At 61.7% G+C, this 57,671-nt stretch carries 41 protein-coding genes and 5 pseudogenes (1 of these 46 cut by a window edge); 23 read left to right on the top strand and 23 right to left on the bottom strand.

Annotated elements, in window-relative coordinates:
- The first annotated feature begins 719 nt into the window (after positions 1-719).
- From ABIA70_RS11515 to ABIA70_RS11505, 3 genes and pseudogenes are all read left to right on the top strand, one after another.
- A pseudogene (locus ABIA70_RS11515) lies at positions 720-1,874 on the top strand (IS3 family transposase).
- A gap of 471 nt (positions 1,875-2,345) precedes the next feature.
- Positions 2,346-2,657 (top strand): YciI-like protein, encoded by a 312-nt coding sequence (locus ABIA70_RS11510; protein WP_354147687.1) that lies wholly within the window; start codon positions 2,346-2,348, stop codon positions 2,655-2,657.
- Between the two features lie 147 nt (positions 2,658-2,804).
- Positions 2,805-3,009: pseudogene (locus tag ABIA70_RS11505) on the top strand (recombinase family protein); the annotation flags it as partial.
- 72 nt (positions 3,010-3,081) lie between these two features.
- Here the strand turns inward: ABIA70_RS11505 and ABIA70_RS11500 are convergent.
- Both ABIA70_RS11500 and ABIA70_RS11495 read right to left on the bottom strand, forming a co-directional pair.
- On the bottom strand, positions 3,082-6,072 hold the full coding sequence (locus ABIA70_RS11500; protein WP_354147686.1) for a TIR domain-containing protein: 2,991 nt from the start codon (positions 6,070-6,072) through the stop codon (positions 3,082-3,084).
- A gap of 47 nt (positions 6,073-6,119) precedes the next feature.
- Entirely contained in the window at positions 6,120-6,590 is a 471-nt protein-coding gene (locus tag ABIA70_RS11495) for a DUF8243 domain-containing protein (RefSeq protein WP_354147685.1), read from the bottom strand.
- Positions 6,591-6,707: 117 nt separating this feature from the next.
- On the opposite strand from ABIA70_RS11495, the pseudogene ABIA70_RS11490 reads away from it, so the two are divergent.
- Together ABIA70_RS11490 and ABIA70_RS11485 are read left to right on the top strand one after the other, a co-directional pair.
- Positions 6,708-7,107 (top strand): annotated as a pseudogene (locus ABIA70_RS11490) (recombinase family protein); the annotation flags it as partial.
- A gap of 797 nt (positions 7,108-7,904) precedes the next feature.
- A complete protein-coding gene (locus tag ABIA70_RS11485) occupies positions 7,905-10,325 on the top strand; it encodes a hypothetical protein (protein WP_354147684.1) in 2,421 nt (806 codons plus the stop codon).
- A gap of 939 nt (positions 10,326-11,264) precedes the next feature.
- On the opposite strand, the gene ABIA70_RS11480 is transcribed toward ABIA70_RS11485, so the two are convergent.
- Positions 11,265-12,548, bottom strand: a complete 1,284-nt coding sequence (locus ABIA70_RS11480) for a toll/interleukin-1 receptor domain-containing protein (protein ID WP_354147683.1) — start codon at positions 12,546-12,548, stop codon at positions 11,265-11,267.
- Between the two features lie 459 nt (positions 12,549-13,007).
- On the opposite strand from ABIA70_RS11480, the gene ABIA70_RS11475 reads away from it, so the two are divergent.
- Positions 13,008-13,577, top strand: a complete 570-nt coding sequence (locus ABIA70_RS11475; RefSeq protein WP_354147682.1) for a hypothetical protein — start codon at positions 13,008-13,010, stop codon at positions 13,575-13,577.
- 192 nt (positions 13,578-13,769) lie between these two features.
- Here the strand turns inward: ABIA70_RS11475 and ABIA70_RS11470 are convergent, their stop codons facing one another.
- Entirely contained in the window at positions 13,770-14,786 is a 1,017-nt protein-coding gene (locus tag ABIA70_RS11470; protein WP_354147681.1) for a TIR domain-containing protein, read from the bottom strand.
- Positions 14,787-15,017: 231 nt separating this feature from the next.
- Between ABIA70_RS11470 and ABIA70_RS11465 the strand changes: the two genes are divergently transcribed.
- Both ABIA70_RS11465 and ABIA70_RS11460 read left to right on the top strand, forming a co-directional pair.
- Positions 15,018-15,554 (top strand): type ISP restriction/modification enzyme, encoded by a 537-nt coding sequence (locus ABIA70_RS11465; protein WP_354147680.1) that lies wholly within the window; start codon positions 15,018-15,020, stop codon positions 15,552-15,554.
- Between the two features lie 203 nt (positions 15,555-15,757).
- Positions 15,758-15,952, top strand: a complete 195-nt coding sequence (locus ABIA70_RS11460) for a hypothetical protein (protein ID WP_354147679.1) — start codon at positions 15,758-15,760, stop codon at positions 15,950-15,952.
- Here the strand turns inward: ABIA70_RS11460 and ABIA70_RS11455 are convergent.
- From ABIA70_RS11455 to ABIA70_RS11440, 4 genes are all read right to left on the bottom strand, one after another.
- Entirely contained in the window at positions 15,949-16,077 is a 129-nt protein-coding gene (locus tag ABIA70_RS11455; protein WP_354147678.1) for a hypothetical protein, read from the bottom strand. The genes ABIA70_RS11460 and ABIA70_RS11455 overlap by 4 nt on opposite strands.
- A gap of 908 nt (positions 16,078-16,985) precedes the next feature.
- Positions 16,986-17,531 carry a toll/interleukin-1 receptor domain-containing protein gene (locus ABIA70_RS11450; protein ID WP_354147677.1) on the bottom strand — a complete coding sequence of 182 codons (546 nt, stop codon included), beginning with the start codon at positions 17,529-17,531 and terminating at the stop codon, positions 16,986-16,988.
- A gap of 20 nt (positions 17,532-17,551) precedes the next feature.
- A protein-coding gene (locus ABIA70_RS11445; protein ID WP_502917197.1) for an IS5 family transposase occupies positions 17,552-18,434 on the bottom strand; the annotation gives its coding sequence in 2 pieces (ribosomal slippage) (positions 17,552-18,073 and positions 18,075-18,434; 882 coding nt in all).
- Positions 18,435-18,466: 32 nt separating this feature from the next.
- Positions 18,467-18,790, bottom strand: coding sequence for a hypothetical protein (locus ABIA70_RS11440; RefSeq protein ID WP_354147676.1), 324 nt, complete (start codon positions 18,788-18,790; stop codon positions 18,467-18,469).
- A gap of 554 nt (positions 18,791-19,344) precedes the next feature.
- On the opposite strand from ABIA70_RS11440, the gene ABIA70_RS11435 reads away from it, so the two are divergent.
- The 4 genes and pseudogenes from ABIA70_RS11435 to ABIA70_RS11420 all read left to right on the top strand — a co-directional run bounded on the left by ABIA70_RS11435 (position 19,345) and on the right by ABIA70_RS11420 (position 24,136).
- On the top strand, positions 19,345-21,510 hold the full coding sequence (locus tag ABIA70_RS11435) for a TIR domain-containing protein (protein ID WP_354147675.1): 2,166 nt from the start codon (positions 19,345-19,347) through the stop codon (positions 21,508-21,510).
- Positions 21,507-22,499 (top strand): CBASS cGAMP-activated phospholipase, encoded by a 993-nt coding sequence (locus tag ABIA70_RS11430; RefSeq protein WP_354147674.1) that lies wholly within the window; start codon positions 21,507-21,509, stop codon positions 22,497-22,499. Before ABIA70_RS11435 ends, ABIA70_RS11430 begins: the two co-directional genes overlap by 4 nt.
- Before the next feature lie 411 nt (positions 22,500-22,910).
- Positions 22,911-23,401 (top strand): annotated as a pseudogene (locus ABIA70_RS11425) (transposase family protein); the annotation flags it as partial.
- Positions 23,402-23,728: 327 nt separating this feature from the next.
- The gene (locus tag ABIA70_RS11420; protein WP_354147673.1) at positions 23,729-24,136 is read left to right on the top strand and encodes a hypothetical protein; all 408 of its coding nucleotides are present in this window, start codon (positions 23,729-23,731) and stop codon (positions 24,134-24,136) included.
- Positions 24,137-24,446: 310 nt separating this feature from the next.
- Here the strand turns inward: ABIA70_RS11420 and ABIA70_RS11415 are convergent, their stop codons facing one another.
- On the bottom strand, positions 24,447-24,929 hold the full coding sequence (locus ABIA70_RS11415) for a site-specific integrase (RefSeq protein ID WP_354147672.1): 483 nt from the start codon (positions 24,927-24,929) through the stop codon (positions 24,447-24,449).
- Positions 24,930-25,524: 595 nt separating this feature from the next.
- Between ABIA70_RS11415 and ABIA70_RS11410 the strand changes: the two genes are divergently transcribed.
- Complete coding sequence (locus ABIA70_RS11410; protein ID WP_354147815.1) at positions 25,525-26,550, top strand: MFS transporter; 1,026 nt, start codon at positions 25,525-25,527, stop codon at positions 26,548-26,550.
- A 224-nt stretch (positions 26,551-26,774) separates the two neighbouring features.
- Positions 26,775-27,034 (top strand): annotated as a pseudogene (locus ABIA70_RS11405) (recombinase family protein); the annotation flags it as partial.
- 183 nt (positions 27,035-27,217) lie between these two features.
- Here the strand turns inward: ABIA70_RS11405 and ABIA70_RS11400 are convergent.
- From ABIA70_RS11400 to ABIA70_RS11380, 5 genes are all read right to left on the bottom strand, one after another.
- Entirely contained in the window at positions 27,218-27,424 is a 207-nt protein-coding gene (locus ABIA70_RS11400) for a hypothetical protein (protein ID WP_354147671.1), read from the bottom strand.
- Positions 27,425-27,561: 137 nt separating this feature from the next.
- A complete protein-coding gene (locus tag ABIA70_RS11395) occupies positions 27,562-27,684 on the bottom strand; it encodes a hypothetical protein (protein ID WP_354147670.1) in 123 nt (40 codons plus the stop codon).
- A gap of 383 nt (positions 27,685-28,067) precedes the next feature.
- The gene (locus ABIA70_RS11390; RefSeq protein ID WP_354147669.1) at positions 28,068-28,973 is read right to left on the bottom strand and encodes a carbohydrate ABC transporter permease; all 906 of its coding nucleotides are present in this window, start codon (positions 28,971-28,973) and stop codon (positions 28,068-28,070) included.
- Positions 28,970-29,905, bottom strand: coding sequence for a carbohydrate ABC transporter permease (locus ABIA70_RS11385; protein ID WP_354147668.1), 936 nt, complete (start codon positions 29,903-29,905; stop codon positions 28,970-28,972). Before ABIA70_RS11385 ends, ABIA70_RS11390 begins: the two co-directional genes overlap by 4 nt.
- Before the next feature lie 4 nt (positions 29,906-29,909).
- Positions 29,910-31,253, bottom strand: a complete 1,344-nt coding sequence (locus ABIA70_RS11380) for an ABC transporter substrate-binding protein (RefSeq protein ID WP_354147667.1) — start codon at positions 31,251-31,253, stop codon at positions 29,910-29,912.
- Positions 31,254-31,369: 116 nt separating this feature from the next.
- Here ABIA70_RS11380 and ABIA70_RS11375 point away from each other — a divergent pair, with 116 nt between their 5' ends.
- The 4 genes from ABIA70_RS11375 to ABIA70_RS11360 are packed head-to-tail and all read left to right on the top strand — an operon-like array spanning position 31,370 to position 35,826.
- Positions 31,370-32,035: a GntR family transcriptional regulator gene (locus ABIA70_RS11375; protein WP_354147666.1), complete on the top strand. Its 666-nt coding sequence runs from the start codon at positions 31,370-31,372 to the stop codon at positions 32,033-32,035.
- Entirely contained in the window at positions 32,032-32,997 is a 966-nt protein-coding gene (locus ABIA70_RS11370) for a dihydrodipicolinate synthase family protein (protein WP_354147665.1), read from the top strand. Before ABIA70_RS11375 ends, ABIA70_RS11370 begins: the two co-directional genes overlap by 4 nt.
- Complete coding sequence (locus ABIA70_RS11365) at positions 32,994-34,130, top strand: mandelate racemase/muconate lactonizing enzyme family protein (protein ID WP_354147664.1); 1,137 nt, start codon at positions 32,994-32,996, stop codon at positions 34,128-34,130. The genes ABIA70_RS11370 and ABIA70_RS11365 overlap by 4 nt, the downstream gene beginning before the upstream one ends.
- A gap of 28 nt (positions 34,131-34,158) precedes the next feature.
- Positions 34,159-35,826 (top strand): aldehyde dehydrogenase (NADP(+)), encoded by a 1,668-nt coding sequence (locus ABIA70_RS11360; RefSeq protein WP_354147663.1) that lies wholly within the window; start codon positions 34,159-34,161, stop codon positions 35,824-35,826.
- A gap of 287 nt (positions 35,827-36,113) precedes the next feature.
- On the opposite strand, the gene ABIA70_RS11355 is transcribed toward ABIA70_RS11360, so the two are convergent.
- Together ABIA70_RS11355 and ABIA70_RS11350 are read right to left on the bottom strand one after the other, a co-directional pair.
- Positions 36,114-36,986 (bottom strand): NAD-dependent epimerase/dehydratase family protein, encoded by an 873-nt coding sequence (locus ABIA70_RS11355; protein ID WP_354147662.1) that lies wholly within the window; start codon positions 36,984-36,986, stop codon positions 36,114-36,116.
- A 47-nt stretch (positions 36,987-37,033) separates the two neighbouring features.
- Positions 37,034-39,970, bottom strand: coding sequence for an FAD-binding and (Fe-S)-binding domain-containing protein (locus tag ABIA70_RS11350; RefSeq protein WP_354147661.1), 2,937 nt, complete (start codon positions 39,968-39,970; stop codon positions 37,034-37,036).
- A gap of 115 nt (positions 39,971-40,085) precedes the next feature.
- On the opposite strand from ABIA70_RS11350, the gene ABIA70_RS11345 reads away from it, so the two are divergent.
- Complete coding sequence (locus ABIA70_RS11345) at positions 40,086-41,105, top strand: sugar-binding transcriptional regulator (RefSeq protein ID WP_354147660.1); 1,020 nt, start codon at positions 40,086-40,088, stop codon at positions 41,103-41,105.
- On the opposite strand, the gene ABIA70_RS11340 is transcribed toward ABIA70_RS11345, so the two are convergent.
- The 4 genes from ABIA70_RS11340 to ABIA70_RS11325 all read right to left on the bottom strand — a co-directional run bounded on the left by ABIA70_RS11340 (position 41,095) and on the right by ABIA70_RS11325 (position 44,955).
- Entirely contained in the window at positions 41,095-41,766 is a 672-nt protein-coding gene (locus tag ABIA70_RS11340) for an aspartate/glutamate racemase family protein (RefSeq protein WP_354147659.1), read from the bottom strand. The two genes, ABIA70_RS11345 and ABIA70_RS11340, sit on opposite strands and share 11 nt — an antisense overlap.
- A gap of 7 nt (positions 41,767-41,773) precedes the next feature.
- Complete coding sequence (locus tag ABIA70_RS11335) at positions 41,774-42,685, bottom strand: carbohydrate ABC transporter permease (RefSeq protein ID WP_354147658.1); 912 nt, start codon at positions 42,683-42,685, stop codon at positions 41,774-41,776.
- A 1-nt stretch (position 42,686) separates the two neighbouring features.
- The gene (locus tag ABIA70_RS11330) at positions 42,687-43,568 is read right to left on the bottom strand and encodes a carbohydrate ABC transporter permease (RefSeq protein WP_354147657.1); all 882 of its coding nucleotides are present in this window, start codon (positions 43,566-43,568) and stop codon (positions 42,687-42,689) included.
- A 61-nt stretch (positions 43,569-43,629) separates the two neighbouring features.
- A complete protein-coding gene (locus ABIA70_RS11325) occupies positions 43,630-44,955 on the bottom strand; it encodes an ABC transporter substrate-binding protein (protein WP_354147656.1) in 1,326 nt (441 codons plus the stop codon).
- Between the two features lie 206 nt (positions 44,956-45,161).
- Here ABIA70_RS11325 and ABIA70_RS11320 point away from each other — a divergent pair, with 206 nt between their 5' ends.
- From ABIA70_RS11320 to ABIA70_RS11310, 3 genes are read left to right on the top strand one after another with little or no spacing between them, the layout of a single operon-like run.
- Positions 45,162-47,150 carry a glycoside hydrolase family 127 protein gene (locus tag ABIA70_RS11320; protein ID WP_354147655.1) on the top strand — a complete coding sequence of 663 codons (1,989 nt, stop codon included), beginning with the start codon at positions 45,162-45,164 and terminating at the stop codon, positions 47,148-47,150.
- Between the two features lie 5 nt (positions 47,151-47,155).
- Complete coding sequence (locus ABIA70_RS11315; protein ID WP_354147654.1) at positions 47,156-48,472, top strand: RuBisCO large subunit C-terminal-like domain-containing protein; 1,317 nt, start codon at positions 47,156-47,158, stop codon at positions 48,470-48,472.
- A complete protein-coding gene (locus tag ABIA70_RS11310) occupies positions 48,366-49,766 on the top strand; it encodes a four-carbon acid sugar kinase family protein (protein WP_354147653.1) in 1,401 nt (466 codons plus the stop codon). Before ABIA70_RS11315 ends, ABIA70_RS11310 begins: the two co-directional genes overlap by 107 nt.
- A 44-nt stretch (positions 49,767-49,810) precedes the next feature.
- On the opposite strand, the gene ABIA70_RS11305 is transcribed toward ABIA70_RS11310, so the two are convergent.
- Both ABIA70_RS11305 and ABIA70_RS11300 read right to left on the bottom strand, forming a co-directional pair.
- Positions 49,811-52,675 carry a glycoside hydrolase family 2 TIM barrel-domain containing protein gene (locus ABIA70_RS11305; protein WP_354147652.1) on the bottom strand — a complete coding sequence of 955 codons (2,865 nt, stop codon included), beginning with the start codon at positions 52,673-52,675 and terminating at the stop codon, positions 49,811-49,813.
- Positions 52,676-52,768: 93 nt separating this feature from the next.
- Positions 52,769-54,298, bottom strand: a complete 1,530-nt coding sequence (locus ABIA70_RS11300; RefSeq protein WP_354147651.1) for an apiosidase-like domain-containing protein — start codon at positions 54,296-54,298, stop codon at positions 52,769-52,771.
- Positions 54,299-54,520: 222 nt separating this feature from the next.
- On the opposite strand from ABIA70_RS11300, the gene ABIA70_RS11295 reads away from it, so the two are divergent.
- Positions 54,521-57,154, top strand: a complete 2,634-nt coding sequence (locus tag ABIA70_RS11295; RefSeq protein ID WP_354147650.1) for a family 78 glycoside hydrolase catalytic domain — start codon at positions 54,521-54,523, stop codon at positions 57,152-57,154.
- 44 nt (positions 57,155-57,198) lie between these two features.
- On the opposite strand, the gene ABIA70_RS11290 is transcribed toward ABIA70_RS11295, so the two are convergent.
- On the bottom strand, positions 57,199-57,671 hold the end of the coding sequence (locus ABIA70_RS11290; protein WP_354147649.1) for a LacI family DNA-binding transcriptional regulator. 538 nt of this gene lie beyond the right edge of the window; 473 of the gene's 1,011 nt are visible here — the last part of the coding sequence; its start codon lies off the right edge, out of view; its stop codon occupies positions 57,199-57,201.

Raw genomic sequence — 57,671 nt, 5'->3', positions numbered from 1 at the left:
CGCACGTGGCCCCTAAACGACACGTGCCCGAACCCGATAGGCTGCTGCCGTCTTCTCGGGCAGCGCCATTGCATACACTCCCGCGTTGGCTAGCAGGCTGCCTCGATCACCACCAACGGCAATGGGTATGGAATTTGTGCTGATCCTAGGCATTGCTGCGTTACTGTCGCGTTACTGAAAGTGATGCTAAACAGCAGCAGCGACACCGAGGCGCCGGAGCGGGGCCTCAGCCTGGTCCTTGCTCAGCCCCTCGGTGCTGGAGTGATCGGGTACACGTACCGGCTTCGGATTCTGCTGATTCTCAAGGCGCCCTCATCGCGCGCCCCGCTCGCCGGCTCTCAACCGAACAGGCCGAGAACAGAACCGGAAATCTCGGACCGTTTGCATCAGCAGCAACTCGGGGAGGAAAGCCATTCCCGAGCATCCAGCTCCCCCAAGCGGCACATCGTCCCCGCTCGATGCCGGTGTAGGTTCACCCGCGACAGCAGCGAAGGCTGTCTCGGAGCGGACCCAGCATGGCTCATCTCCGTGAGCCCGCACAGTCCGTTATCCTTGCGGTATAGCCGCTGCCCGGTTCCCTGCTACCCAGGTATTCGCCGTCGAAATCGACAAGCCGTCCGGTCTCTACCCGCACGCCCACAGAAGGGACTGCCCCCCAGTTTGGAACTGCCCCCGGTTTTGTTGACTCCTTGACCTGGCGAGCTTGTGCTCGTGGAAGGATGTTGACCACGCCTACGGCTTTTGGGGCGGAGTTCCGCCAGGATGTTATTGATATGGCCCGGAAGGGTGAGGCGCCGTTGGCGCAGATCGCGAAGGATTTCGGGCTTTCGGTCACGACGTTGAAGCGCTGGATTGCCATCGCCGAACGCAAGGAATCCGGCACGGCAGAGACCGCGGCGGCAGAGTCGGCTGAGATGCGAGAGTTGAAGAAGCGGAACCGGTTGTTGGAGCAGGAGAATGAGATTCTGCGCCGGGCGGCTGCCTATCTGGCGAGGGACATCAACCCAAAATGATCTACCCGCTGGTCACGGATCTTGCCGCCGACGGTGTTCCCGTGGCGGTGACCTGCAGGGTGTTGGGATTTAGCAAGCAAGGCTATTACCGGTGGAGGGCGCGCCCGGTGACGGAACGGGATTGGGTCGATGCGCACCTGGTCAACGCCGCCCTGGACATCCACGCCGACGACCCCGCATTCGGGTCCCGGTTCATCGCCGACGAACTCCCGGCGAAGGGCATCACGGCGGGCGAGAACAGGGTCCAGCGCTTATGCAGGGACCACGGCATCTGGTCGGTGTTCTCGAAGAAGCGTGGCCTGAACCCCAGACCAGGGCCCGGTCCACGACGACCTGGTCGAGCGAGATTTCACCGCCGCGGCGCCGAACGAGCTGTGGCTGACGGACATCACCGAGCACCCCACTGCCGAGGGGAAGCTCTATCTCTGCGCGGTGAAGGACGTCTATTCCGGCCGGATCGTGGGTTACTCGATGGACTCACGGATGAAGTCCTCGCTGGCGGTGTCAGCGCTGGAGAACGCAGTCCGGGCACGCCGCCCGGCAGCGACCGTGGTGCACTCGGATCGCGGGTCCCAGTTCCGGTCCCGTCGCTTCGTTGAATCACTGCGGCACCACGGGCTCACAGGATCGATGGGCAGGGTCGGTGCGTGTGCGGACAACGCCGCGATGGAATCGTTCTTCTCGCTGCTGCAAAAGAACGTCCTGGACCGTCAGCGGTGGCTTACCAGGCAGGACCTCCGGCTGGCTATCACGAGCTGGATCGAGCGGACCTATCACCGCCGGCGACGGCAAAGACGGCTGGGAAAACTCACGCCAATCGAATATGAAACAATCAACCGGACCGCGCTCACAGCGGCCTAAGACCCCGAGTCAACAAAAGCCGGGGCAGTCCCGGTCGGGATGATTGTGAACGCGACCGCAAGCCCGTTTGGGCGGCTACGTTTCCGATCGCTCCAAGCGGCGCAAGTCATTCGCGTTCTTCGTTCTAGTCAATATGTCTGGCGAATCCGTCCCTCGGCTCCTTCAAAAAGGCGGGCGGGCGGCCGTGCAATTTTGGTGACGTGGGAGCTGTAGTCCCCTTGCCACAGCTCCAAAACCGGTTGCTTCCAGCACAAGGTCCAACCAGGCGACGCGATTGGCGAACCGCTTGACTTTTCTTGGGGCAGTCCAGCGATAAGACTCATGCTCCCAGACGATTAGACGTCGGCAGCACAGACAACGCAGAGACTGCAACGTTGGCCGAGAACAAGGGCCCAACGTCTCTCAGCTTGGGACATCCCAACCAGAAAACATATAACCGCTCACAACCATCAACGAAATGGACTGACACCCATGCACGCCGTTCTCGAATACACCTACGATGCCAACTACCTTCAAACCCGCGAACAGTACCGCGTAGACCACCTCAGGGCCGCGTGGGAAGCAGTCGCACGGGGTCAGCTTCTAGTGGGCGGGGCCGTTGGCGACGGACCCTTCAGCGGTCTGATGATCTTCACGGGTGAGAAGCCACTCGAGGCCGCAAAAGCATTTGCGGCTGCCGATCCCTACGTCACCTACGTCACCGGAGGCGTAGCGACGTCATGGGCTGCCCGCCCGTGGACCACCGTGCTCGGGAAAGGGGCGGCGACACCGGTCCACCCCTGAGTCCGACCGCAGCACTCCGCGGCAAGACGATGACATCATCGCTGTCTTCCGTCACCAGCTGCGGGCGGGTGCCCTGAAAGGTATGCATCATGCCCCGACAAACAAGCCAAAAGCGGAGCGTCTGCACCCCCAACGTGAACCGGGTACGTGCGGGTCAGCACCCCTGGACCAAAACGAGAAACGCCAACTCGAAGGCCAGGTTCTGGACAGGGTCTTCACCGATGAAGCCTTCGGAAGGGACACCGCACGGCCGCAACTCACGGAACTGCTGCGGTTTGCCCGCGACGGCGACACAGTCATCGTGCACAGCATGGACCGACTGGCCCGCAACCTCGACGATCTGCGCGCCCTCGATCGCCAAACACGAATGGAGATTTGGAGAGCTTCGTTCTCAACCGGTGGTCGTGCTGAGGATTCAATTCGGTTACACCCACCCAGTTTCCCCACCAACGTCTGTCGCTGCCCGCTGCTGGAGTTCTTGATGCTTGTGCTGCTCGTCTGCGCGGCCCAGTAGGCCGAAGGATTCAGCGAGATCGCCGAGGGCCTCGGCGTAGAACGCACTGTGCTCCCCCGTCTGCTCGCGCCAATATTCAGCCAAATCTTGCTGGCGTGGGATTGCCTCGCCGGCCGCGCCGCTTCTCGCCAGCATGATGAGTTGCTGGCGCCGCGCTCGAAGCGTTAGCCGGTGTTGGTCGCCGAGTGCGTGTGTCATCCGCGGGACTAGGTCATCGAAGATGGCTGTGGCGTCCGCAGGTGCGCCCGCTGTTCCCATAAGCGCCGCGCGGTTGTGCTCGGCCAGCAGCGCAGCGGTGTCGTTATCCGGCAGACGTGAAGCCGCATTGCAAGCAGCCTCGAGCAGATCGAGGGCGCGTTTGTACCGCCCCGCGCGGCGCAGCATCTCTCCCGCTGTCGCGAGTCCGGTAACCACGGCTCTGACGTCGACTGATTCTGGGAGCGAGTGAAAAGTCACTAATTGAGTGTAAATTTCGTCGTCTGGTGGATCGGGCAAGCCTGACAGTACGAGAAGTAAACGGGCTTTAGCCTCCCATGTAGCTTCGTGGTCCACGCCGTAGAGGGCGCTGCAACGTTCCACGAGCCTGCGTGCTAACGGCAGCGCCTCTGCCCAATTTCCGACTTTTACCAATCGTTCGATGAAGTTGCTGACGCTGGTCAAAGTCGTCGTGTGGTCCTCGCCGAGCACGTGAGTGCGCCGGGCAACGAGGTCGGTATATGCCGCGATTGCGTCTGGATAGGGGCTTGGAGTAATGCCCTGCGAGAGCAGGCTATGTAACGAGAATAGCGTGTGTGGATCGTCAGGACCGAGCGTCCTGAGGCGGCGCTCGTAAGCATCGAGGTGGAGCCGTCGTGAACGTTCCGGCTCCACAGCGAAAATTGCGTTCGCAAGGTTATGTTGGACGGTTAGCGTGTCGCGATCATCTGATCCAAAGAGGCGCGTCAATGCAGCAAGTATCGCCTCAAAATCCTGGACCGTAGAACCAGGCTCGGCCTTTCCGAGATCGAGCGCTAGATTTGCAGCGACGATAAGTGATTCCCGCGTTTCCGCTCCGCCACTCTTCAAATGCGTCTTGTCGACCGCCAGAGCATGGATCTGCGCCGCTTCCGGGTAGCGCTGCTCGACATGCAAAAAGCGACCCAAGACGCGTAACGCGCGAAGGTCAAACGTGTCGGTCGGTAATGCTGACCGGAGCGCAAGAGATACTCCGAAGGCGGCAAGCCGCCGTTTATCGCCATGAGTAGAGATGTCCTCGACATCCCCAATATCGGTAACGATTTGGATTGACAGGTCCTCAATGACGGCGGCGTGGAAGTTCTCAAGTTTTTGGATGTATTGGAGCGCCGAGAAGCCGACGAGGCCATGCAGTTCGATGGTGTCTGGATCTAAAGTGCGAACCAAGGAAAGATTGAGTAACTCACCTAGCGCTTGGCGAGTCCCGGAGTTGGTTAGTTCCCCGCTAATGAAGTGCCGCACTACCGCCACTAAAGTGTGCACAGGCAGTGGCCCCACGTTAGCTGTTGCTGCCACTGCGAGCATAATGAAGGCTTCCTCCCTAAGCCGGCGAATGCTCGGCGCAAAGGTGGCCATCGCGCTGCTCGTGTGCCCAGTTGGAGAAACGGAAGTCCAGGCATTGGCGGCCGCTTCCTCGACTAAGGCCAGTTCGGCTCCCGGCTTATTGAGCTCGGCGAGTAGGGAGCCGGCGGAAGAACCGGGCAGGGCGACTAAGGCGCCGACGACTTCGATCGCCAAAGGGAGGTGACCTAGCTTCACAACTAATTCGAGGGCGTCGTTCTCGTCCGCTTCCTCGGCCTTAGACCTCTGAGCCAGGAGCAGTTCGACGGCCTCTTCGTCGTCCATAAGTTTGAGCGGCAGATTGGGCATGTGTCGGTAGGCCGATCCCTGGGTAGTGACTACGGTTCGGCCCCCTCTGATCGGTGGCAGCACGGAATCGAACTCGTCGGCAGATAGGCCGGCTGGGAGGTCGTCGACAACCCATAGGAAGGGCCCGTCGAGTGAGCCGAGATGGTCGGCGATGACATCGTCTTGATTCGGAGGCTGGTCAGCAAGATCGGCGTCACCCGGAAGGATCTGGAGGGGGCGCAACTGACGGGCAATAAGTCCGAGCTGAGTCTTGAGTAGAGGCTGGACTTGCTTTGCGCCTTGCTCACCCTCGGTTGGGATGCTAAGCCGGAGCCAGAAGATTCCGCCTGGGTAGGCCGCAGCGAATCGGTTGGCGTATTCGCTTACTAGTGCGGTCTTGCCTAATCCACCCATGCCCTGAACGACGACAGCAGGAGGTACGGGTGCGCCACCAGCAACAGTAGGGGGTGGCCGTAGCAACCCATCTAGCGCCCAGAGTTCCGACGCGCGGCCCACGAACCGATTGAACCTTGAAGGCGGGTCGCCATACCAAGGGACGGCATCCGCATCTACAAGCTGTGTGAAGGTGCCGTGCGTCGCATTAGCACGGTCTACTACTCGACGGGCAAGCGCAGCCCAGCCCTCAGTGTCCTCCACCCGCGGCGCGGCCGCAATCAGATTTGCGCGCAGCGACGTCGGCAAGATGTGTTCCATGGTTGGCTCGGGGTTGACAACGAAGACGCGAGACGGATCTACGGCTACAGCAGCCGTAAGCTCCCAATGGCATGCTCTTCGGCTGGCGTACGCGTCGGAGTACCAACACACAAACAAAACTGACTCGGCCATTCCTGACCGAACTCGGGCTTCGATCGCATCGAAGTCGTCAATATCGGCATCGTCAAAAAAGACATTGATTCCTAGCTTCATGAGACAGTTTCGCAGCATCGGAGCCAACCCGCGACGCGGGTTCTCCGCCATGCGCTGTTCATTCTGATCGAGCCAGGCATGACTGAGGAACACGGAACCTGATCCGGCCATACTACCCCTCTCTAATCGGTGTTTATCGACCTTATGTTCCCCTTGCCCTAGGCGTACATGTAATTACGTTTATGGTGATAAACCGCCATGAGATGCCGGTTACCGCAACTCAAGCATGCAAATTCACGCCCAGAGCTGGACATCTCGAATATGTTCTCGTTCCCATAAATGGTGTCCCGAAGGAGTGTTTTGCTGTGGATACCATGGGCTAATGCCGTGTGCACTACATCTAGGGCACTTGGGACCCGACCACAAACACAAATGCGGGTTTCATCAGATGGTATAAAGCCAAACTCCTCAATGTAGCCCAAAGGCAAATCTAGGAGCCCTTCCATGTATCGAAGTTCGCTCAAGGGTGTTAGTTGATACCGTTTGTCCCCCGTTACAAGGTTGCTAATGCGTTCAAAGGCAACATCGTCAAGTATGACTTTTGCGGTATACCCTTTACTGTGAAGGTACCTTTTGATGGCTGGAATGCTTTCAAGCGGAACCTTCTCCACGTCAAGGTTCAGCGACATATCTCCTCCTGACGCCTTTCATGTGCCTGCGACCTTCCAGCAGCAGGTCCCGTCAATGATGACACTTGTAGCCAGTACATTCTGGAATGCGTTACTGCAGCGTTACTGTCTATCCCTGGTCTCGTCCAGGGCCTGACACGCAAGGGCGTGCGGGTGGAGTTTGTTGAAGAGAGCCTGTTTTTCACAGGCGAGGACTCCCCATGGCCAGCCTCATGATCTCGCTCATGGGTGCCTTCGCTGAATTGGAACGCTCACTCATCAGGGAACGCCAGAGAGAAGGCATCGCCCTGGCCAGGCAACGCGGCGCCTACAAAGGCCGGAACGGGCAGCGGGGCTGGTTCAGCGCGTCGACGCCGGCGCCCCGAAAGCCCTCCTTGCCCGTGACTACGGCATTAGCAGGGAGACCGTCTACCCGTACCTGCGCCATGCGGTTGGAGCGATTTCAACGCCGCTTCCCTCGGATGTTGCTCCCTCGCCGAGTTGCCGGACTAAGCGAACGTCGGTTGTCGGCTTTTAGGAGGGGCTTCGGGAGTGATTTGGATATGTCCCTGGACGTGGACGAAGTATGTGAAGAGCAACGACGGGGCTCCGCGATGCGTCAGGGCTGAACCGCTTTGAAACACGTTGCTTCCGTAAGGGGCACTCGTTCGAACGGTTCAAGCATAGGTAATATCGCTGGCGGCACCGTCGCAGAGCCATGACTCTGTGCAGCGCATATCAAGCGCCCGTACACCTGCTCTGTGGTCCGTGTAGAGGCGTGTCCGAGCCGACGCGAGATGGTGAACAAGGGCACTCCGTCCTGGATCAGACATAAATTACCACCAGCGAAGAGGCTGACGCTTGCGTCCAGTGATTGCCAAAGTCGACTCTGACGACGAGCATATAAAGCGCCTGCGTCAACTCATCGTCGGGGAGCTGACGGTGCGGACATAAAAGATCTGAACGGACAGCGGCGAAGGCGGCAGACGTTTAGCCTACGCCGCAATCTCAGGTGTCGTGCGAACCTTCGGGAAACGTTATACCCCAGTTCGCGGTTGACGCCTTCGTGACTCGCCTTAGGCTGGTTTACCAAGAGCGTGAAAGCTGCCCTGCGGAGAATTCAGTTGAGCCACGAACGGGAAAACGCTCATTGACGCCGAGCGCTTCCCTCTTGCACTAAAGCGCGCGGAAAAAGCTATTGCCCAACTCGCAGATATCATCCAATAGCTGTAACGGAACAGTAACGCGCATTAGGTAACCTATAGGAATGAATTAGCGAAGGAGTTAACTGAGGACCGTTAGCCTCTGGGGTGACTTAATGAACTGGAGGTACTGATGCCCCAAGCAGATAGTTATGATCATGACGTATTCATCTCATATTCAACAGTAGCGTCGGCACAATTAGGGGCAGCTGTCGAACAAGGCCTGGTGACGTTCGGCAAACCGTGGGACAGCCCCCGTGCCCTGAATGTTTTCCGTGACGTTTCCGAGCAGCCCGCCACCATTGATTTGGCCGCGGAACTTATGGCTCACCTTGACGCCTCCGACTGGCTTATTTATCTCGCATCCCCCGAAGCAGCTGCCTCATACTGGGTCCGGGCCGAGATCGAGCATTGGCTAAGTGCCCGCGGACCCGAGCGCCTGCTGCTAGGCATCGGTAGTGGTGAGATCGGCTGGGACGCGGTGCTGTCTCGCTTCACAGCGAGCACTTCCTGTCTCCCGCCGGAATTGTTGACTACCAAGTCCATGCCTAAGTGGGTGGATTTCCGCGAGGCCAAGTCTCGGAATTTCAGCATTAACGATGAGTGGTTCAGGGACAAAATTGCGGATTTCTCCTCGAAAGTGCGGGATATACCAAAGGCATATTTGGTCGGTTTGCATTGGCGCGAGCACAGGAAGGGGCTCGCGCGCCGAATTGCACAACATGCCGACATGATGATCGAAACAAATGCGAGTTTAGCATTGCAGATGGCTGCGACAGCTAATGAGCTTGACGACGTCCCGGAAACTCGTAACACCTTATCTAGCCTCTTGGAGTACTCGTCTGGGACTACTTCTGTGGAGGGATCACATGGAATAGTTACCGCCATTGCTGCTTTCCCTGGACCTGGAACTGAAAAAGTTGTGTTGGCTCATGCAGACGGGATGATTGACGTATTGACCCCGGCCGCACCCGTGACTCATGCGACTTTGGCGTGCCCTCGGCCCGGCCATGGCCCCACCGCACTCGGTATTAGTCAGGGTGGTCTGGCAGCAGGCTATCTTGACGGTTTTGTAGCCTGCCATGGTCCTGACGTAAAACGGATTATAAAGGTCATGGATGAACCCGTCTTATTGATTGCTCCTGACGAAACCCTCGTACATGTCGCTTGCGCTTCCCACAACAAAGTCATCATCTGCACAGTCGAGAGCGGCGAGCTTCGGGAACTTTCCTGCCGGCACCTTTTAGCGATGAGGTGGACAGGAGATGAGCTATGGATCGGCGATTGGGCAGACCTCTTGCGCTACGACCTTTCTGAAGGGCAACTCACGAAACAGGGCCAACTGTTTACTCTTGCACGTCCAGGGCCAAGAGCCATCACCCCGAGTTTCAAAAAAATGGCGGTAGGGCAACTGGATGGCGGAGCGGTGACAGTCTGGCCAGTACCCTACAACAGTTCAAGCCTTGAGGGCGCACTGCAAGGGCCTCCCGGATTTATGGATGGATTGGCTATCGACGCACCTGGCGAGCACGTTGCTGTCGCGACGGGCGGGCGGCTTCTAGTCTGGGCCCTTTCGTCGCCACAAACGCCCGTCCTTGATCAACAAGGATTGCCCCGCGGCCTCAGTGACCTTCTTGTGGGTGAAGACGGTTCATGGGTCGTGGCCAGGGGGACTGACAAATGTCAGTTGAGGACCAGCGCCTCATCAACCCTTACGCGTCAGGTTCCCTTCAGCGCCTTGGACGTTCCCAGTGTGATTCAAGCCGCTATGGCTGTAGCTTTTTCTCCGGATGGCCAGCTAGTTGCATGGGTAGCTAATCCATCTCGGCCAACATCAGAACGCCCCACGATTTCCACGTGGGACATCTCCGGTTGGTTTCCCGGGCCTAGCGTGAGCCTCCCCATAACCCCGATAGGACTTGCATTCAGTGAAAGTCGGAAGCTGATCGCGGAAGGCTACAAAGAGGTTTCCTACATATGGAACCTCAATACAGATAAGACTGAAGTGACTGACCTTCCGGCTACTTTTGGTTTGCAGACACGGCTCCGACCAGAAGCGACACCAGCAGTCGAGATCTACGAAGAAGGCAAACTCATCGACGAAGTCACCTGGCCCGGTAAGGACTGGCCGGCTTCTTACATGGTTCCTTCCGGGCGTCTCGTTCCCGTTGCATTCCGCTCCGGACGCCTCCTCCTCCGCGACGTCGAGACCCGGACCGATCTCTGGTCAGTAGAGACCGCGACTTTCCACGCGGTCGCCTGCTCCCCTGACGAACGCATAGTCGCTGGCGTTACTCAAGGCGGACGTTTATTGCTCATGGATGCTCCAAGCGGAGGAATCATGGCACGTCTCGAAGTGCCCGCTTCGCAAATACACAAGCTTGCTTTTGCACCCTCCGGCCTCTCCTTAGCCTGCGCCGGGGTTGGAGGGGTCCTGACCTTAATCAACACAGACACGACGTCATGGAGATACGTAGCTGAAACTAGAGCGGGGGGCCGCCTCCCATCATCGGAGCAACAACGTCTTGGACTCGACCAAATCTACTTGCCTTAGAATAGGCTGCAATTTGAACTTGGCTACCCGGTCGACTCTAATGGGCCGCTGGAGTCTTGGTGGACTGAGGCTCCATAGTTCAGGTATGCCGTGCCGTTTTTCGGCACTGCGACTGGCCGTGACCCCCTGCCGCTGATCCGTCGCCCAGAGCCTGCCTTCCGTTGTCGGTATCAGCTGAAGCCGAGTTCGAGGTTGGCCACCTCCGTGAATAGTCTGGTCGTCTCCTCGATCGTGATGGATTGCTGGCCGCCAGGGGGGCTGATAAGGCTATCGCCATGGTTTCCGGTTGCTATGCCGGTGTCCGCCGTCAGGTTCAGGACCACCAAGGGCGGTGCTGGCCGGAAGAGCGCGGCGAGTGTGAAGTCGTTGCTGGTGAGCGCGACGTGCTGGGCCAGGACCTGGCTCGGCGCTGTCGATGATGTTGTTGGTGACCATGAAAGTCTCGTAGAGGGTGAGTAACTCCTTGGCCTCGCCACGGGCAAATAGCCGCAGCGCTTCCAGCATCCACCCGCCGGATCTCCACGTAGTCCTCCAGGAACGGCACGAATTCAGCCCACGAGGCTTCCCAATGCCGCACGATGGCCGGATAGCGCTGGTCCCATTCGGCGGTGAACTCGCGGCGCATCCGAGCCTGTTATCTCGGCCAGCAATGCGATTTGCGCTTGTTGATTGGTGTTGCATTGCTGTCTCTCTGCTGTTAACGCGGCGCAGGGCGGGGATAGCTGGACGAGATCCGTCGGCAATCATAAAGGCGGTAGCGAGACGTTCGCCGACATCCTCCGGTACCTCACGAGAACGTCGGCCGGTGAGGAAGTAAGCATCTGGGAGGAGCCCCTTCATCCAATGCTGGGCCGTTTTTAGCGACATCCTTCGTCCATAGGTGCCCTTCTGCTGACTGGGCGGGGCGGTGTCAAGGCTGGAGGCGTTTCGTAGAGCCCCTTACGCGTTGACCCAACGCCCGATATAACCGGCCGCCACCTCATATTTGCCGTAGGTCCCGTCGCGAAGGATGCCATCGTGCACGCCGCCGGCGTACCAGCCTATTTCGATGGGCAGCAGCCGACCGTTCGCTTGGAAGCTTTTGAACTGGCCGTCTTTCGGAATCTTACTGATGTCGACGTCGTGCACGCTGCCTTGAGGATCAAATAGGTAGACTACCGTTTCGCCGGGACTGCTCATTAGTTTCCAACCCGTCAACGCGTTGAACCGGGCACTGCGCTCTTCGCTGAACAGAGGGAACCAATCGATCATGGCGCCGCTCGCTGTATCTCCTGCACCGACGGGAGCGGCGGGGGCAACAGGAGCCTGCCGGGCTCGGGTTGCCGACCGCGGCCTTTCAAAGTAGCGGTATACCACGGCGGGTGCCGAGCCCTCACCAAGTACAAGGAACCTCTCCCCGCCTCTCGGCTGCAGTCGCCAGGTTAACGATACGGTTTCCGCGCGGCGAGGCTGGTCCGAGTAGTCTTCGGTGGAAAAGTCTGGGTGACGGCGGCTAGCAGTGGCCCTGAAGGCTTCAAGAGTTATGGAAGAACCTGAGACGGTCGCTGCGCCTTCATGGAAGACCTCCATCTCGAAGGTGCCTTTCTGCACTTGTTGCCTCAAGATTCCAACATGTTGATATGTGCCGTTGGAATAGAAGTCGTACTGCAGGATTGCGTCTCCCATCCCCGTACTAATCCATTGGCCGACCAGCTCGGTCGGAAATTTGCTTGCCGGAGACTTGGGGGCTTTCAGGATCTTGCGTATATCTTCAACGATGATCTGGAAGTCCGAGTCGAAGGTTGCATGCCGAAGCCGCCGCGCGTTGATCCGACTAATCATTCCGACGTCAAGCGGCAGGGTCTCCGGCGAGGGCGGGTCTGCTCTTTCGATCAGGATGGGTAGTACGTGCGCATTAAGTTCTAGAGCCGTCGCCACCTCAACATGAACGAAGTCACGTTCGTCGTCGATCCTGCGACGGCGGCCTCCTGACTCCATCCCCTCCCAGTCCGATCCGATGAGTGCAAGAAAGACGGTTGTATCACGAATTGCCTTTGCAATCTTCAGTGGAAAATCTTGACCCGGAAGTATCGCATGAATGTCGATGAAGACCTGCGCACGTGGAAAAGCACCCATCAGCCGATCGCGCAACTTGTAAGCGTATTGTTCTGAGTCAACACGACGATAACTAATGAAGATCCGCGGACTCGTCGAACTATCCCGGGGTTGTCGTCGGAACAACATACTGACCCCCCGCTACTCATCACGAAGTCTGGATCCTAGTGTGGACCGAGACTACGGTCGTGGCAACCCCACTCCGCCATGACTCGGCAACCGGTTAGCGGCCACGTTCAATCAGCGACGAGCCGGAGGTACGGGAGTGTCTGAAAAAAGTGGATCCACGTTTGGACTGACACCCCGCAGAGTGGCTGAAGCCTCCACTACTGCCGAAGGTATTGAGCCCGTTCTCGACCGCCGCGTGCTGCCGTCCGGGCCAACCTTGGCATATGAGATGTATACATGGTCGGACCGTTTATTGGTAGAGACTGGCATCGAATTACTGGTAGAGACTGTCATTGAAGGCTCACGGACTTGAGCATGCTGGTTGGATGACGGATAGTCTTGCAGTCCTTTCACACTAAGCGTAGGGTCTTGGAGCCAGCCAGGAAAAGAATGCTAGGCCCTGAAATAGGGGGAGGCTTAATGCCACTTAAAGAAGTGGGTGTCGAGCTAGGTTGGGGGCCAGCCAAGCTGTCCGGGAAATGGGTTCCGGACGTAGCCGAGCGCGATGCGGCGTGGGAGCTTTACGTGGAGCTCGTCACCAGAATAGCCGTGGCTCCGCTAGGCCGTCGCGAAGGACTTCTGAGAGAGGCCTTAAATTCCCTTTACTCGCTCTTCGGAACGACGCGCGAAGTTTTGCGGAAGTATGGGCCGGCGGTTGCTCGAGCGCCCGAAATCGGCGAGTACCGGCTGGGGCATTTGGCCATTTGGATCTTGAACGCGGTCCTCCGCCCCGTGCTCGCTAGGTGGCACCCGGAGTTACAGCGGTGGGAAAGCCTGCGCCCGACCGAGAGATCGATGGCAGATCACGAAGAGGCATGGGAACGAGCCAATGAGTTGAGAGACGAGCTAGAGCGATTGCGCATCCTGCTCGTCCAGTACGCCCGCATCCTCGCCTTGGTATGTGAGGCGCCAGCACTTATCGACGCCATCGATGAGATCATCGCGGCCCGGTCCTTCCCCACGAATGGGGTGCCGGGGGAAAGCCTTTAGACAGCAAGAACGAGTCGTAGAAATCGCTACGATTCGAACCTTGGTACGTGTCGATGAAGATCGCACAGGATAGGTACGGTTATCGCTCTGGTATGTACTCCCAAACGTCAAGGAAAATTGGCCTTCACTTGATGGATTCCCAACATGTTGCGTGGACGTTTCCACTCCTGCCCGCGAGATCCCCTCTGCGGGTCAGTGTCCGGCCAATGGATGCGCCTGCTTCCATTTTGCGAGTTCGTCAGTCAGCCTTGTCTGTAGTTCATCCTCAAGGTGCTCGATAAGGCACGCCAACGACGCACCCACCGCCTCGTACTCAGGCAGGATGTCATACAGCCGTTCCAGTTCGGGCACCGAGTGGACCGTAGTCGCGAGGTCCTCGCCGCTATCAAGGCGGTCGACTATCCGGCGTGCAAACGTCACAGCACGCTCTCTGGCCTGGGCACGCCATGACGTCACCAGGTTCAACGCCTCGCTGAGGCGATCGAGTCTCTGAAGAGCGTCGTACTTTTCATTCATCAGGTCGAAGTTGAATGGATCCGCGGCTATGGCGGCGTCGAAATCGGTTAACGCGGCACCGGTCTTGCCCTGTTGGAAACGCGCAACACCCCGCCCCAACAGATACTCCGGCCGGGGTTGCGCAGCTGCCGCTTGTTCGAACTCCGACTCCGCGACCGCCCAGTCCTCTCGGTCCGTCGCATCCAGACCTCTGTCGTAATGTTCTTCGGCTGTGCGGCGGCGTACTTCCTCCAAGTTGGGTTGCTTCAAAAATCGCTCGACCAAGACGTTGACGGCCTGGTCGAACAGCGTGTCCAACAATTGCAGTGCGTTGAGTTCAAGCAGCTCACGACGACGTACGAAATCCGGCGAAACCGAGCTCAAACTCGCGCCGTCGACTAATACCGGCACCACATTCTTCCCAAACATCAACGCCCGGTCCAGCTCGCGCCCTACCCAGTCCCCGGAGGAGCCGAGCCCGGTCATCGTCGACTCATCGAGCAACACGACGAAGTGCTCGCACAACTCGATTTGGTTGAGAATGACGGATTCAAACCGCCCCGAGTCGATGTCCTCCACATCGAGGAACACCTCGATGTCCCGCGCTTCCAGAGCCTGCCGCAGCGCACGCGCGACCCAACGCCCTGTCGACCGCCGATAACTCACGAACACCCGCATCACCGCACCCCCAAGACAACGTCCGGTCAACAACAAGAGATGACTCTGCCGACGCCGAAACAGTCACCGTGACCATCTTGCGCTATGAGCTGTCCACCGCGCGAGGGCCAAACATCATCTCTAGGCGGTGAGAAGGGAATGTCCTTTTAACGGTGGCTCCACGGTCGCATTTAGGTCTGGCAGAATACCGGCTCCCCATCGCTTTCCTATCCGCCGCACAGGGCCAGGAACGGGCCGAGTTCCTCCAGCTGTTCGGGCCTGGCCGGCATGGTTGGTCAGTTCGACCAGCGGATGAGCCAGCCGGTATTGCCAGCGGGATATGGATACGTTTCCCCCGAATACCGGACGAGGTTCGCCGCTGACCTGAAGAAGATGCTGCCGCGCATCCCGCAGGTTCCTGGCTCTGACCGGTTCCGTGCCTTTGCGACCGCCGGCCGCGAACTCTCCGCCCTCCATATCGGCTACGAGTCGCTAGAGCCTCACCCGCTGAACGAGGTGGCCACCGGTCTGGCCGTCCAGCAGGACGACTACGCCCGATACGCGGTAACGAAGATGAAGTACGCCGGCAAGGCTGGCGCATGGGACAAGACCCGGATCATCTACAACGCCCACATCAGCCTCCACGTTGTTCTCATCACGCTTCCTATAGGTGAACTCGACAGTCCGCAGACCCGGTACTTCCCCCGGCTGCTTTGTCTCAATGAAGCCCACTTCATTGATGAATTCCACCGTCGAACGCGCTGCCTGGGCTTGGGCCTCGACAAGGGACGAAATGAGGTTTCCGAGTGTCTGGCCGAGCGTTAGCGAAGCCATTGGGTCAATTATGATCGCCACTTCATTCCTCCGGTTCGCCGGGGTCGGAACGGTTGCCGAAGCGGACATCTTCCTGCCCAGCGTGAGTAACAGCTCGGTAAGCCGGTTGTCCCGCAATGACTTGAGTTCTTCGGCGGTTACCAGCACAATCTCAGTGCTCACGAAAGTATCAGCGCGCGACCATCGAGTTCGCCATGTTCCCCCTGACCCTTGAGATCTTGCACGGCGTCCCGAAGGGAGGGAATTTCTTTCCGGACTACGCGATCGAAGACGGCGGCAAGGTCGCTACCTTCCAGCAGCTTCTTGATGGCCGCAGGCAGCGACTCCACGAAGGTTTCTCGGTACTCCAGCGTCACCTCAACGTGGACTTCCTCCTGGCTGTCCTCTAGTGGAGGAGCTGGCCGTTGCCGGCATCGATCTGCTGGTCTTGTGGGACCTCCCGCGTCGCGATCGAGGCTGGTGCCTGCTGGGTGCTCACCAAACCGTTCGTGGCGGTGCTATCGGGACTAGCCAAAGCCGAGCTGCCTCCATCGATGGCGGCCCGACAATGTGTCGAGGTCGACGACCAGACCGCTGTGAACCGACTGCCCGCGCAAATCAGGGCGCTAGTACTCGGTCGCTGACGTTGCCCAGGCCGCCCTTGAGGAAGGCCTCCGGGCCGAGCGGTAGCTGTGCGACCGCCTCGGCGTAGGCCACCAGCAGGTCCGGGTGTTCCCTGGCGCCGCAGCGTGACGACCGCCGGGGCGCTCACGCCTGTCCCGCCCGCTCCCGCGCGTACTTGGCCGGGAGCGCGTCCTGGGCTAGGTGCACATACCCGGCCGTGGTCTCCGCATTGGCATGGCCCATCAAATATCTGGCATTCGAGGAGTCGTCGACGAAGCGATTCGTCGCCTAGTTCGGCTGTCGATGGCCGCACTGATCGCTCGGTTGACAACCCGCTCTCAGCGAGCCTGGTCTCAATATCAATCGCCACCGCATCATCGACGTCGGACGCTGAAATGAGGACATCGAACGTGGACAGCGGTTGTGGAGACCAGTGTGCCCACGGTCCTGCGATATGGCGTTGGAACTTAGCCGGCCCGTCGTCGCGCGATAGGTGCTGCTTGACTAGCAACATCAGCGCGTATATTCCGCCCTCCTGCCCATTGAGCATCGGCACAACCACGAAAAACACTCCTGGCTTCGGGATCTGGCCAACGCGCGCTTTGGACGGGATACATTGCTGGTCCCACGAAAACATCTCGTACAGGGTCATATCCTCGGGAATCGCTTTGAGGTGCATGTCTTCCGGGGTCATCGGCTGGTCGTTCACGGCTATGAGGCTGCGTACGACGTCGGAAACGAGTGAGTGCGTGTCATTTCTGCTTACTCGCGGCGTGATCCCGTTCGACGACGTGACCAGCACAGCGTAGAGATCGCGATTCATCGGGCCCTCCAGCCTGTGACGAGACCTGTCAGGGTGGTGATGTCGTCGAGCGAGACGAGCCGCACGTCATCGCGGGCGAGCAAAGGAGCGGGGACCCATGGCGTGTCCCCCGCAGGCACGACGATAATCGCAATGTCCAGGATCCACGCCGCACCGATCTCGCTGAGCGCCCACGAGCTCCCAGCGACTTGGCCTGATGCAACAAGAACAAGATTACGCGACGCCTTGAGCGCTATCCGTAGCTCATCGTTCCAAAGCGACCCGGCGGCAATGGTCGTATTTGCCAGGAAACAGTTCAGACCCCGACTATTGAGCTTCAGCGTCAGGTCGGACGCTATGAGGAAGTCCGGTGCAGTGAAGCTGATGAACGCGTCATAGGTCGGTAGGGGGTCGGGCTCAAACAAGGTATCCGGACCAGCAAGAAACCGCGCCAGCCGAGGGCCAGCCGAGTCGCTGAGGCGAACGATATGGTACGCGAGTTCTCGGAAGAAGTGCAGCTTGAGATTTAATGGCTCTATGGCTGCACCCTCGTCGTCGTCCACTAGGCCTAGGGCGTGTCTCCTTATTGGCGTAGCCAGATGACAACGGCGTAGAGGACGACGCCGGCTCGATAGGTCAGTGCGAGTTTGTCGTAGCGGGTGGCGATACCGCGCCATTGTTTGAAGAGGCTGAAGGATCTCTCCACAGTGTTGCGGCCTTTGTAGGTCTCGGCATCGAAGTTCACGGGGCGTCCGCCGCGTGAACCGCGTCGTTTGCGGTGTCCTATTTGGTCCGAGGGTTCGGGGATGACGGCTTTGATGCCACGTCCTCGCAGCAGTGCCCGGTTTGCCCTGGACGAGTAAGCCTTGTCGCCCATCACGGCATCAGGGCGGGTCCTGGCACGGCCTCCGCCGAGGCGGGGAACCCGTACTGCCTCCATGACGACCGGAAACATGGGCGAATCGCCGCCCTGACCGGGGCCAAGAATCATTACCAATGGTCGGCCTTTGCCGTCGCAGGCGTGGTGGATCTTGGTGCTCAGCCCGCCGCGGGAGCGGCCGGCGGCGTGATCCGGGGGTTCAGCAAACAGTTTCTTGTAATTCGGGAGTTCCCCCTGTGGCGCGGGGAAGGTTCGTCCCGTGCTGGTGGGCTCGATTGATGGTCGAGTCCACAGAAACCGTCCAGTCGATCACTCCGGCGGCGTCCGCTTCGGCCAGAAGCTGTCCGTGGACCCGGTCCCACGTTCCGTCGGACGCGTACCGGCGGTGCCGCTTCCAAACCGTCTGCCACGGACCGAACTCCGCGGGAAGGTCCCGCCAGGCAATCCCACATCGGTACCGGTAAATGATGCCTTCAACGACTTTGCGATTGCTCCGGAACGGACGCCCACGCATCCCGTCAGAACTCGGCAACAACGGCTCGATCCGGGACCACTGATCATCACTCAAGACAGAAGTTCGCGACACCCCTCAAGCATTCCAGCCAGCCGCCACAGGATTTAGGAGACACGCCCTAGGTCGGCCAGGGACGTCGCTGCCTTCGGAATGATGTATAGAATTCCTGGCGCTGGAATTGAGCCGACGCGAATGTCGTTGGGTAGCTGCTGCATTGCGTCGTCGAAAACGACGCAATCTGAGGAATTCTGTAGGCGGCTGATCTGGTCGACGTCGTGCTCAAGGGTCGACTTGACGACCATGTCAAGAAACTCGCCGAGACCCGTCGACACCGGCACATCGGCGTACGTCGCAAGTTCGAGACCGTTGTCAACCACAATGAGAAAGACACGTCGCATCCGACTCAGCGGCGCAGTCGGCGCAACCATTGGCAAGCCCTTCGTTCGGCGGCAATTTATTCGAGTCAACACGAATCACTCCCCGCGGAAAAGTCCCTACGACAGCGGGCCGGATCGGTCGTGTTTGAGCTCTGCGACGCGGGCCCACCGCACTTGGATGGTGTGGAACCCGCAGCCGCCTCGTTGGCTACATCGAGGCGCCAAAGGCGGGCGGCGTCCGATCGAGTTCTGAGCCGAACGGCATGGTATGAGAAACCGCGTAGAAAGAGTCGCCCACGTGGTGTCCGCCAGCCGGTTTGACTCCCGCGACGTTTGTGCCAAGGGCGTCCTCTAAGGTGCCATCGAGACCGGGCCTGCCACTCATGCCGTCACTTCGAGGCGGCTGCGCCGGACCGGCTGTTGTGGTCGAGTTCAGGGGAATCCCACCCAAGCCTTTGGCGCGGTCGCAACCGGCAGGTCGCAGCTAGCCCGTCTTTCATTACGGGACTAGTAAGAGCCATTAGGGTCAGCCACAATGGAATCGGCGACGCTTGCCGACGGTGGGCCCTCGCGCCATCACGAAACTGCGAGCGAGGCGGTAGGAAATGACGGCGGCTCAGAATCGATTCGACGATCATCTGGCTCCGTTGCGGGTTCATGTGCTTTTTCATCCCGCCTCGAGGTTGGGGCGTGAGTTGGCGCTGCACTTGTTCGATCTGCTGAGTGGGCCAAGTACCGACTGGGGTCCTCGCATTCCTGTCCGTTTCGGTTCTAGCATCGACGGCAAGCCGGTAAAGCCTATGCCCTTGGACAGTGAGCGTTCCCTGGTGATTGTCCTTGTTGATGCGCGCATGGCGCGGCGGGCAACGGCAGCGGACCGGGACGTGGCTGATTCGTGGACTCAGTTGATCGAGGATTTGCTTGAAACCTACCCGCCAGGCGTGTCTACGGCGTGCTCGGTGCTTCCTGTTGCCCTGGAGGGGGTGGCGCTCGCAATGTCGGAGCGCCTCGCTGACCGCAGTTTCGTTCGGCTTGACGTGAAGGATCGGAGGCATCTTGAGTTTCATGTGGCGATCAGCTGTCTGCGGCTGATGCAGGGCCGCACTGCATCTGAATCTGGCGATGTCGACTCGCTTCCGCCCTGCGACGTGGAGCTTTTCGTCAGTCATGCGAAGCGGGACCTTCCGCGGGAGGAGTGGCGCGGTCCGGTCGCGGCGCTTCTGGCTGCGCACAGTTCCCTTCCGCTAGAAGCCTGGTACGACTCGAGCGACATTCCAGTGGGGGCGCGGTTCGCCGACGAAATAGAGAAGGCGGTCCGTCGCGCTAGCGCAGTGATCGTCGTTCTGACTGACAGCTACTCGAGTCGTGAGTGGTGCCGTCGGGAGGTTTTGGCTGCTAAGGCCGCCGGACGACCGATTGTTGTGGTCGATGCGATCGAGTCCCAGGTTGTACGGCTCTTCCCCTATGTAGGTAACGCGCCGACGGTTCGTTGGCGTGCCGCGCTGGCCGCAACGACCGATAGGGCCGACGCTTGGAGCCCTGAAGTGTGGGAAGCGGAGGACGCGTCGACGGTGATGCTGGTGACGCTCGTGGAGGCACTGCGCTACCAACATGAGTTGTCCCGGCTCCGGCGGTCGGCGGAATCCTCGGACGTGATTCTCGGAACACATCCGGAGGCGGTCACGATCGCGGCCACTCCTGCACAAATCATCCGTGTGCTCTACCCGGATCCACCGCTCGGACGCGAGGAGGTGGACCGGGTCACGACCGCCAGACCGGGCCTGGAGTTGGTCACTCCTCTGGAGCGTCTAGCGCGAGGGGAGCCAGGGAAGGGCTCCGACTCGATTGCCGTCTCGTTGTCGGGTGCACCAGATGCGGATCGATATGGGGGGAGCGATCTTCACCTTGCGACGATGGCGCACGATTTGGCGCTGTACCTGCTGCTCAGCGGTCACCGGTTGTTGTATGGCGGCGTACTCGGCCATGGTGCGGTAGGGCCGAGTGGGTGCGCCCCTGGTGATGCCGTCAACTATGTCGGGCGCCTCATGGAGTTGGTGGAACGCCACTCCCCACTGGCGCGCGATCTCGGGCGCTCCCTACAACCAGTCGAAAACTGGCTGGCATGGCCGCTGTATGAGGAGTTGACCGAAGACCAGCGGAATAAGTACCAGGGGAACCGAATGACTTTGACACAGGTCCCGCCACCGGACGACTTGAACGTCGAGGACCAGTTCGCAGTCGACGAGAGCGGACGATACCCCGATGACGTGCCGCGGTGGCGGTACAACCGTGCACGGGGCCTGACAAAAATGCGGTTCGATTCGACCGCCGCCGCGTCGGCACGTGTGGCCATGGGTGGAAAGCTCAACGGATATGTCGGACTTCTACCTGGCGTCGCCGAGGAGGCGCTGATCACCCTGCAGGCCAACAAACCGCTCTATCTGCTAGGCGGATTCGGAGGGGCGACGCGGGCGGTCATCGACATCCTGCACGGCGAAGACCGGCCAGAGTTCACATCGCCGTGGTGCGAGCACCATGTCAACGGTTGGCGGGAACTGCGGGACGAGTATCACCACGCTGCATTCCCAATGCTGACGCCGGAGCAGGTGGCTAAGGAGATCACGAGCCGGGGTGCTACGGGATTCGCGACAGCCCTGGCCAATGGCTTGTCCGAACAAGAGAACGAAGAACTCAAGGTTACGACCGACGCTCGCCAAGCCGTTGAGCTCATCCTTCGTGGTCTACAGGTAGTGGAAAGGGGCGAGCAGTGAACCAATATTCAGACATGGGGATGTCACCCAGACCCTTTCGGATCCTGGCGCTGGACGGTGGCGGAATAAAGGGTGCCTACACCGCCTCCGTGCTTGCGACTCTGGAGGAAACGACGAGCCGCGCATGTCGTGACCACTTCGATCTGATCGCCGGGACGTCCACCGGAGGCATCATCGCCATTGGGCTGGGCTTGGGCCTGAGCGCGCGGGACCTCTGCAAGTTCTACGCCGAAAGAGGCAATGACATCTTTCCGGTCTCAGGGGTTGTCGGCCAGAGGCTCCGCGCCGCCCGGCAACTCTTCCGCCCCAAGCACGACGCGATGCGCCTCCGCAGCGCTCTGATGTCGGCATTTGGGGAACGCAAGTTCGGGGAGTCGACCTGCCGGTTGGTGATTCCCGCCTACGACATGACCGAGTCCCGGGTGTATCTATTCAAGACGGCCCACCACGAGCGATTCAAATTTGATGTGAATCTGACTGCGGTCGACGTGGCACTAGCAACCGCGGCCGCACCCACGCTCTTCGCAGCCGCTACCATTCTGCGAGCCGGTGACGCCCGCTATGTCGACGGGGGCGTTTGGGCCAACTCGCCCGCCTTGGTCGCCCTTACCGAGGCCACACACTTTCTCAGTGTCCCGCCGGCCGATGTGGACATCTTAAGCATCGGCACAACCTCGACCCCGTTTGTGGTGTCGGCGCGGCGCAGCGCGGGTGGCGTCGTCGGCTGGGGAGCCTCCTTGATTGAACTCCTCATGACCAGCCAGGTGCAGGCCGTCGAAGCCCAGGCGTCACTACTGACCAACAACGGATGGCACCGGATCAACCACGTCACCGGTCGGGGACGCTTCGGGCTCGACAAGGCAGAGAATGTGCGCGACCTGATCGAATTGGGCCGCAGCGACGCGATAAAACGACAACACCTCCAGACCATCGAACACCGCTTCCTCAACGGCACACACATCCAGCCATTCATACCGGCCGTGAGCTGACATGCGGTCAGAGGCGAAGCCTCACTGGTGAGCGCTCAAAGGTCCAGACAACCATTTCCGAACTGCGCATCATGGACGCCATCCTGTGGCGCTACGGCAAGGACCAAGGCATCACGGCCGGCGATCGGGCACACCCGGAATAACTAGCTGAAGCCGGTTAGTGAAGCTAAAGCAAACCTGGTCGAATTTACGCCATTGCCCGGACGACGTCATAGCCGGCTCCTTTCGCCAGCTTGTGCCGTGACCGGGTTGTCCAGGGCGATCGTGGCAAAGGTATTTGCCGCAGGCTGTGCTGTGCGGGCTGATCTGCCCTTCTACGCCGGCTTTGCGGGCCAGCCGCTGAACCGTGCGGAAGGAACTGCCCCCGGTTTTGTTGACTCCTTGACCTGGCGAGCTTGTGCTCGTGGAAGGATGTTGACCACGCCTACGGCTTTTGGGGCGGAGTTCCGCCAGGATGTTATTGATGTGGCCCGGAAGGGTGAGGCGCCGTTGGCGCAGATCGCGAAGGATTTCGGGCTTTCGGTCACGACGTTGAAGCGCTGGATTGCCATCGCCGACCGTAAAGAATCCGGGGCCGGCCCGGCGGTGACGGAGTCGGCCGAGATGCGGGAGCTGAAGAAGCGGAACCGCCTGTTGGAGCAGGAGAACGAGATTCTGCGCCGGGCTGCTGCCTATCTGGCCAGGGACATCAACCCAAAATGATCTACCCGCTGGTCACGGATCTTGCCGCCGACGGTGTTCCCGTGGCGGTGACCTGCAGGGTGTTGAGATTCAGCAAGCAAGGCTATTACCGGTGGAAGTCCAGTCCGGTCACGGGACGGGACTGGGTCGATGCGCACCTCGTCAACGCCGCCCGGCACATCCATGCCGAGGACCCGGCGTTCGGGTCACAGTTGATGTCTCCATAATCGGGAGGTATTTATTACAACAATGTTACTTATCACTGAGGATGCTGCGCATAAAATGTCATAGCCCTGATTTACGCTAAGCAAACTCTTTCAAATCTCACATAATGTGGGCAACAATTGAAGAAAACACTACTCACCCTGCCTGTCGCAGCGCTGCTACTCGCAGGATGTGGAGGGACATCAGAAAGCTCACCACCCGCGCCTACTGTTAAGCCCGCGGGCGGCACAACCTCATCGTCAGCCAGCCCAACAGCGGAGGCCGCGTCAGGGGCCAAATCCTCACGCGGAAACCTCGTCAAAAAGCCAGGCGAAGGCGCCTCAGTGACCGACAAAGACAAGACCGTTGCAAGCTTCGTAATCAACTCAATTCAGGTTGATGCGCCCTGCACCAACGAGTACGCCACGGCTCCCGAGAACGGTCATTTCATAGCGCTCAACGTTTCGATGGAGACGGATCCGGCACTTGCAGAGTCAGTGATTCCCCAGTTCGGTCTTGCCGGTTACGGATGGAAAGCTATCGCCGAGAACGGAACCACCTTCAACGGCAGCCTTTCCAGCTTTTCGGCGATGATGTGCCTTCCGGAAACCGAACGTTTCCCGTCAGCTTTGGGTCCGGGCGAGAAGGCCACTGGAACCATAATTCTCGACGTACCGACTCCCACAGGTGTTTTGGTGCATCAGCAGGGATTTATGGCCGCTGGTTGGGAATGGGAATATCCGGCAAAGTAGAGCCGCTGCGGAACAAGGAGACCCCGCCAGTCGTGATGACTGACGGGGGTTTCCTGCTGCGCTAGGAAATGTGCGTAGCCGTGGTCAGGAAAATTGCCGCTACCATTGGCAGCTCATCGTCGTGCTCATCAACGGGGCTTGGTAGACATTCCCCCGTGACCTTGTCCTTGCGCCGTCCGGCGTTCTGCTTGCCGATACGCATTGGAGCCCCGCCTACGCCGCACGTAGCGATACCGGTGAGCAGGTGTTTGGCCGGCCAGCGCCCACAGGGATACTGTTTACCTTCAGATCGAGCCCGTTGCGACGATGGTTAGAAACCGCCCTCCTCATGTAAGCAGCCGAGCATCTCGGCGGTGTTCATGGCGGCGGATATCAGACCATGGATGTTGTGGATTGTCTTGGGCGCCTTGCCCTTGGCCAACATCGACTTCACCCAGTGCGCCATGACCCGGTAGTCCAGCTTGTCCACTGGTACGTGACCGATGACTGGCCGGATGTGGAGGTCAAGCATGGTTTGGTACGTCTTAATTGTTCCGCTCGACCGGCGGACCAGCAGGTCGATGTGTTCCTGGATGACGTCAGCGACAGTAGGTGGACGCTTCTCGTTCGTCAGGATGGCGTGCTGGGCGATTTCGAAGGACTCACCGTTGGCATCCAATAGCCGCTTGAGCGTTTCCGCCTCGGTCAGAGTGCCTACAGTGAGGCCCTGGGCGGTCTTCGTCTTAGGATCCCGCCAGCGCACCATATAGGACTTTGAACCGTCCTTTTTGGTGCGGGTACTGATGCTTGCCACACACAAAACGGTACGCCCGTGTACACACTTTGGCGGTTTTTGTACACACTGCAATGACCAACAGGCCTATGACCTGCGGAAACACTGTGCCCGAGGTGGGACTCGAACCGGACTCCAGGCCTTGCAAACACTGGCCTCCCGCGGAAACATCGCCAATCCGACACGGTCTGCCCCCAGTACGACCCAGTCCGAAGCCCAAAGTGTGCACATTGTGCACACCCTTTTTGTCCACTTCGGCGACCCCAACCGGGCTGCCAAGACGGCCGTCCGGGCAGGGCGCGATTCCGCTCGAACACGATGAGCAGGAGTCCGGAAACAAGCAGGCCCCGAATAAGACCAGTACCCGAGCCGTTCGCGTCAGTGCTCACAGAGCACCTGGCCGCACGACCCAACTTGCGCACCGGCAGCAGTTCAGGCAGCGAATGGCTGTTCCCCGGCTACCGGCCCGGGCAACACATCCACCCCAACACCCTCATGGAACGGCTCCGCGAGGTCGGGATAGACCTCGCGGGCGCACGCAATGCATCCCTCCGCGCTCGTCAGCGAGTTGCCTGCGCCGCTCGTTGCCGAAGTGCTCGGCTACAGCTAACTCTTTCTGGTTGCACGCATCATCCAGGGCATCTCCGCCGGTAGTGAGGGGCAGAGCGCCATCGCATTCATGGTGGAACACGCTCCCGCGAACAGGAGGGGCCTGTTCGGTTCGTTCACCAACATGGCGAGTGGCCTCGCGACCCTCGCAGCGACCGGCGCGGCGGCAATGGTGACATCCTCCTTTTCTTCGGCGGACCTGGCCGCCTGGGGTTGGCGCATCCCGTTCATCGCGGGCGGCGTCCTCGGCGTCGTCGGCCTTATCCTGCGGGCCCGCTCGGATGAGACCCCTGAGTTTGAGGCAAGCGCCCTTGTCGATCAAAAGTCCGCCTGGGCGCGGCTGATGGACCTGCTCCGCGAACACCCGAAGGCTCTGCTGCAGGCAGCGGCACTGTCCGCCCCTGCAGTGGCTTACTACACCTGGGCAACCTTCCTTCCCACCTACGCCAAGCTGACCACCGGCCGGGACCTGTCCTCCACCCTGGCCGGGAGCGTTATCGGGCTTGCCTTGCTCGTTATCATCGTGCCGGTCTGCGGATACCTTTCCGACCGCCTCGGCCGACGTAAGATCTTCCCCATCATCGGCGCCATCGGCATGATCGTTCTCTTCTACCCCATGCTCCTGCTGCTGAACCAGCCCGGCTTCTGGGTATACGTTCTGGTGTCGGCCTCCGGATGGGTAGTTCTCGGTATCTGGCAGTCGGTCTACCCGACCATTCAGGCAGAGCTCTTTCCGGCCTCAGTCCGGGTATCAGGCATCGGTTTCGCGCACCAGATTGTGATCGCCGTCTTCGGTGGCACCGCACCACTGATCGCCGCTGCATTCGTCGGCGCCGGTCAGCCCATGTTCGTCGCGGTCTACATGATCGCCATTGTCGCCCTCAGTCTCATCGTCTATTTCACGCTCCCGGAGACCGGAAGCCGGGCAGGGCGTCCCACCGTCGCACCGGCAGACCCCGAAGTGCTGGAGGGTGAGCATCTGCTCTCCGAGACTGCACACAGCGGGATCCAGGCGAACGCCTCCAGGCCCTAGGCGTCCTTCTCCTGCTGACGTGACCATGTAATGCCCCCGCACTTCGGGGATCGCCCTCGACCGAGGCTTGGTCGAGGGCGATTCCATGTCTGGCCAAGGCCAGCAACAGGCTGGCCGACGACAAACACACGTGAGCCCCGGACACCTCCAAGTTCACGCTTTCCGGGAACAGGTGCAGTCCGCCGGAACTTCAATCCCGATTGAACTACACCCCAAGCTGACGGATCGGGTACGTGCGGGTGAGCACGCTGGACCGGAACGAGAAACGCCAGCTCGATGGCCAGGTTCCGGGCTGGGTCTTCACAGACAAGGCCTCCGGCCGGGACACCGCCTGACGTGAGCTTACGGAGTTGCTGCGGTTCGTCCGCGACCGGGACATCCTGGTTGCGCACACCACGGACCGGCTCGCCCGCAACCTCTCTGACCTGCGTGCCCTTGTCCAGACCCCGACAACCAAGGCGCGCGGGTGGAATTCGTCAACGAACACTCCACATCGAGTCGATCGTAACTCACATGTTCTACAACTCAAGTGCTATATTGCAGGTCCGTCTCTTGTTGGACGTGCAGGGGGGACGAGCCGTCACAGCCATTACGGTTGTGACGGGGCACTGCGTCGCAGAGAAGAGCAACCCGCAGCCAATGATGTCGTCGTACTCCGGGCGAGAACTCAGGCATCCTCAAGGCGCTTCAACAGCTCGGCGTCGTGGTTCATCACGAAGTCCAGGCCCGCGCTGATTTCTTGCCTACGCCCGTGACGTTGGAACTCCGAACCGGCAACTTGACCAAGAAGAACTGATTTGGAGGTATTAGCGTTGGCAGTAGGCTCATCCGGACGGCGTTCACCGTCGTCTGAAACACGCAGGTTCATGTCCATGTTCGATGATACTAAGCGGCATCAGGTAGTGCACTGCCGGGAAAGGTACCCGGCCGCCCGAAGGTGACCCCTCGAGCATACGGCGCCGTAGTGCTGTGGCAACGCAGACGCCGGCTCCTGCGGTCTTAGGGACGATGTCATCTGCTTTTGAGCTTGCGCGGATCAGGGAACCCAAGCGAGACGTAGCCCGGAGCGCGCTTGTTCAGGGATGCGGCCAGTACGGGCGTTGATTCGTCGTAGAAGTCGTGAACTGTCGCCACAGTTTTCCCTGCGTACGGCCGGATTACCCGGCCGACGTCTCCGGCCCGATCACACTCAAATCCGACTAAGTCCGCCGGCCAAAAGTGTGGACATCGTGCACACGCTCCATCTCGCTGTTCTGAGCAAACCAAATCCGAACCGCGTTGCCCCGCTGAGGGAACGCGGTTCTTGTTTGGCGCCTGGACTACGGCCGGATCGCCCCGTTCCATGTTGTGGTCGACTTGATTGCGCGGCAGACACCTCCTTCGTCCACCTCATGAGATCCGGGGCGGCGGCAGAGGCAATTGTGTTCCCACCTTTGTGGACGTAAGGCATCCCTCCGGATAAATGATCCATCAATTAAGGCGCCTCCTGGGGCGGCCTCAGCCGTTGGCGGTCGCCGTCAGCCTTTGACAGCGCCGGCGCTCAAGCCCTGGACAAGGAATTTCTGAACGTAGGCAAAGAGTAGGACCACCGGGATGATGGCGACGACACCCCCAGCTGCAAGAGCGCCGAAGTCCGCCCCGAACTCCCCCAACAGGTAGCTCAGTCCCACCGGTACCGTGAAACGGCTCTGCGTGCTCATAAACATGATGGCGAACAGGAAGTTGTTCCAGGCACTGATGAACGCGAAGGAACCGACCGCCACAATGCCCGGTTTCAGCAAGGGAAGGACCACTAGGCGGAAGGCTTGAATGCGGGTGCAGCCGTCCACCCAGGCAGCCTCTTCGAGTTCCATCGGCACGTTGCGGATGAACCCGGCCATCAGGATCAAAGACAGCGGCAGGTGGAAAACCGTGTCAGAAATGATGAGGCTCCACAGGTTGTTGGTCAGGCCAATAGCATTGAAGATCTCAAAGAGCGGTATCAGCATCATGGCGCCAGGCACGAACTGGGTGCACAGCATGGCTACCAGGAACAGTGTTTTGCCGTGGAACCGGAAGCGGGCCAGGGCATATCCGCCGAGCAGTGCGATGACGGTGGAGGTGAGCAGGCTCATCCCGGCCACAAAAAGGCTGTTCTGGAAGTAGATCCCGAAGCCTGAACCGTTCCACACTGTGGCGAAGTGGTCGAAGGTGATCGGCCACGGCACCAGCGAAGTGGAGCCGGCGGGCCGGAACGCAAAGAGCAACATCCAATAGAACGGGACGAGCGTGAAGATCAGGAACAGTGTCAGCGGAGCGTAGGTCAGGATTCTGTCGATGCGGCGCTCGCGCTTTTTCAGGGCACTCATCGGCCGTGCTGCTGGTGTACTGGCGGCCTGTGGCCGGACCGGCGTACGGGGCGCCGTGGGAAGCAGCGAGGTCATTTTTCATCCTCTTTTGACTTGGTGATGCGCAGGTAGACGAGCGAGAAGAATGTCAGAATCAGGAAGGCCACTACGGTCAGCGCCGAGCCGTAGCCGAAGTCGCGGTCGTGGATGGCGGTCTGTGCGACGTAGAGCGGGAGGGTTGTTGTCGAACTCGCAGGCCCGCCGCCAGTCAGCGTGTAAAGAAGGTCTACGTTGTTGAACTCCCAAACGGCCCGGAGGAGTGTGGCGATGATGATGGCCTGGCGGATATGCGGCCAGGTGATCGAGATGAATTTCCGGAGGGTGCCGGCGCCGTCCACCTCGGCAGATTCGTAGAGTTCAAGGGATACCGACTGGAGGTCGGCAAGGATAAGGATCGCGAAGAACGGAATGCCTTTCCACATCTCGGCCAGCACGACGGCCCAGAACGTGGTGCCGCTCCCCGAAAGAAGGGACACCCCGTACTCGCCGATGCCGATGTCCGCGAAGTAGCGGCCGATCCCGGTGGAGGGGTTGTAGATGAGGATCCAGATAGTAGTGGTGAGGATGCCGGAAACGGCCCAGGGCGAGAACACGAGCGCCCGGGCAAGGCCGCGGCCGATGAATGTCTTGTTGATCAACAGGGCCAGTGCCAGCCCGAAGATGAACTGCAGCCCCACTTCCACGGCCACCCATTGGGCGGTAAAGGCAAGACTCCGCCAGAAGAGCGGATCGGAACCCATGGTGATGAAGTTGTCCAGGCCGGCGAAGCCGTCGTTCCAAGGCTGGGTCACATTCGAGTGCTGGAGGCTGTAGTAGAAGACGCTGCCGACGGGATAGACCAGGAATACCAGGGTCAGTATCGCCGCCGGACCGATAAGGAGATAGGGATAAAGGCGTCTCAGGCCTGACTGCCTCGGCCGTGCGGGCCGCTTTGCCAGTGGAGGGCGGGTGGGTGTGATGACGGTCATCGGGCTACTTCTTCATGTACTTTTGCTGGGCTTTGGTCAGCTTCTCGGCGCTGGCGGTCAGGAAATCCTTCATGGAGAGCTGGCCCTGAAGAACCTTTTGCCATTCCGGAAGCATCTCGGTGGTAGTAATTGAGTTGAATTCAGGCAGGTAGTAGGGCTGTTCCAGCAGGACTGCGTCCTTGTTCTCGAGTGCCTTGACGGATGCCTGCATTGCAGGGTTCTGAGTCACCCACGATTCCTTGGCCACTTCAGTGTTGCCTGGCAGGTAGCCGGATTTCTGGGCCCAGAAGCTGTTGCCTTCAGCGCTCATGGTGTACTGCAGGAACTTCCAGGCGGCTTCTTTGTGGGCACTGGCCTGGAACATGGAGAAACCGGTGGTCATGCGGCCGGTCAGAACGGTCTTGCCGGAGGCAGAGGGGAATGGCGCGACGGCTGCCACCTTGTCGGCGCCGAGGGCTGCGACGTGGGTGGGGTAGGAACCGATGCTGTGGCTGAGCATCGCCGCTCCGCCGGCGCCGAATTGGGCCACCATGGTCTTGAAGTCGGCGGTCAGGTCACTGGATGCGGTGTCCTTGGCATACAGGGCTGCGTACTTCTCCGCTGCGGCGACGATAGCCGGGTCGTTGAGGGTGGACGTGCCGTCTTCGCGGAAGAATCTGTCTATTCCGGCCTGCGGGTAGACCATCTGGATGAACTGCGCAAAGAACCCGTTGCCACCCCGGAGCGTGTAGCCGAATTTACCCGACGCCTTGTCGGTCAGCTTCTGCGCCGCAGTATAGAAATCGTCCCAGGTTGAGGGGCTGGACAGCCCAGCATTTTTGAACAGATCAGAGCGGTAATAGACGACGTCAGCGAGGCTGGTCGCCGGTGTCAGGTACAGCTTTCCATCGGGTGAGGCAGCCCGTGACGACTCCGCCATCGCCGGCGAGATCTTGTCCTCCCACCCGCCGCTCTTGAAGTCGTTGTCGAGGGAGGCCAAAGCGCCCTGCGCGACGAGCGCTGAGATGTCTGAGGCCTTGGGCGTGATGATGTCCGGTGTCGCCTTGGTGGCGATGGCAGTGCTGATCTTCTGCATGTAGGAGTCGGTGGGCAACCCGAGGTAGTTGACCTTGATGCCGGGGTTCTTGGCCTCGAACATGCTGATCAGGGCCTTGAGGTTCTCCGTTCGCTCAGGCCTGGTATCCGTGTCCCACAGTTCCAGCACAACGTCACCCTTTTCGGCGCTGCCGGTGTCGGCGCCGGTGCCGCAGGCTCCCAGAGCCATGGTGCTGGCAAGCACAGCTGCCAAGGACAGGGCGGTCCTTCTGGTGAGGATCCTGCTGGTGGATGAGCTCTCGTTCTTACGCATCATTGCGTTCCTCTCATAGGGCGTAGGCCGGGAAGGTTCGATCGTCGTCGTTCTCATACATCATATACTACATACGATGCACCTGATATGATGAGTTGCATGGAAAGGAATTTATTGTGAGCACTGAAGTCATGCCCATCGGTTTGCTGCCAGCGTCGTCCCGGACCGGCCTCGTAGTGGAGGCACTCCGGCGGTCGATACTGACGGGCGAGCTTCCCGCAGGACAGGCCCTTGTCGAGACGGAACTGGCGCGCCGCTTCGGAATCTCGAAGACCCCCGTCAGGGAAGCCCTAAAGACTCTCGTCGGTGCCGGTCTGGTCACGATGAGCGAATACAAGGGAGCCACTGTCCGCGTGGTGGATGAGGAGATGGCGCGAAGTGTCTTCGACGTCCGCACACTCCTGGAGCCGGTCGCCGTCGCCCGCACAGTGGAGCGTGGCCTGGACCTGGAACTTGCGCAGGACGCGCTGGACCGCGCATCGTCCGCTAAAGACGAAGCCGAGCGGAGCCTCGCAAACCGGGACTTCCACCAGCTCCTCTACTCAAACTGCGGCAACCCTGTTCTCATGAACATGCTCGACGGGCTCCGCGAGCAGACGGCCCTCATCTCGGTCAACGCCTGGATCCAGCAGCCTTCATGGGAGACGGAGGCGGCTGAGCACGCTGAAATCCTTGCCGCCGCGCGGAAAGGCGACGCCGGCCGTGCCGCGGAGCTCGTCCTCAATCACATCCATAGTTTCGAGGTCCGTGCCGTCGGACAGATCGCCAAGGGAAAGCAATGATATTTTCCGAGCTCCGGGAAGCACTGGCAGACGTCGTAGCCATCCCTGTAACCCCCTACCGCGATGGCGTGCCGGACATTACGGCCTTCAAGATGCTGCTGCGCCGGCTGGTAGAGAACAACGTCACCACCATTACCCCAAACGGCAACACCAGCGAGTTCTACGCCCTGACGGCAGCTGAACGCCGCCAGCTGATCGAGGCCTCGGCAGAGGCTGTGGGTGACGACGCCGCGCTCCTCCTGGGCATCGGCTACGACGTCGAGACGGCGAACGCGGACGTGCGCATCGCCAGGGAGATGGGCATCCGGATGGCGATGATCCATCAGCCGGTCCACCCCCATGTCTCCCCCGCAGGCTGGGTGGACTACCATGCCCAGATTGCCGCGGCCTCCCCTGATATGGCATTTGTGCTGTACATCCGCAACGAGTGGGTGACCGCGGCGATGCTGGTCGAGCTGGCCGACCGCTGCCCCAACATCATCGGGATCAAGTACGCGGTGGCGGACCCAACACAGTTTGCCCGCATCAGGGATCTGGCCGGAGCCGACCGCTTTGTGTGGATCGCAGGTCTGGCCGAACCGTATGCCCTGTCCTATGCTGCCCACGGCGCCACCGGATTCACTTCCGGCCTGGTCAACGTCAATCCGCAGCTGTCGCTTTCGCTGCGTGATGCACTTCGCAAGGGGGACTATCCGCTGGCCTGCAGTCTGCTGGCACGGATTTCCCGGTTCGAGGAGATGCGGGCTGAAGACAGGTCCGCCAACAACGTCAGCGTCGTGAAAGAAGCGCTCGCCCAGCTGGGCCTGTGCGAACGCTCTATAAGGCCTCCGAGCCATGAGGTCAGCGAATCAGCACGCATCGAGATCGCCGGCATTCTGGCCGAATGGAGCAGCATGCATGACCTCCTGCCCGGCAGCGGGCTCAGCCAGCGGGCGCGCGCCGAAGCGGCCGTGACCGCATGAAAATCACCGGATTCAAGACCTTCATGCAACGCGTCGGCAACCGGCCGCGGCTGCTCCTGCGAGTGGACACCGATGAAGGAATCTCAGGGTGGGGGGAAGCCTACAACCACGGTCCGGACTGGGCGCTTGTCCCAGTACTGGACTACATGTTCGAACAGGTCAAGGGCGATGACCCGCGGCGCGTGGAGTTCGTAACCCAGAAATTGATCCGCAAGGCGCGGTTCCCGCAGGGCGCCATCGGGCTGGCTGCCATCTCGGCCATCGATCACGCCCTCTGGGACATTGCCGCGAAGGCCTTCGACGTGCCGGTCTATGCCTTGTTGGGGGGTGCGGTGCGTGACAGGGTTTCGGTCTACGCCGGCGTCTACTCAGCCCCGGATCCCGCCGAGTGCCGGTCGGTCACCGAGGAGCTGAACGAACGCTACGGGTTCACCGCGTTCAAACTCAGCCCGTTCCGGGGAGACCTCCACAACCGCAGATGGGGGCTGGTGGTCACGGAGACTGCCGACTATTTCGGCGCCGTCAGGGAAGCCTGCCCCGATGAGTGGGACTTCGCCTTCGACGCCCATGCCAAGATCTTCGAGCCCTACCAGGCGATCCAGCTCGGCAATGCGCTGGCCCCATACCAGCCGCTGTTCTTCGAAGAGCCCATCCGCCCGGAGTATTTTCCTGCATGGCACCGGCTCCGGGCAGAACTCACCGTCCCGCTGGCCACCGGCGAAAGCCTCTACACTGCCAACGAATTCCTCAGCCTTCTCTCCGGAGCCGGGGCGGACATCGTCCAGCCGGACATCTGCGTCGTCGGCGGCATCTCCCAGATGCGCCGAATCGCCACCATCGCCGAAGCGCACTTCACCACGGTCGCACCGCACAATCCCATGGGCCCGCTCGCTGTTGCCCACAACCTCCACTTCGCGGCCGCCTGCAGCAACTTCTCCATTCTGGAGTACAAGCTCGAAGAAACCGCATGGTGCCCCGACCCGTACCTTCCCGTGGACGGCCACCTTGAACTGCGGCCGGACCGCCCAGGCTGGGGAATCGACATCGACGAGGCCGCCCTGACGGAGGACGACTACATCCACTGGGAACGTCAACTGCCAACGAGACCTGACGGCTCCCTCGCGTTCTGCTAAGAAACACTGCTGAGGAGCAACGACGACCATGACCCTTACCGGACATTCCCTGATTGCCGGGCAGCCCGTTGTCGGAAGCGGCAAGACCGCTTTTGGCTTCAATCCCGCCACCAACGAACAGCTCGACCCCGCCTACTCACTGATCACCGAGGAACAGCTGACGACGGCGACCTCCGCAGCCAAGGCCGCCTACCCATCGTTCAGCATCCTGGATCCCGAAACCCACGCAGAATTCTTGGAAGCCATCGCGGACAACATCGAAGCCATCGGTGAGGAGCTCATCATCCGCGCCGGCCAGGAAACCGGCCTGCCCGCGGCCCGGCTGACCGGGGAACGCGCCCGCACCACCGGCCAGCTGCGGCTCTTCGCAGGGGTGGTCCGCCAAGGCGATTTCCGCGGCGTCCGCATCGACCCTGCCCTCCCGGACCGCACCCCGATGCCGCGGGCAGACATCCGCCAGCGCCAGCTCCCCATCGGCCCCGTCGCCGTTTTCGGCGCCAGCAACTTCCCGCTGGCCTTCTCGACGGCGGGCGGAGACACCGCTTCGGCCCTCGCCGCAGGCTGCCCGGTCGTCTTCAAGGCCCACAACGCCCACCCCGGCACCAGCGAACTCGTCGGCCAGGCCATCGCTAAGGCCGTTGCCGACGCGGGCCTGCACCCGGGCGTTTTCTCCCTGATCTACGGCCCCGGATCCAGTGTTGGCCAGGCCCTCGTGGCCGACCCCGCTATCAAGGCCGTGGGCTTCACCGGATCCCAGGCGGCCGGCGTCGCCCTGATGCGCACTGCGGCAGCCCGCCCTGAACCCATCCCCGTCTACGCGGAAATGTCCTCGCTGAACCCGGTCTTCGTCTTCGAAGGCGCCCTCGGCGGCTCGGCTGAGCAGATCGACGCCCTGGCCCAGCAGTACGTCACTGCCGTCACCGGCAGCTCCGGCCAGCTCTGCACCTCCCCCGGACTCCTGTTCGCCCCCGCCGGTGAGGCAGGCGACAAACTCGCCGCCGCCGTCGGGCGCGCTGTTTCCGCCTGCGCCGGCCAAACCATGCTCAACGAAGGAATCGCTGCGTCCTGGAACAAGGGAACCGAGGCACTCGGCTCAGCCGCCGGCGTCTACGTCGTCGGGCAGGGCACCGCCGGCCCCACCGAAAACGCCCCCGCCCCCACCATCTTCGGCACCCAGGTCCGGGACTTCGTCACCAACCACGTGCTCCATGAGGAAATCTTCGGCGCCGCGTCCCTGGTCATCCGTTATGGCTCCGTGGAGGAACTCCTCGAAGCCGTCAACCGGCTCGAAGGCCAGCTCACCGCCTCCCTGCAGCTCACCGAGGCGGACTACCCGACGGCGGCACCCCTGCTCCAGGCGCTGGAGCAGAAGGTGGGCCGCATCATCGTCAACGGCTGGCCCACCGGCGTCGAAGTCGGCCACGCCATGGTCCACGGCGGGCCCTTCCCCGCCACCTCTGACACGCGCACCACCTCCGTCGGAACCCTCGCGATCAACCGCTTCCTGCGGCCGGTCGCGTACCAGAACATCCCCCAGGAACTCCTCGCCGCAGCGCTCCAGGATGAAAACCCCTGGCACCTGAACCGCCGCATCAACGGCACGGTCGTCGCTGCAGATGCTGAGGCCGACAGAGTCTCTGACTTCATCAGTCAGCAGCGGCCCCGGGCCTCGAAATTGTCAACGTGGTCGGCATAGACGTGCGCTCGCCGGCAGTCATCGGGAGGATCGCCATGAACATTCATCTGAGGTAGCTCTGGCCGCATCCATGCAGGAGTGTCCCCACGCCCTTTGGCAGGACTGCCGATCACATTTCCCCGCTCCGCCAGACTAGTTTGACCTGCACGGCGCAGCGGAGATCTCCGAGAGCTTCCTGCCAAGTCCTGTCGTCCATGCAACCCGCGACCAAGAATAATGAGTTCGATCGCTGGGACGCCAGACCTTTGGGGGGGAATGCGCTGGCGCCGTTCCCTGCAGTGGCTGTGTTAGACGTGCGTCCTCTGCCGTCCTTGGTGCGCAGCGTATTCGTCGCGCCACAGGTGTACGGGCTCATATCCAAGCCTTCTGCGGGCTTTATCGATGGACATCAGTGTTTCATATTCGCCCAGCCCCGCGCGGACCGGTACTCCTGGAAAGTGAAGTGCCACGAGCTCGGCGGTTGGGAGTGCACTTCCAGTATCGGAGGCTGCGATGTCGTACACCTCGAAGCCAGGCGCTGCCTGGACCAGCGCGAGGGCCACCGCGGCCGCCCCGTCCCTGGAGTCGACGTAGCTGAATAGAAGGTCGCGGCGGTTGAGCGGATCCGCTGCCATGGCAAAGGTTCCATACTCCCCCGGCGCCACCACATTGGTGAAGCGGAGCGAAGTGATGCTCATGTCTTGCTCCCAATGAACGAGCTGGGCCCACATTGCCTCTTCCGCGACCTTGGCGAGGGCGTAGGTGTTGTACGCGGCCGTAGTGGACTCGTCGATGGGCAGCGATGCGGGAGGCTCGTCGAATGGATATCCCATCGCAGTGATGCTGGAAGCGGTGACGATCTTCCGGATCCCTGATCGCATGGCGGCGTGGACTACGTTGAAACTGACCGTCATGTTGTTCTGGAATGTCGCCGCATCGGGAACGATTCCGTTGACCGGGATAGCAGCGAGATGCACAACCGCATCCAGCCCCCCGTGCCGGCCGGTGACGCCTATCAGGCTGTCAAGCGTCTGTCCGTAATCGGTGAGGTCAACCCTGGTGAAGCCCACACCGACGGTTCCGGTGAGGTCGAACCCGGCGACGTCGTGCCCCTCGCTGCGGAGGTGGTCAACCGTGGCCCGTCCCAGCTTGCCGGAGCTGCCCGTGACTGCGATACGCATGTCGTGTCCCTCTTTTTAGTGTGTTGTTCGAACATGTGGGTGGCGGATCAGGCCTGCAGCGTCTGAGGCCTTGTACGTTCCTCGAGGATTTCGAGAATGTGCCGATAATCCTTTCCAGTGGCACGGCTCATCCCGATCTCGCAAGTCCGGTTGCAGGACGCATAGGCATCGTAGCCGCCAGCCATAACTTCCGCGGCCTCGTCGCTGGTGGCAGAGGCTGTCAGTTCCGGGTGAAGCATCCCCCTGTCACCGGCAAAACCGCAACACCCCCAGGAATCCGGAATTACTGTCCGCCCGGAGACAGCGTTGGCGAGTGCACGCAATCCTTCGTTGCTGCCCAGGCGCGTGCTCGCGCAGGTGGGATGGAGGACTAATAGGCCTACCTGCTTCTGCACGTGAAGATTTGGAAGTACTTCGGCGGCGGCGAAGTCCACGGAGTCGATGACCCGCAACTGGGCCGAGACGCCGTCGATACCGCGAACTTGGTCCAAGGCGTGCAGCAGGCCCTCGGTGCAGGACGAGTTGTCAGTGACGATCGGAAGTCGTCCGCTGTCGGATGCACTGATCAGACGGGCTACCGTCCTTTCGGCCATGGAAGAAAACCCCTCGGAAAGGCCTTTGGATTTCCACGGCGTTCCGCAGCACAGACCCTCGATATCGGGCGGGACAACGAGGCCAATGCCGGCCCGGTCGCACAGCCGGCGGAATGCCTCCCCGGCACCAATGCTGCCTTTTGCTGGACCGAACATCGATCCGACGCATGAGGCAAAGAACACGGCCCGGGCAGGCATGGAGGGTGCTACTGGCTCGCTCAACCAGGCTCGCTTGGTGCCACCGGCCGGAAGGTCTCCGCTCCACTCGGGCACCAGGTCGGTGCCGAGAATAGAACGGGCAGCGTCGTTGGCTCCGCGTACGACGGGCGTCGGCAGCCACTTGGCAGCAGTCAGGGCGGCCGCAGCCATCCGCGTCACCGGTGCCCATCGTGCAGCAGTTGCCCGGCCCGCCGCCTGCGTTGCCTGCGATGCGTCCTGCTCACGCAAGCGACGAACGAGGTCGCCCGTATTGATCGATACTGGACACGCGGTCTGGCACATCCCATCAACTGCGCAGGTTTCTATTGAATTGTAGGACTCGGCGCGCGCCAGTTCATTGTCCAGGGCACCGTCACCCCGCGCACTCGCCGCCGCCCTTGCACGGCGGACAGCAATGCGCTGGCGCGGCGTTATTGTCACGTCCTTGCTTGGACACACCGGCTCGCAGTAGCCGCATTCCACGCATCGGTCCACTTCGGTTTCGACGACGGGAGTCAGCTTCAAGTGCCCGAGATGGGCTTCCGGGTCATCGCCGATGAGCACACCGGGGTTGAGGATTCCGGCAGGATCGCAGAGGCGCTTAACGTCCAGCATCACTTGGTAGAGCCGGTGGCCGAACTGCCGTTCGACGAATGGTGCCATGATTCGTCCGGTGCCGTGCTCTGCCTTGAGGGTGCCGCCGGCGCTCAGTACCAGCTCGACCAGGTCTTCGGTAAAGGCCCGTTGGCGTTCGACCGCGCCGTCGGCCGTGAAATCCTCCGTAATAAGGAAGTGGATGTTGCCGTCCTTTGCATGCCCGAAAATCACGGCGTCGTCATACCCGTGGCGTGCGAACAGGCGTTGAAGGGAGGCACATGTCGCCGCGAGCAGTGGGACCGGCACCGCAATATCCTCCAACAGCGCCGTGGTGCCGGGGCGCCGGGCTCCGGCGATGGCGGCGTACAGACCCTTCCTTGCATGCCAGAGATGCGCACGTCTCTTTGGATCAGTGGTCGGCTCAAACGAAGGCGCTCCGGCGGAGGCAAAGGCATCCCTCGCGGCCGCCAGCCGCCGACCAAGTTCGTCCTCATCCCGCCCGTGGTATTCGATGAGGAGGGCCGAGCGAGAGCCGACGCCCTGCTGCGTGATGAGGTCGGCCGTAGCAGGATCGTTCTGAATGACCCGCAGCGATGCGGAATCCATCAGTTCAATGGTCGCCGCACCCGTCTCCACCAGGACTGGGAGGATCCGAGTGGCGTGTTCCAGGTCCTCAAAAAGGACGAGCGCGGTGGCAGCCCACGGCGAGAGGGGCACCGTTCGGAATTCCACCTCGGCAATGAAGCCGAGTGTCCCCTCGCTGCCGACCATGAGATGGGCCAGGATCTCCACCGGTGTGTCGAAGTCGAGGAAGGAGTTCAGTCCGTAGCCCATCGTGTTCTTGCCCTGGTACTGGCGCTGGATTTCCGCCGTCAGATCCGCATCCGCGTGGATCATGTCGCGGAGTTGTGACACGCCAGCGTGCAGTGCTGGTTCAGCGGCGGCTAGCCGCTGGTCGGCATCCTGGAGAGAGGTATCGACCACCGTCCCACCGGGCAACACGAACCTTAGTGAGCGGATGGTCCTGTAGGAGTTATGCTCAGTGCCGCACGCCATACCGCTGGAGTTGTTGGCCACCACGCCGCCTACAGTCGCCGCGATCTCGCTGGCCGGATCCGGCCCAAGCTTCCGGCCATAGCGAAGAAGCCTTGCGTTGACCTGGCGGATGGTTGCACCGGGTTGGACGGTAACGGTACCGCCGTCCGCCGCAGGCCGGATGTTCCGGAAAGCGCCCCGCACGTCGACCAACAGGTCATCACCCGATGCTTGTCCGGACAGACTGGTCCCCCCGGAGCGCAGGGTGACGGAGCGATGGTGCGAATGCGCGTAACCGAACACGGCTGAAGCTTGCTCGAGCGAGCGTACGCGCACCACGGCCGTAGGTGTGAGCAGGAAATGCGAAGCATCGACGCCGGCAACTACGCGATCGAACACCTCAACGCTTACTTCCGCACCCGCCGTGGGACGTTGGCCGGACTCCAGCGACGTGACGCTGGTCCCCGTGCCGAGGGCCGCGCTGAGTGAAGCGGCAAGGGAACGGTCGCCCGCCACCACGTTGGCGCGGTTTGAGGTCCCCGGTTGCTGCGAAATCTGCATAAAATATCACTTCCGAATTCTGATACACTCTTTACAAATCTGCATGGAGGCGTTCCCTGATTTGGCGATCCGCGGGAGGCGTCCGGCAGTACCTCCACCCTGATCGGAGCCTCCCGTGGCAAATGGCCGAAACGCCGCCCACGTTGACGGGCAAGTCCGTCTCCTGACTAAGGTCGCCCGCATGTACCACGAGCGGGGAATCCGCCAGGCTGACATCGCGACGGCACTGAATATTTCCCAAGCCAAGGTTTCCCGGCTGCTGAAGCGTGCTGTCACCCAGGGAATCGTCAGGACGACCGTAATGGTTTCCCCCGGCGTCTACTCCGATCTTGAGGAGCGGCTGGAAGCGAAATTCCGCCTCCTTGAGGCGGTCGTCGTTGATATAGAGAGCGACGACGACGAACGGGCTGTGCATTCCGCGCTCGGGGCGGCGGCGGGCAGCTACCTCGAAGCCACCCTCGGAGGAGGGGACCGCATCGGAATCTCTTCCTGGAGCCAGACCCTGCTCGCCCTTGTGGACCGCATGAGGCCGTTTAACGCTGGCGGCGCAACTGAGGTTGTTCAGCTTCTCGGCGGCATTGGCACTCCCGAAGTACAAAACATGGCCCAGCGCCTCGTCGGCGAGTTTGCCCGAATGCTCGGCGCGGAACCCGTTTACGTTCCCGCCCCCGGCGTGGTGGCCGACCAAGCCATAAGGGATAGCCTCCTCCAAGAGGTCGCACTCACTGAGGTGGCGCGGCGTTGGAATGAGCTCACCATGGCCATAGTTGGCATCGGCAGCATTGAACCTTCCAACCTGCTCGCCGAAAGTGGAAACGCATTCTCCCCTGAAGACCTCGAACGGCTGCTCAAGCAAGGAGCTGTCGGCGATATCTGTCACCACGTCTTCACCGCCGACGGAACGGCCGTCACCGGGGACCTGGCTGCACGGACCATCTCGATTCCAGTGGATAACTTCATGTCCATCCCCCGCCGTATCGGCATTGCCGGCGGTCTGCGCAAGCGCGAACCAATTCGCGGCGCCCTGGCTGGCGGGTGGGTCAACGTACTGATAACGGACATCCACACCGCCCAGGCCCTTGTCGGTGGCAACACGACTGGTACCGATTTTCCCGGCCCGGAGCTCACCGCTTAGAGGGAAGGGCAGCATGCAGCTGGCGCAGACGCTTGACACCTGATTCGAGGCTTGTCAGCACCGGCACCCCCACCTGGCAGCCTTCGGCCCCACTCGCCATAGAGGCCTGTGCAAGCACCACTACGTCCGAATCTTCTGCGGCCCGGCGGATCGCGTCCGCAATCTTCCGGTCATGGCTCTGCCGGTTGCCTGACACGACAGCGGCAAAGGCTCCCTCGACAACAATGCTCCGGATGTCAGGACTAAGCCCGGCCGCGCGGCCCCGCTCGGCGATGAGTCGGGAGGTGGGCCCGCAGGTCGTCGGGAGGGTGGCCAGCACGGTAATCCGGGATCCTCGGGAAACCGCTTCTTCGGCCATGGCCTCATCAATCCGGAGGATGGGAATGCCCACCTCAGCGGAGACCGGCGCGGCGAGTTCGGAGATGGAGGAGCACGTCAGCATGATCGCCTCGGCCCCAGCGTCCACTGCGGCCTTCGCGAGTGCGGCAACGCGGCGGGGTACGGAGTCCGACACCTTGGGGTCGCTGAGGTCAGCGACAATGCGGTCGTCCAGGTAGTTGATCGTGGTAACCCCGGGAAGTTCCCGCGTCACCAAGTCCATCAACGGGCCAATAACCACCGCTCCGGTGTGCAGAAGGGCTATCCTCGGATGTTCATTCATTCTTTGGCTATCCCTTCACTGAACCAGCAGCCATGCCGGCCATTATTTTCTTGTTGAGGAATACAAACACAATCAGCAGGACCACGATGTTGATGCTCACCGCTGCAAAAAGTGGCCCGTACTGCGTGGAGCCGTATTGGTCGCTGAGACTCAGCAGCCCTACCTGGATGGTTGCCAGGTCCGGCCTGGTGGTGAAAGTCAAGGCAATGAGCAGGTCATTCCAGACGCTGAAAAACTGAACCAGCCCGATGGTCAGGATGGAGTTGCGCATCATCGGTAAGCCGATCACGAAGAAGGAGCGCAGGGGCCCGGACCCATCCACGGTGGCTGCTTCAAAGATTTCACGAGGGACCGACCGGAAGTAGGCGGCCATGAGGAAAGTGGTCAGCGGCAAGCCCATCACCGTGTAAGTGATGATTAGCGGCCAAAGTGAGTCCGTAAGACCCGCCTTGAAATACACGGTGAACAGGGGCACGAGGATCATCTGGCCGGGAACCATAATGCCGGCCAGGATGTAGAGGAGCGTGCCCTTTCGGCCTCTCCAGACGAGCACTTCCAAGGCGTAGCCAGCCGCCACGCCGATCAGCACGATAAGCGCTACCGACGGAAGCGTAACGAGAATGCTGTTCAGATAGTTTCTGGACACGTTGCCGTTGCTGAGCGCCGTGGTGTAGTTGTCGAAAACCCAGGTCTCCGGCAGTGACAATGCGGGGTTCGAAAGGAACTCCGTCTGAGTCTTGAACGAACCAAGAATCATCCAGACCTGCGGGTACAGCACCACCACAACCAGAATGGTGACAATGATCCAAACTGGCAGTCGCTTGAGAGCGTGGCGGGAGCGACGGCGGTTCGTCAGCGGTTTCTCCGACGGCAGCAGCGCCGTGACTGGAGGGGTTTGAACCTGAGGTTGGACGGTCATCTCAGTCCTCCGCTTTACGTTGGGACGATCGGAAAATCGCGAGGGTAAAGGTGAGGCACAGAAGCGTCAGCACCAAAGCAATCGTGCTGCCATAGCCGTACTCCGCATATTCGAATGCTGTCCGGTACATGTAAAGAGTCAGTGGCGCAGTCGAGGTACCAGGACCGCCGTTGTTCAGAGCCAGCAGGCTGTCAAAGACCTTCAATGTCGCATTCAGGCTGAAGATGATCGAGGAAAGCAGGATAGGAAGCGAGAGGGGCACAACGATATGCCGCACCAGCTTGAGACCGTTTGCACCATCCAGCTTCGCTGATTCGATAATCTCATCGGGAATGTCGAGCAACCCGGCGTAGAGCAATATCGCGTAGAAGCCCATGGAGCCCCACAACGTCATGGCAAGCGCAGTGGCCATGGTGCCTGATGTGGTGGCGAGGAACTCGACACTGTCGCCGCCGAAGAAGTTAATGAGGTCGTTGACTGGGCCCTGGTTTTCTCCGACTGCTACAAAGCTGCGGAACAACAGGGCAACGGCAACGGTTGGCAGGATCGCCGGAAAAAAGACGATCGTTCGGAGCAAGGACGAGCCTTTGCGCAGGACGAACACGTACAGGAGTGCCAACAGGTACCCCAGAACGATCTGGCCTGCAGTCGCCACGAGGGCGAAGAATACGCTGACCCCGAGGGATTGGAGGGCGGCGTCGTCCGTAAAGAACTTGGTGAAGTTGTTGACTCCGACAAATTTAAAGCCGCGAAGGGTGTTTCCCTCAAAGAATGAGAGACCAAGGGACCAGGCCACAGGCCCGATCTTCAGCAGGGTGTACAGCAGGAGGGCTGGAGCCAGGAGGATGATGATCGTCTTTCGGTCTCCGAACACCGAGTTCATATGTCATACCTTTCGTCGGCTGGCAGCCCGGCCACCCAGGGGGCGGCCGGGCGAAACCGAATCATCGAGCCGCGTCAACACTCTTCTGAAGGGCGCTCATGTAGTCCTGGGCGGACATCTGTCCGGTGGTGAGGAGACCAACGTTGGACGAAGCCAGCGAGTTACTCTTCGGGTCCAAAAGGGCTTCGAACCAGAGTACGGGGTCCTTGAGCCCAGAGATTTTCTGTTGGATCTGGGCAGTCATTGTGGGGAGGTTCTTGACGTCCTCGTTGACTTTGAAACCGGAGATCGTGCCTGAATCCTTCAGCGCCTGGGCGCCATAGTTCTCAGAAATGCAACGAAGCCACTGGCCGACCTTCGGCCCGAACTGCTTGGGTGACATGGCCATGACGGCACCCGCATTGGCCGCAAACTGATCAATGCTGCCAGAGCCGCCCTTGACTGCCGGGAAAGCCATGAAGCCGATATTGGTGTCACCAATCGTGTTTTTCTTGGGGTCGTTGATAGAGCTCAGTAACCAGCTGCCGTCGTAAGTCATGGCTGCCTTGCCCGTGAGGAAAAGGTTCGAGGAGGTGTCGGCATCCCGGGTCGAGAACCCTTGGCCCAGAGCACCGGAGGAAGCGAGGTCGGCAAGGGCCTGGGCGCCTGCAACGTACTTGGCATCAGTTAATTTGGCCTTGCCGTCCCTGACGTCCTTCATCGCATCGGGCCCCGCGTTGCGGAAAATGTACATGCCCATAAGGCGCGTAAGCGGCCATCCAGCGGCGCCGGCCTGGGTCATCGGCATCACGCCGGCCGCCGAAAGTTTGGTGTTGGCTGCGGTCAGTTCATCCCAAGTCTTGGGCTCCACAATTCCATTGGCCGCAAAGATCTTCTTGTTGTACCAGATGCCCTCGACGTTGTACTGATACGGGAGGGAGACCATGCCGCCGTAGACATTTTCAACTGTGGCCGCTGCAGCGGGGAGGAGTTGATCCCCCGCGCCCAGCGTCTCCAGGGCTGCCTTGTAATCCAGCACGAGATTCCCCTTGCCCAGGTCACCGTCCGGCCGGACCATGGCTGTGCCCGCGATAAAGTGCGCCGGCAAGGCGCCCTGGCCGGCCAGGAGGGTTAGCTTCTGCACCACGTCAGCCTGCGCCACTTTCTGGTGCTCGATAGGCAGCGCGGCGTTTTCTGCCGAGCAGGCACCCTTGGCCAAGGCATCCAACGTCGCCGGAAGGGCTTTGTTCTCATTCGCGGTCAGAATAGTAAAGCTGCTTGGGTCCGTGCCCGTGGGGCCGCCCGTGCTGCCGGCCTGTTGTGGCGCTCCACCACACGCAGCGAGCGGAGTTAGGGCGAGTGCGACGGCCGTTGCCACCATGACTCGACGACTTCGGATTGCTTTCATGACGTCCTCCTTGACGGCTGCCATTCCGTGACAGCGAACCTCTGACCGATGCGTTTTCAATCAGGAGTGAGAGATTATTCAGCCCCTGGTTCGTGTTGAGCGTATCACATTATTCGTCTATTGTGAATATTCATTCGAGTTTGAGAGAATACTCAGAATGATTGTTGGCAGCAGCCTGACGAGGGTTCGACGATGAGGACGAGACCATGAAAAGCAGTACACAGCATCGGCTTCATGCGCCGCTCACTGCACTTGATGCAGCAAATGTCGTGTGGGTGGGTGGCTTCTGGGGTAACGAGCTGGAGCGCACGCGTACGGTTACAGTTCCTGGGATGTGGCAGTCACTGTCCGATCCCGATGTAAGCCCGGGCTGGCAGAATTTCCTCATCGCAGCGGGCGAGGCGGACGGCCGGCACGAAGGCCCCCCGTTCCTCGACGGGGACCTTTACAAATGGCTTGAAGCAGCGATCAGCCTATTGGAGACTTCCCCGGACGCCGCGCTGGAGGCAACCATCAATGAGATCGCAGCGAAAATCGCGTCCGTGCAGCGCGAGGATGGCTACCTCCACACGCCAACCCGCATTGCCGAACGCAATCACGAGCAGGCCCAGGCGCTGTCCGACCGCTTCAACTTCGAGACGTACAACCTCGGCCACCTCATTACCGTCGGTGTCCGCCACCATCGCGTGACAGGCGGATCGGTCCTGCTCAATGCGGCTGAGAGGGCGGCGGAGTTCCTTGAAGACCTGGCCACCAACCACACCGACCAGCTCGCGCGCAGCGCGATCTGCCCCTCTCACTACATGGCCGTGATTGATCTTTTCCGGGCCACTGGCAAGGAACGCTACCTTCGCCTGGCGGAATCGTTTGTTTCTCTTCGCGACGACTTTGAGGGGGGCGACGACAACCAGGACCGTGTCCGGGTCCGGGACCAGGTAGTCGTGGCGGGCCATGCCGTCCGCGCCAACTATCTGTACGCCGGGCTGGCAGACCTGGTTGCTGAGACCGGCGACCAGGAGCTAAAGGACGTGCTTGAGCACCTATGGAGGGACGTCGTAGACACCAAGCTGTACCTCACCGGCGGCTGCGGAGCCTTATACGACGGGGCGTCACCGGACGGCAACCCTGTCCAAAGCGATATCAGCCGCGTCCATCAGGCATACGGACGCGCCTTCCAGCTGCCGAACACCACCGCCCACAACGAATCCTGCGCCAACATCGGCATGATCTTCTGGAGCGAAAGGATGTTGGCGCTAACTGGCGACGCCGCTTATGCCGACGTCATCGAACGCATCTCGTACAACAGCCTGCTCGCGAGCATCAGCCTCGACGGCACACGCTACTTCTATACCAATCCACTCCGGCAGGTCCGGGAACTTCCGTTCCCACTACGGATGCCCGGTGAAACCGTCCAACGGCCGGTGCCGGCACCACCGGACTCTGACAAGCGGCTTCGCACGAAATACATGAGCTGCTTCTGCTGCCCGCCGAATATCGCCCGTACATTGGCACAACTCCACGAGCGCGCAATGTCCAGCTCCGCTGAGGGCCTTTGGGTTCATCTCTACGGCAGCGCTGACGTTCATGTGGAGCTTGATGGCCGTGGGATCGGACTTCGGGAAGTGACCGAGCAGCCGTGGGAGGAGCGTGTCGAATTCACGGTCACTTCAGCGATGGGCGGCGGTATCCCGCTCAAACTGCGGATCCCCGGCTGGAGCGAAAACGCCACAATCACCGTCAATGGTGAAAATGCGATGGTGGTCGTTCCCGGAACGTACGCCACGATCGACCGCGACTGGAAAACTGGCGACAGCGTCACGCTGGCGTTGCCGATGCCGGTCAAGATGATGCGCGGACACCGCCTGGCAGAGGAGATCTCCAATCAGGTTGCCGTGACACGCGGCCCGATTGTCTACTGCCTGGAGAGTCATGACCTGCCCGATGAAGTCAGGCTGGAACAGATCGCACTGCGGCGCGGCACCCGCTTCAGGCCCGTCGGAATGGACATCGAGGGCCGCCGCGTGGTGGCGCTCGAGTGCGATGCAGTGATCCTGCCCGCCGTGGGAGGCCCGGGGCTGTACGCCGAACTCGACGATGCAGAACTCATCACCGCGCCTGTGCGGCTGATTCCCTACTTCACCTGGGGGAACCGCGGGGCATCCGAAATGTCCGTCTGGCTCCCCCTGGCGTGGTGATACAAATGGCCTCCAAAATAGCCCCTGGCATAGCCCCGGTGAAGTCCGGCGCGGATCGGGCGGAAACGGGACCGCAACACGTAGTTGCCACTTATCACATTGAGACATCCCTCGATCTCCAGCACGCGGCAGAAGTACTGGCCGGCGAGCAGTCGACCGGCACGTTCATCAGGGTCGCACGCGAGTCCGACGAGTTGCGTTCCCGGTTCGCCGCGCAGGTAGTTGACCTGGCGGAGATACCGCTGACAGGCGCGTCCCCGCTGCCAGGAGCCGTCGGTGATCCGGCCAAACGGCGGCGCGCCCAGGTAAGGCTCCGGTTCCCTCTTTCCAACTTCGGCGCGTCCCTGCCCAACCTGCAGGCCGCCGTCGCCGGCAATCTGTTCGAAATAAAGGAGCTTGCGGGGATCAAACTTGTGGACCTTGACCTTCCTGAGGCCTTCGCGGAGCGCTATCCCGGACCGGCCTTTGGGCTCGCCGGAACGCGAAGGCTGATGTCCCGGCCCTCCGGCGCAATGATAGGGACGATCATCAAGCCAAGCATCGGCCTGAGCCCCGAAGAGCTTGCCGAGGTGGTCGCAGAGCTGGCCGGCGCCGGCGTCGACTTCATGAAGGATGATGAACTGCAGGGCAACGGCCCGTCCGCTCCCCTTGCTGAACGGGTGCGCGCTGTTATGCCGGTCCTGAAGCGCCACGCTGACCGCACCGGTGTGATGCCGATGTATGCCTTTAACATCACCGACGACATCGGCCGTCTAGAAGCCAACCACGACCTCGTCGTCGAAGCCGGTGGAACCTGTGTGATGGCCTGCATCAACATGATTGGGCTGTCCGGCGTTGAATTCCTGCGCCGCCATGCCTCGGTCCCTATCCACGGGCACCGAGCTATGTTTGGTGCCATCAGCCGGTCGGACCAGCTGGGATTCTCCTTCCGTGCCTGGCAGAAGTTGGCCCGGCTCTCGGGCGTGGACCATCTCCACACAAATGGAATCAGTAACAAGTTCTACGAGAACGACAGCGAAGTGCTCGACTCGATTGCGGCGGTACGCGAACCTTTGCTGGGGCAGAGCCCTACAGTTCCTGTGCTATCGTCCGGACAGTGGGCGGGCCTTGCCCACGCGACCTATGCGGCCACTGGCACGGATGACCTCCTCATTCTCGCGGGCGGCGGCATCCACGGCCACCCCGACGGGCCGGCTGCCGGAGTGAGGAGTATGCGTGCCGCGTGGGATTCCGCCAGACGCGGCGAAGCGACCGCGACAGCCCTCGCAGGGTCGGCGGATTTCCGCCGCGCCGCAGAAACATTTGGAGCCCCGCGTGGCTGACCTGCGGCTCGCCTTCTACGGCGACGATTTCACGGGCAGCGTGGACGTACTCCTGCAACTCAGTCGCGCGGGCTGGACAAGCCGACTTTTCCTAAGGCTTCCGGGCCAGGCTGAGTTGCAGGCAGCCGCGGCGGAAGTTGACGCCGTCGGCGTGGCGGGGGTGGCGCGTTCGCTCCCAACAGACCGAATGGATTCCGAAGTGCGGCCTGCGTTTGAGGCTTTAAGGTCGCTCGGGCCACAGATTGTTCAGTACAAGGCCTGTTCCACGGCCGACTCCTCACCAACCGCGGGAAGCCTTGGGCGCGTGATCGAAGTCGCCCAGGAAGTGTTCGGCCGGACCACAATACCCACCCTTTTCGCGCAGCCTGACTTCGGCCGCTACACAGCGTTCGGGCATCACTTCGCCGCGGAGGCGGGCCAGATCTACCGCCTTGACCGGCAGCCGACGATGTCGGAGCATCCGGTGACGCCTATGCGCGAGTCCGACCTCGCCCAGCACCTGTCGCTTCAGACTCCCCTGCTCATCGGCAACCTGCACCTCACTGAGTACACGGATCGGCAGAGCGTAGCAATGAAGCTGCGACAGCGGACTGAGGCAGCCACCGTTTTGGACGCTATGACGGACCAGCACATTGAAATGGTCTCCGCAGCCGTCGCAGCCAACTCAGTATCGAACGAGCCCCAATTTGTCATTGGCTCCGGCGGCTTCAGTCGTGGCCTGGCCGCCGCCCTCGACCGTGATATCGCTACGCGGGAGCAGGCAGTGTTTGCGTTGAACCCTGACGGGCCTGTGCTGGCAGTTTCGGGTTCGCAATCGCGCCAGACGTTGCGGCAGATCGAGGATGCCCGGAATAAGGGTTGGACCGTCCTTGCTTTATCCGTTGAGGATGACGTCCCGCTGACTGATCGCGTCGTTCAGGAATTGTCGGCGGGCAGGAGCGTGGTGGTCACCACCGGTGACGCAGCAGGCCCCAACTTCGACGGCACCCTGGTGGAAACGTTGTCGTCCCGTTTGTCGGCGGTCATTGAAGCCGCCTTGCGCAGGAGCGGCGACCACCGGGTGATTGTCTGCGGCGGGGACACCTCAAGCCACGTGCTCCGGCAGCTCGGCGCGGGCTCCCTGTCGATTGCGGCCAACCCTACCGGCAACGTGGTCCTCTGCAGGGTCGCATCTCCGGTCGCATGGCTGGACGGCTCGGAAATGCTGCTCAAGGGCGGCCAGGTAGGTCCGGTTGACCTGTTTGAGCTAATCCGAACCCTCCGTGCAGCGCCGGGCGTTTCACCGGTCGCCTGAAGTTGCTTACAGGTCAGGCCGCAGCCCGCGCGTCGACTCGGGCTTCAGGCCTGAAACCGGACGCTCCACAAGCTCCCTTCCTGTGGAATCTGGTATCGCTCGGGCAGAGTAGGACCGCATGCCGCGGACCCCAGCCCGAGCTGCGCCTGGTCGATGTTCACCCACACCTTGCCGGAATCTGCAAGATCGTGGGGATGCCGGGCCCCTTCAAGGGTCTCGCTGGTCCAGCGCCGTGCCGTGAAGTCGAAAGCGGGTTCACCGCCAACACGCAGCGTCGGCAGACCCGTCGCTGATATCTCCAGCCACCGGGTGTCAACATGGTTGCCGTTTTCCTGGGGCACGGGATAGCTGACTTGCAGGGCGTCGATGCTGGATGAGTAGGTCCCGACGGCGGCCGCCTCCCGCGAGTCACTGTATGACTCCCCGGGGCCACGTCCGAACCACTTAGCGTCGCGGTAGGCACCCGGCATCCCCAGCCGCAGCCCCAGCCTCGGCAGGACGATGTGCCGGTGCTGGTACGGCGTGTCTGCCCAGGGCCCCGTGAATTCTACGGAAACCTCCAGTCGAAGTCCCGTTCCATCGGCGCTCCAATCGAAGACGTACTCGATCGCGTGCGGGTGCGTTGCTGCGGCGCATCTGCCCGCGACGCGGACGCGTTCGCCATCGGACTCGATGAGGTCCGTACGGTGCCGCATCCGGTCCAGGCCTACCGCGGCCCATACGGCTGCGAGGTTGTTGTTGCTGCCCTGCCCGCGGTCATTCTCGGTGGGTGCACGATACACGTCGAGCTGCGGGCCGTCGAACTCCAGCCGTCCGAGCCGTGTGAGCTTGCCGGACAACGCATCGAAGACTGCCTCACCCAGCCGTAGCTCGCCGCAGGAGGCCTGGGGCTGTCTGCCCACCCCCGTGTACCGTGGCCGGCCCGCGGCACGCGGTCGAGGACGGACAGCCAACGCCGCCTGCGCCCATGCCACGACGTGCCCGGAAGGAGCCCACGCGGTGGTGTCCGCCAGTGCAGCCTCGACCGTGAGCCACCACTCGCCAGGTTCGTCACCGGGGGCGACCGGGCACTGCACAGTGACTGTCTCCCCCGCGGCGACGGCCGGGACGTCCAGGATGCCGGTGCCGCGCGGTAGGCCATCCAGTTCGAGGCGCCACGTGAACGTGAGATGGTCGAGCCCGATGGCATCGTGGTCGTTTCGGATCCCGATCGTCTCACCGACGGAGATCTCCACAGGCTGGAGCACTTTCTTCAGCTCGCCAAGGCCCGTCGACGGTGTCCGGTCCGAAAAGACCAGCCCGTCCAGGCAGTAGCGGCCCCCGTTCGGGCGATAATCAACGTCCGCGCCGTGCATGATGAATTCGTGGCCAGCGGCGTCCCGGTGTGTGAAGCCGTGATCGATCCACTCCCACACAAAGCCGCCACAGAACCGCTCGTGTGCCTTCAGGATGCGGTGGTAGTCCAGCAGTGAGCCGGGGCCGTTGCCCATCGCATGGGCGTACTCACACAGCAGGAACGGCAGTGAGCGCCGGCGCGCGTCGTCGTCGTCGTCGATTCCCGCAGGACGGGGATCCTCGCGCCGGCCTATCTGTGCCAGCAGCTCCAGCGACGGGTACATCAGGGATGCGAAATCCGAGTTACGGTAGCTGGGGTCGCGTTCGTAGTGGATGGGACGCGACGGGTCGCGGTGCCGGATCCAGGTCTCCACGGCATCGAAATTCCCTCCCACCCAGCTCTCATTCGCCAGGGACCAGGCCACCACGCTGGGGCTGTTTTTATCCCGCTCCACCATGCGGCGCGTACGGTCGAGCATTGCGGGCAGCCAGCGGGGATCAGCCGGCGGGTTGCCCTCCCAGCCGGCGTAAATGAAACCGTGGGTCTCCAGATCGGACTCCTCCACCACCCAGAGGCCGTACTCGTCGCAGAGCCGGATGAAGTCGGGATGGGGCGGATAGTGGCTGGTGCGTACCGCGTTGATGTTGTGCCGCTTCATCAGGACGATGTCGCGGACCATCGTTTCCCGGTCGAGCGTCCGCCCGGTGTCCGGATGGTGTTCGTGGCGGTTCACTCCCCGGAAGAAAACGCGCCTGCCGTTGACCAGCAGCACGCCGTTAATAATCTCGACCGTGCGGAATCCGATGCTCAGCTCAACTGTCTCGCCCTCAGAGGTTAGCGTCCCCCGGTACAGCCGCGGTGATTCGGCACTCCACGGCTGCACCGGCACCGTGGTTGCTTTGCCGGCATCAATATTGATGCCCAACTCCGGGACCTCCACACGGGCAGGGCATGAGGCGTCCACCCGGAGGGTCCCCTGTCCGGTCAGGTGGTCGAAGCCGGCGTGGACAAAGTAGTCGTCGATCGCACCGACCGGAGGTCGTTCGATGAGCTCGACGTCCCGGAAGATGCCGGGCAGCCACCACATGTCCTGATCCTCCAGGTAGGTGCCCGATGACCAGCGGTGCACACGCACCGCAAGCACGTTCTTGCCCGGAACCACGGGGGCGTCGAATTCGAAGGGCAACCGGCTTCCCGTGGAAAAGCCTAGCTCCTGGCCATTCAGCCAGGCCTTTGCGCATGAGTCCACTCCCTGGAACCGCAGAACGGCCCGGCCCCAGTCCTCGGCCAGGTCGAAGACCAGCCGGTAGTCGCCGGTGGGGTTTTCGGTGGGGACCCTGGGCGGGTCCAGCGGCATGGGCAGTGCGGTATTGGTGTAAAGCGGGCCCTCGTCCGTGCCGCGCAGCGACCGGGCGGGTCCGCCGGCAAGGGGTGTGACCGGTTCCAGGACCCAGTGGGACGGAACGCCGATGGTATCCCAGCCGTTGTCGTCGAACCCCGGCTTGATAAATCCGTCACCGGTGCCCGCCGCCGTCGGCGACAGCTTGAACCGCCAGCTTCCGTTCAGGCTCAAGCGGCGTGTGTCACTGATCGTATCCGCGCGGGCATCGCGGCGACCGGACCCCGGGGTGAAATCTTCCCAATATCGGCGCATCTGTTGTCCCTTTCAGCCCGCGACGGCAGGTTGCGGGACCCGGCGGATGCGCAGCGCGAGCGCCTCGCCTTCCGGCAGCTGGACCGGTTCCGCGTCTGAGGCGAACGTGTCATTTCGCTGGACTTCCGTCAGCTCGAACGTCCGGCCCGCCGGCTTTATGGTCATGTTCCACGTATCGATCACGTCAACCTCGAAGCGGTCACCTACCTCCAGCTGGATCCCTATGCCTGTGTTCGGCAGCCGAAACGTCCACGACGCTGGAGCTGTCCGACCAAGATACAGGTAGTACTCTCGCCGTGGGATACCGGCCACGAACGCCGCATCCCACCAGTTGTCAATGGGATCCAGGCCGTCTCCATCCACCTCGTCCAGCAACCGGCGCAGAAACCCGAGCCGCTCCGGGCTCTCCCCGCGCAAAAGGCCGCCCTCAACGATGTGGAGGCTGCCGTCGTCGAGCACGAAGCTCTCTCCATGGGAGGCATAGCATCCCGACACGGTGGTGATCCAGAACTGGTGCACCAGTTCCCGGGCCGTGAGGTGCCCCCACCGTTCGGGAACGTCGCCCTCGTACTTGATCTCGTCAAGCAAGACCGGTTTGCGGTACGCGTCCCGGAACAGCGAAGCGCGCCCGAAGTCCGCGGTCGCCTGTCCGAGTTGGAGCGAAGCATGCGTGACCCACGGCTGGTTGTAGTCGTAGAAGCGCATCCAGTTATGGATCGACCGCAGATGCTCATGGGGATCCGCGTCAGCAAGGAGTTCCCCGGCCGCATCCCATCTCGCGTTGGGGCGGTCCAGGATGTCGAACTCGTTGCACAGCGACCACCACACGTTGGAGTAGGCGGACAGCCGCGCGACGAGGTAGCGCAGGTACACGGCATCCTCGGCTTCGGTCAGTCCGTCGAGTCCGAAGTGGCCGTTGTCATAGGCGTTGTAGATCAGCAAATCGGCCTGGATACCCCGGGCCTGCAGAAGGACGACGGCGGCATCCAGGCGACGGAAGAAAGCCACCACCGGGCGGGTCACGTCGTGGCGGCCGTCGGCGCTGCGCTCAAACGGCAGCAAATCAGGGAAATGCTCCACATAGCCGCCCGCCTGCGGAAAGACCATAAAGCGCAGTTTATTGAAACCGGAAGCGGCCAGTGAGTCGACCGTGGCCGCGAATCGTTCCTCGGGCTGGTGCAGCCAGTTGTACACGGTGGCCCCGACCGGGCGGAACGGTGTGCCGTCTGCGTGGGCGAAGTGGAACGTTGCGGCCACCCTGACCGGCCCGTGCTCCGCAGGTGCCGGCGCCGTTACGGTGGCAGTGCCCGTCATTCCGGAAAGTCCGGCGGCCTCCGAACGTGTGCGCCAGGTCCAGTTTCCTTCCCGCTCGGGGGCGAAACGCGCCAGGTAGCGGTTGCCGCCGTCCCAGAATCCGGGCACGTTGTTGACGTCTCCGGACTCGTGCTCAAAGACGGCCCAGAACGGCACACGATCGGCTGGAAGGGGTTCGTCCGGCCCGGTCAGTACTACCTCAAGCACCGCGTAGCAGGGGTGCGTCATTGAGTGGTCCTTTCAGGTGGGCGCAGAGCGCTCCGGAATATGGTGAAGGCGTCATTGACCCGTATCAACAGCTAATCCCCCGGAACAAGGGGATGCGTGAGAAACTATTGAAACGTGTCAAGAACCAGGACATGATAGGCAGCATACTGCACGCATTCCCCACCTCCCAGCTTCCGCACTTCCCGGACACGGGCCGAGAGGCCCCACCCATCAGGAGAATTCATGAGCATCACCGTTGGTGCACCAACGTTCGAACACCACCGCGACGCCCTCGGCACGGGCGTTGCCGCGCCGAGGCTCTCCTGGAAAACCCAGGCGGTGGCCGGCTGGACGCAGGCCTCCTACGAAGTACGGGTGGATCGCGGGTCTCACGCTTACACCTCACCATCCCTTGGCTCCACCGATTCAGTCCTGCAGCCGTGGCCCTCCCTGCCGCTCAATTCGCGCGAGCAGGCAAGCGTCAGGATCCGCGTCACCGGCGCCGACGGCACCCGCTCAGGGTGGAGCGAACCGGGCACCGTCGAGGCGGGGCTGTTGGAGCCGGGCGACTGGACGGCCATGGCCATCGGCGCCGGTTGGGAGGAGGACCCGGCGTCGGACGAACGGCGTCCACCGCTGCTGCGGCGCGAGTTCGACGTCCGCAACGACGTCGCCTCCGCCCGTCTCTACGTCACCGCCCACGGGCTGTACGAAGTCGAAATCAACGGCCAGCGCGTAGGCGACGACGCGATGTCGCCCGGCTGGACCACCTACAACCACCGGCTCCGGTACTACACCTACGACGTCACCGGGCACCTGTCTTCCGGGGCTAACGTCATCGGGTCTTGGCTGGGGGATGGCTGGTACCGGGGGCGGCTGGGCTGGTACGGCGGATTCCAGAATCTTTACGGCACGGATCTGTCGCTGCTTGCCCAACTTGAAATCCGGTACCGCGACGGCTCGGTGGACGTCGTCGCCACGGATGGCTCCTGGCGCGCGGCGTCGGGTCCCATCGTGCGCAGCGGGAACTACGACGGTGAACTGTACGACGCACGGCTTGAGCTCGACGGCTGGTCCCGGCCGGGGTTCGACGACACCGGCTGGCACCATGTTGTCGCAGCACACCGCCATCCCGGCACGCTGATAGCTCCGGAGGGGCCCCCTGTCAGGTGCACGCAGGAAGTAGCCCCGGTGGCGGTGTTGACCACTCCGGGCGGCAAGAAGGTCCTCGATTTTGGCCAAAACCTGGTGGGCCGGCTCCGCATCCGGGTCTCCGGCGAGTCGGGCAACAAAGTCCTCATCCGCACCTCAGAGGTACTGCAGGACGGCGAGATCTATACCCGGCCGCTGCGCAGCGCGAAGTCCACCGACGAATACGTCATGGCCGGCCGACCGGTGGAGGAGTGGGAGCCGCGGTTCACCTTCCACGGATTCCGGTATGCCGAGGTCAGCGGATGGCCCGGTGACCTCGACGCTGCCGTTGCCCGCGGCGACGTCGTGGCCCGCGTCTATCACACGGACCTCGAGCGAACAGGCTGGTTCGTGACCTCGAACCCGCGCGTCAACCGGCTTCACGAGAACGTGGTCTGGAGCATGCGGGGCAACTTCGTGGACATCCCTACCGACTGCCCGCAGCGGGATGAGCGCGTCGGGTGGACCGGCGATATTCAGGTCTTCGCACCCACCGCCTCGTACCTCTACGACGTCTCCGGCATGCTCTCAAGCTGGCTGAAGGATGTGGCGGCGGAGCAGCTTCCCGACGGAACGGTGCCCTGGTACGTCCCCGTCATCCCTGCGCACACGATGTGGACTCCCATCCGCCCCGGTGCTGCGTGGGGCGATGTCGCGACGTTCACGCCCTGGACTCTGTACGAGCGCTTCGGTGATCGCGGTGTCCTGGAAGCGCAGTACAAGAGCGCGAAATGCTGGGTGGAACTGGTAGAGCGGCTCGCTGGTCCGGACCGGCTCTGGAATGAGGGATTCCAGCTGGGAGACTGGCTCGATCCGTCCGCCCCGCCGCATGACCCGGCTGATGCCCGTACCGACCGCTACCTCGTCGCAACAGCATATTTCGCCCGTTCTGCGGACCGCATGGCGCGGATGGCAGGGGTGCTGGGCCGGCGTGAAGACGAGGAACGGTTCACCCGGCTCGCCGCCGACATCCGCCGCGCCTTCAGGGGCGCCTATGTGGGCCCCGACGGACGGATGACCAGCGACGCCCAGACAGCTTATTCACTGGCCATCGGGTTCGACCTGCTGCCGGACGCCGGGATAGCCGCCGCAGGCCGCCGCCTCGCCGAACTCGTCGAGGCGGCCGGGCACCGCATTGCCACTGGTTTTGTGGGTACGCCGCTGGTCTCCGATGCCCTCACAGTGACCGGACATTCGGACTCGGCATACAGCCTTCTTTTGGAGGAAGAGGCGCCCTCCTGGCTCTACGCCGTGATGCAGGGCGGCACCACGATCTGGGAACGCTGGGACAGCATGCTGCCTGATGGCACGGTGAACCCCGGCAAGATGACCTCGTTCAACCACTACGCCCTGGGAGCCGTGGCCGACTGGCTCCACCGCGTGGTGGCCGGCCTGGCGCCGGGAGCGCCGGGCTACCGGCACGTCGTTTTCCGGCCACAGCCGGGTGGCGGGCTCACCCACGCTTCCGCGGAACATGAGACGCCGTATGGCCGGGCGGCCATCTCCTGGAAGATCGAAGGCGGGACCCTGCGCGTGGACGTCACCGTGCCCACGGGTGCGACGGCGACCGTGCAGCTTCCCGGGCGCGGCCCCGTGGAGATCGGGAGCGGTAAGCATCTCTTCGAAGGTGCGGCGGCCGCCGTCGATCGCGTTCCCCTGGAGGACCAGGAAACGTCCCCACGGTAGCCAGCTGGACCGGCCGGAGGCACTACGTCGGCGGTCCCCGAACCTTAGGCCAGAGTGGAGGGCCGGACCATCAGTTTCGGCTTGAAGACGATCTGCCTGGCCGATTCGGTGTCCTGGGAGATGGCCGCCTGCAGGAGGTCAACGGCGGCTATGCCGAACTCCTCGTGGGGTGCCCGGACCGATGTCAGGGGGATTACCGAGGCTTCGGCGAACTCGATGTCGTCGTACCCGACGAGGAGGACGTCGGCCGGTATGCGAAGCCCGTTGTCCACCACCAGTCCGTGCATCAGGCCCAGAGCAAGGAGGTCGTTGGCAGCGAAAATTGCCTCGGGCCTGCGCTCCGGGGACCGCCTGGCGATCTCCGCTGCCACTTCACGGCCTACCGCAAGCGTGCGGCTGCGCACGTTGATGACCTCAAGAGTGGCATCAACGCACTCGCGCACTGCGCGGCTGGCGCCCTCGATCCGGTCGGAGATCTGCGGCACTCCCAAGGGCCCTCCCACGAATGCGATGCGCC

Origin of the sequence: Arthrobacter sp. 754, assembly GCF_040548695.1 — a bacterium.
GTDB lineage: Bacteria > Actinomycetota > Actinomycetes > Actinomycetales > Micrococcaceae > Arthrobacter.
Note: the sequence above shows the minus strand (reverse complement) of the source record. Positions and strands in the feature narration are given on the sequence as shown.

What these genes read in the sequence shown, in the direction of transcription:
- ABIA70_RS11475 (WP_354147682.1), top strand. Translation starts at nt 13,008, where the DNA reads ATGCCACTTAAAGAAGTGGGTGTCGAGCTAGGTTGGGGGCCAGCCAAG.
- ABIA70_RS11365 (WP_354147664.1), top strand. Translation starts at nt 32,994, where the DNA reads ATGAAAATCACCGGATTCAAGACCTTCATGCAACGCGTCGGCAACCGG.
- ABIA70_RS11400 (WP_354147671.1), bottom strand. Translation starts at nt 27,424, where the DNA reads ATGGACATGAACCTGCGTGTTTCAGACGACGGTGAACGCCGTCCGGAT.
- ABIA70_RS11500 (WP_354147686.1), bottom strand. Translation starts at nt 6,072, where the DNA reads ATGGCCGGATCAGGTTCCGTGTTCCTCAGTCATGCCTGGCTCGATCAG.
- ABIA70_RS11360 (WP_354147663.1), top strand. Translation starts at nt 34,159, where the DNA reads ATGACCCTTACCGGACATTCCCTGATTGCCGGGCAGCCCGTTGTCGGA.
- ABIA70_RS11320 (WP_354147655.1), top strand. Translation starts at nt 45,162, where the DNA reads ATGAAAAGCAGTACACAGCATCGGCTTCATGCGCCGCTCACTGCACTT.
- ABIA70_RS11465 (WP_354147680.1), top strand. Translation starts at nt 15,018, where the DNA reads ATGGTTGGTCAGTTCGACCAGCGGATGAGCCAGCCGGTATTGCCAGCG.
- ABIA70_RS11435 (WP_354147675.1), top strand. Translation starts at nt 19,345, where the DNA reads ATGACGGCGGCTCAGAATCGATTCGACGATCATCTGGCTCCGTTGCGG.
- ABIA70_RS11355 (WP_354147662.1), bottom strand. Translation starts at nt 36,986, where the DNA reads ATGCGTATCGCAGTCACGGGCAGCTCCGGCAAGCTGGGACGGGCCACG.
- ABIA70_RS11390 (WP_354147669.1), bottom strand. Translation starts at nt 28,973, where the DNA reads ATGACCTCGCTGCTTCCCACGGCGCCCCGTACGCCGGTCCGGCCACAG.
- ABIA70_RS11315 (WP_354147654.1), top strand. Translation starts at nt 47,156, where the DNA reads ATGGCCTCCAAAATAGCCCCTGGCATAGCCCCGGTGAAGTCCGGCGCG.
- ABIA70_RS11510 (WP_354147687.1), top strand. Translation starts at nt 2,346, where the DNA reads ATGCACGCCGTTCTCGAATACACCTACGATGCCAACTACCTTCAAACC.
- ABIA70_RS11335 (WP_354147658.1), bottom strand. Translation starts at nt 42,685, where the DNA reads ATGACCGTCCAACCTCAGGTTCAAACCCCTCCAGTCACGGCGCTGCTG.
- ABIA70_RS11370 (WP_354147665.1), top strand. Translation starts at nt 32,032, where the DNA reads ATGATATTTTCCGAGCTCCGGGAAGCACTGGCAGACGTCGTAGCCATC.
- ABIA70_RS11380 (WP_354147667.1), bottom strand. Translation starts at nt 31,253, where the DNA reads ATGCGTAAGAACGAGAGCTCATCCACCAGCAGGATCCTCACCAGAAGG.
- ABIA70_RS11495 (WP_354147685.1), bottom strand. Translation starts at nt 6,590, where the DNA reads ATGTCGCTGAACCTTGACGTGGAGAAGGTTCCGCTTGAAAGCATTCCA.
- ABIA70_RS11485 (WP_354147684.1), top strand. Translation starts at nt 7,905, where the DNA reads ATGCCCCAAGCAGATAGTTATGATCATGACGTATTCATCTCATATTCA.
- ABIA70_RS11295 (WP_354147650.1), top strand. Translation starts at nt 54,521, where the DNA reads ATGAGCATCACCGTTGGTGCACCAACGTTCGAACACCACCGCGACGCC.
- ABIA70_RS11330 (WP_354147657.1), bottom strand. Translation starts at nt 43,568, where the DNA reads ATGAACTCGGTGTTCGGAGACCGAAAGACGATCATCATCCTCCTGGCT.
- ABIA70_RS11350 (WP_354147661.1), bottom strand. Translation starts at nt 39,970, where the DNA reads ATGCAGATTTCGCAGCAACCGGGGACCTCAAACCGCGCCAACGTGGTG.
- ABIA70_RS11340 (WP_354147659.1), bottom strand. Translation starts at nt 41,766, where the DNA reads ATGAATGAACATCCGAGGATAGCCCTTCTGCACACCGGAGCGGTGGTT.
- ABIA70_RS11385 (WP_354147668.1), bottom strand. Translation starts at nt 29,905, where the DNA reads ATGACCGTCATCACACCCACCCGCCCTCCACTGGCAAAGCGGCCCGCA.
- ABIA70_RS11480 (WP_354147683.1), bottom strand. Translation starts at nt 12,548, where the DNA reads ATGTTGTTCCGACGACAACCCCGGGATAGTTCGACGAGTCCGCGGATC.
- ABIA70_RS11325 (WP_354147656.1), bottom strand. Translation starts at nt 44,955, where the DNA reads ATGAAAGCAATCCGAAGTCGTCGAGTCATGGTGGCAACGGCCGTCGCA.
- ABIA70_RS11460 (WP_354147679.1), top strand. Translation starts at nt 15,758, where the DNA reads ATGTTCCCCCTGACCCTTGAGATCTTGCACGGCGTCCCGAAGGGAGGG.
- ABIA70_RS11300 (WP_354147651.1), bottom strand. Translation starts at nt 54,298, where the DNA reads ATGACGCACCCCTGCTACGCGGTGCTTGAGGTAGTACTGACCGGGCCG.
- ABIA70_RS11440 (WP_354147676.1), bottom strand. Translation starts at nt 18,790, where the DNA reads ATGGTTGCGCCGACTGCGCCGCTGAGTCGGATGCGACGTGTCTTTCTC.